Raw genomic sequence first — 55463 nt, 5'->3', positions numbered from 1 at the left:
TGCTTGCCCAGATGCCGCTCGACCAGCGCGACGAGCGCGGCCGCGGTCGTGTACGAACCGCTCGGATCGGCGAACACGGAGACCTCGAACGGCGGGACCATCGCGCGGCGCGCGGTGTCGAGCATGGCGACGGCCTGCATCACGTCGCGTCCGCCGATGAAGATGCCGGTGCGCGACACCCCCTTCGGGCCGCGCGAGAAGATCGCGTCCTGCGTGAGGTTCGCGACCATGCCGGCTTCGACGTTGCAATACGGCACGATGACCTGGTAGCCGGCGTCGGCGGCCATATTGACGTCGAACGGACTCATCTGCGGCGTGGCCGTGAACATGTGCAGGATGTAGGGCCTTTCAATGGTTTCTGACATGGCAGGGGCTCGTTGTAGTGGCAGTCTCGGGAAGGCGCGGGGCAACGCCGCGCCGCGCGTGGCAGCGCGTCAGGTGAGCGGCGGCCTGAGCGGCGACCTGAGCGGGGCCGCGCATCATGCGGCGTCGATGTGCGGCGCGCGCACCTCGGCGCCGCTGATCGCCGCGCCGCTATTGCGGCCCGCGACGACGCTGCATTCGATATGCGGCAGCGCGCTTGCGACGGCGCGCGCGGTTGCGAGCGCGCGTTCGGCCTCGCGCGCGTTCGCGAGCACCGCGAAGCCCGTCGGGCCCCACGAGGTCTGGCCGATGCCGGCGGTGCGCTCGGCGGCGACCGCGCGCAGCACGCGCTCGACGTCGGGACTCGCGAACACGCCGCCTTGCGCGCTCGCGAAGTATTCGCCGATGGTCTGCTGCAGTTCGGTGAGGCCGTGCGCGAACGGCGCGAAGTTATGTTCGGCGGCGCCGGGCAGGATCTGCATCAGCACCAGATGGCACAGATGCGCGGCGAGCCGCTGCGGAAACGGTGCGAGCGATGCGAGCGCGCTGCGTTCCTCGGCGCCGTGCAAGCCCTCGCGGCTGCTGTCGCTGACGAGCAGCACGCGCCACGGCTGCGGAAACGGCTGGCGCGACAGCAGCGGCGGCATGCTCTGGCGCAGATCGCCGGGCGGGCCGCCATCGAGCAGCAGGCCGCCGCACTCGAAGCCGAGTATGCCGATCCCCGAGCGCGCGCCGCGTCCGAGCAGACTGGCGAGCTCGGCGCTCGTCGCCGGCTGGCCGACGAGACGCGTGAACGCGGTGCCCACGGCGAGCGCCAGCTGCGTGCCGGAACCGAGGCCGGTATGGGCGCGTGGCGCCTCCAGCACGTCGATCGCGAGGGTCGCCGGCCCGTAGGCGGCCTGCAGCCGCGCGAGACTCAGCGCGATCCGTTCGCGCTCGGCCTCGCTCGCCACCCCGCCGATCTGCTCGCGTTCGGCGAGCCGCGCCCGGATCCGCGTGCCGTGCGTATCGATGACGAGCCCCAGGCTGCCGAACGCGCGCCCGAGCGACGCGTTCGGATCGAGAAAGCCCAGATGCAGCCGAGCGGGCGCATCGATCGTGATGGGCGCGCGTGGCGGCAGGCGGCGGAGCTGAAGCGGCATCTCGAGTGTCCTCAGGTGTCCTTGCGGGTGCGCGAAACCGGGTTCGGCGGCGGGGTGTGCGCAACGCGTCGTATCGCGTCGCGGGTTCCAGCGACAGTGCGCCCGGCGACGTCAAGCGAAAGCCGTACCAGGCGCGCGCAACGGCCACCGCAGCGGATCCGGCCCACGGGAACCTCTGAGCGGGCACGCCGCGCGCCCCCCGGTTTCGCCGCTGCATGGACGCTGTGTGACGCCGAAGGCGCACTGTGTCACGCGCTGTTTCATCCGGCGGCAGGCGCGCGCGTCAACTGCCTTGCGCTGTTTTCGGCGCGTCGTACTTGATATAGCGGAAGCGCTGATCGTCGGACGGCGTGCCTTCTAACGGGCCCTCCTCGTGGCCGGGCTGCCAGTGGACCACCGATTCGATCTTCGTCGCGAGCGCGAAGTCCTTGTCGGTGATGCCCTTGGCGGTGTGCGTTTTGAGCTTCACGATCACGAACGCATACGAGACCGTCAGATCGGGGTGATGCCACGCGGCTTCCGCGAGGTGCCCCACGGCGTTGACCACCATCAGCGTTCCCTTCCAGCCCTGGGTGCGGTATTTGCGCCGCAGCCAGCCATCTTCCAGATACCAGTGCTGCAGCGGACCGACGAGGCGTTGCTGGATCTCTTCGTCGGTATAGACATGCTCGGTGTTTGCCATGGCGGTTAGCTCCTCGAATGCGCGAATCGTTCGCCGAACGAAGCTTCGTTGCAGTGACAGGCCCGTGCTGCGGCGCATGATTCGCAAAGGACACGATTCGTATCACGCAAGTGACACAGTATGTGCCGCATCGCGTGACGCAACCCCTTCAGCTTACCGCCATGCAAGCATCGGCGTGCAACGCCCGAGTGCCGCGACAGGTCGCGCGTGCCGGGTCGGCGGGCCACCGCACGCAAGAGCGGCAGCGTTGCCGCTATTCCGGCATGGAATATGCGTTGGCCGTTCATGCGTCGCGAAGCCCGACATCGAATCGGGATAGCGCGTTAATCGTTACCTGCAATCGAGAAGGCGCGCACGATGCGATGAGGTAGCGTGGGTCATTCGTGAGTTGAACAGCAGGACAATTCTGGAGGAGACATGAACTTACGCACTGTAGTTCTTGGGCTCGCGATCCTCGCATCCGCAGCCTTTAGCTCTCTGGCTGCGCAGGCCGATTCGCAGCTCGACGGACTGATGAAAAACCCTTCCAACTGGGCGGCCCAGGCGGGCGATTATGCGAATCACCGCTACAGCCCGCTCAAACAGATCAACGAGAACAACGTCGGCAAACTGCAGGTCGCATGGACCATGTCGACCGGCGTGCTACGCGGCCATGAAGGCGCGCCGCTCGTGATCGGCGACACGATGTATATCCACTCCCCGTTTCCGAACAAAGTCATTGCAGTCAACCTGAAGGATCAGACGTTCCTCTGGCAGTATCAGCCGAAGCAGGATGAACAGGTCGTCTCCGTGATGTGCTGCGACACCGTCAATCGCGGTCTCGCATATGGCGACGGCAAGATCTTCCTGCAGCAGGCCGACACCAAGCTCGTTGCGCTGAATGCAAAGACGGGCGAGGTGGTCTGGACCGCGCAGAACGGCAATCCGAAAGCCGGTGAAACCAACACCAACGCGCCGCACGTATTCGGCGACAAGGTGCTGACCGGTATTTCGGGCGGCGAGTTCGGCGTGCGCGGGCGTCTGATCGCGTACGACATCAAGACCGGCAAACCGGTCTGGACTGCGTACAGCACGGGCCCCGACAACGAAATGCTGCTCGACCCGGAAAAGACGATGACGTACTCGAACGGGCAGATGGTGCCGGTGGGCGCGGATTCGTCGGTGAAGTCCTGGAAGGGCGATCAGTGGAAGCTCGGCGGCGGCACCACGTGGGGCTGGTATGCGTGGGACCCGAAACTCAACCTTGTTTACTACGGTACTGGCAATCCGGGCACATGGAACCCGACGCAACGTCCGGGCGACAACAAATGGTCGATGTCGATCTTCGCGCGCGACCTGAATACCGGCACGGCCAGGTGGGTCTACCAGATGACGCCCCACGACGAATGGGACTATGACGGCGTCAACGAAATGATCCTGTCCGACCTGACGATCAACGGCAAGAAGGTGCCCGCGATCGTGCACTTCGACCGTAACGGCTTCGGCTACACGCTGAACCGCGAAACCGGACAACTGCTGGTCGCGCAGAAGTACGACCCGGCGGTGAACTGGGCCGATCGTGTCGATTTGCAAAGCGGCCTGCCGATTCGCAACGCGGCGTACTCGACGCAGGCGGCCGGGTCCGACCACAACGTGAAGGGCATCTGCCCGGCGGCACTCGGTTCGAAGGACCAGCAACCGGCGGCGTTCGATCCGAAGACGAGTCTGTTCCTCGTGCCGACCAACCACGTCTGTATGGACTACGAGCCGTTCGATGTCGACTACGTGTCGGGGCAGCCGTATGTGGGCGCCACGCTGTCGATGTATCCGGGCCCGAACGAGGGCAACGCGATGGGCAACTTCATCGCGTGGGATGCGAGCAAGGGCAAGATCATCTACTCGAAGCCGGAGAGGTTCTCGGTATGGTCGGGAGTGCTGGCGACCGGCGGCGGCATCGCGTTCTACGGCACGCTGGAAGGCTACCTGAAGGCGGTTCGCATCTCGGACGGCAAGGAACTGTGGCGCTTCAAGACGCCGTCGGGAATCATCGGCAACGTCTTCACGTATGAGTATCAGGGCAAGCAGTACGTCGGCGTGTACTCGGGCATCGGCGGCTGGGCCGGCATCGGCATGGCGGCGGGTCTCGAGAAGCCGACCGAAGGCCTGGGCGCGGTCGGCGGCTACAAGGATCTCGCGAAGTACACCGCGCTCGGCGGCACGCTGTTCGTGTTCGCGATCCCCAACGAAAAGAGCTGAACGAACGGCTGAAATGAAAGGCTGAACGAGCGGGGGGGCTTGAACAGGCACGGCCGCCCCGTCAGCCTCGCGCAAGCATTGAATTACCCCCCAAATCGCGCCCGTTGGTGGATGCGTCGCTGAAACGCATCGGGGCGCGGCTTTTTCCCAGATGGAGACATGTGCATGAAAGGCCGATCTATCCTGTTGCTCACCGCGTTGCCCGTAGCACTCGTCATGCTGCCCGTCGGATACGCGCAGAACAATCCTTCGATTGCGCAGGTCGCGTACAAGGTAGTCGACGGTAACAAGGTCGACAGCAATACGCTGCAGGGCTGGAAGACGTGGCGCGCGCTCGCTTGCGAACGCTGTCACGGCGCGCAGCAGCAGGGCATGGTCGGGCCGTCGCTAATCGACGCGTTCAAGACGCTGGACAAGAACGAGTTTCATCGCACGGTGTTCGGCGGCCGGGTCGATAAGGGTATGCCCGATTTCAGCGCGAGCCAGATGATGCAGAAGAACTGGGAGAATCTCTATGCGTATCTGAAAGGACGCTCCGATGGACAGATCAAGCCGGGCGATCTGCATGCCATCGACTCGAATTAACGCGGCGCCGTCATTGTTCCGGAGGCTCACGATGCGTGATAAGAGAAGCATGTCCGTGCATGTCAGCGTGCTCGCGGCCGCGTTGTGTGGGGCCGCGCTCGCGAGCGCCGCGGTCCGGGCGGATGGCCCCGCGCTGCCGAACAACGACGGCGCGGACGGCGTGCTCAGGGTATGCGCGGACCCGAACAACATGCCGTTGTCGAACGACAAGGGCGAGGGCTATGAGAACCGCATCGCGGCCCAGATGGCGAGCGACTTCGGCTACAAACTCGAATACACGTATTTTCCGCAGCGCATGGGCTTCGTGCGCCACACGTTGCGCGAGAAGGCGGAGGGCAGCGAACGCTATCGTTGCGACCTGATCATCGGCGTGCCGAAGGGCTATGACATGACATCGACGACGCAGCCGTATCTGCGCTCGACCTACGCGATGGTGCTGCCGAATCGCCCCGAATTCGCGAGCATCAAGACGCCCGACGACCTGCTGAAACTGCCGCCCGATCAGCTGCACAAGCTGCGTTTCGGGATCTTTTCGCAAACTCCGGCGGTGGACTGGCTGCTCGGCCACAATCTGATCGACCAGGCGGTGTCGTACCAGGTGCAAAGCGGCGATCCGGGCGTATACCCTGGCCAGATGATCGAACACGACCTGGCCGCGGGCAACGTCGACGTGGTGTTCCTGTGGGGGCCGATCGCCGGCTACTTCGCCAAGCGCGCCGGTGATTCGGTCAGGCTCGTGCCGTTCCCGCCGCAGCCCGGCATCCGCTTCGACTACACGATTTCGATGGGTGTGCGCTACGGCGAGAAAGACTGGAAGGACAAGGTGGATCAATGGATCGCCGCGAATCACGACAAGATCGACAGCATCCTCGCGACCTACCAGGTGCCGATGCTCAAACCGGTCGACGCGCCGGCGGGCAAGCCCGGCGACGCATCGCAATGACGCGCGCGCGCGGCGCCTGGCTGCGCGCGGCACGCGCCGCGCTGATGGGGACGCTGTGCGTGCTGTGCCTCGCGCCGGCCGCAAGCCGTGCGGCAAGCCCGGCGAGCGCCGCGTCGGCGCCGGGCGGCGACGATATCACGCCGGCGGAGCGGCTGATTTTTCTGACCGATCATCTGCACGGCGTCGCCGCGCAGACCGAGCTCGACTACGCGCTGATCGATTCGGAGCAGCCGTCGCGCAGCACCGATGTCGTCAAGGTGCTGGTGGTCAGCGAGAACAACGCGAAGGGCGACGCACAGGTGACCGACCATACCGGCAGCGTGAACCTGCCGATCGGCGGCCTGCAGTGCAATCCGGCGATCATTTATTTCCTCGAACGCGACATCGCGGAGATGCAGGGTCTCACCGGCGGGCAGCGCCGCTATTTCCAGCAGCGTCTGCGTCTCGCGCTCGCCGCGGGGCCGCAGATCGAGAGCGTGCCGGGCGAGCTCGGCGGCAAGCCGGTCAGCGCGCGGCGCATCGTCGTGCAGCCTTATCTGAACGATCCGAACGGGGCGCGCTTCGCGCAGTACACGGGCAAGCGCTACACGTTCGTGCTCGCCGACGGCGTGCCGGGCCAGGTCCTGCAGATTCGCACCGACGTGCCGGGCCCCAACAACGACTTTGCGCATCCGGCGCATTCGGAGTCGTTGAGCTTTCAATCCGCACTGAACAAGTTGCCATCGGGCAAGGAGCCGGCGAAGCCGTCGAATGCGCCGCGGGCGAGCCGTTGAGTCTTCGATGCAGAACGCGAGTTTCGCGACGCACCGGGTCAAGCTGAACTTCGTTCGGACGCTGACCCTGCGGCAGTTGCAGATCTTCGTCGTCGCGAGCCGCTATACGAGTTTCGCGCGCGCGGCCGAGGAGCTGCATCTGACGCAGCCGGCCGTGTCGATGCAGATTCATCAGCTCGAGGAGGCGGTCGGCCTGCGGCTGTTCGAGCGCGTCGCGCGCAAGCTGACGCTGACCGAAGCGGGCGAGGTGCTGACCCATCACGCGAGCCGCATTCTCGGCGAAATCAAGGACACCGAAGACGCGATGATGTCGCTGAAGCAGGCCGACAGCGGCTCGATCAACGTCGGCATCGTCAGTTCGGCGACCTACTTCGCGCCGAAACTGCTGGCGATGTACTCGCATCTGTACCCGAAGGTCGACGTGCATTTCTCGGTCGGCAATCGCGACGCGCTGCTGCGCATGTTGCAGGACAACGCGATCGATCTCGCGATCATGGGCCGCCCGCCGCCCGAACTCGATACGACGGCCGAGCCGCTCGCGAGCCATCCTCAGGTGGTGATCGCGCCGGTGCAACATCCGTTGTGCGGCGCGCGCCGCTTCGATCTGCAGGAGTTGAGCAACGACACCTTTCTGCTGCGCGAGCCGGGCTCAGGGACGCGCATGGCCGCCGAGGCGATGTTCCGTCAGCATCTGTTCACTCCCGCGAAAACCGTCACGCTCGGCAGCAACGAAACGATCAAGCAGGCGGTGATGGCGGGCATGGGCGTGAGCCTGATCTCGCTGCATACGCTGCAGCTGGAGTTGCGCACCGGCGAGATCGCGCTGCTCGACGTGAACGGCACGCCGATCGTACGAACGTGGCAGATCGTGCATCTGCGCACCAAGCAGCTTTCGCCGACCAGCGTGATGTTCCGGCAGTTCCTGCTCGAACATGCGGCGGTGCATCTGGAGCAGGAATATGCGCAGTTTGCGGGGGTGTTTGCGAAACGGCCGGTCGGGGCGCAGCGGTAGCGCGATGCGTGCGTTGCATGCGGCGCGGCGCGAGCGCGCTCGTCGGCTTGCTGATGAAAGGTGCGTGATAGGCGGCATCGATGGCACAGTCTGTATCCGTCTGTCGTGACAGGCTGCCAACTTTTCGCATTCGATTTAACTCTTGCGTCCCGCGCGTGCGATCGGCATAAACCGTGCTTGAACGGAAGGCTGGCGAGTCTTGAAGCGCGTCGACGTTCGGGCGTCGCGCAAATAAATGCCAGCCACCACGGAAGGGGATCGCAGCGATGGTTTCTGGCGAGCAGCTTCAGGACTGGCGTTCTCACGCCCAGCAGATCGAAAACGAAGTGGCGAGAGTCGTCGTCGGTCAGCAGCAAACGCTGAGGCTCATCAACGTCGCGCTGTTCGCACGCGGCCACGTGCTGCTCGAAGGCGGCGTCGGGGTCGGCAAGACGACCGTGTTGCGGGCGTTCGCGCGCGTGGTCGGCGGCGATTTCGAGCGCGTCGAAGGCACGATCGATCTGATGCCGGGCGACCTCGTCTATCACACCTATGTCGACGCCGACGGCAAGCCGCGCATCGAGCCCGGCCCGCTGCTGCGCCACGGCGAGCAGCTGACCACCTTCTTCTTCAACGAGATCAATCGCGCCCGCCCGCAGGTGCAATCGCTGCTGCTGCGCGCGATGGCCGAGCGTTCCGTGTGGGCGTTCGGCCGCGAGCATCGCTTTCCGCACATGACCGTGTACGCCGACCGCAACAAGGTCGAGAAGGAAGAGACCTTCGAGCTCGCGTCGGCGGCGCGCGACCGCTTCCTGTTCGAGCTGAACATGCCGACCCCGACCGACGAGGAGGCGCGGCGCAGCCTCGTGTTCGACACGAGGTTCCATGACGTCGACGGCCTGCTCGCGCAACTGACGCCGTCGATCGTGGCGTGGGAACAGTTGAACCGGATCGGCGCGGCGATCCAGCAGGGCGTGCAGGCGAGCGAGACGATCGAGCGCTACGTGCACGACATCTGGCAGGCGACGGAAGCGCCGGCGCGCTTCGGCATCACGCTCGACGGCGTCGACATGGAGCAGCTGATTCTCGCGGGCGCGAGTCCGCGCGGCATGAGCGCACTGGTGCGGGCCGCGCGCGTGGTCGCGTGGCTCGCGGGACGCACGCATCTGCTGCCGGAGGACATCCACGAGGTGCTGCTGCCGGCGCTGGGTCATCGCGTGTTTTTCACGCCGATCTACGAACTGCGTCGCCAGGAGCTGGCCGAGGCGCTGATCGCGCGGATCGTCGCGAACGTCGCCGTGCCTCGCTGAACGCCGACGCGCTTACACGATGAACGGCATCGCTGAATTCCACTATCGTCTGCCGATGCGCGCGGCCGGTGCGCGGCCCGGCTCGCATCCGGGCTCGAGTTTCGGCTCGGGCCAGCAGTTCGCGATGCACGGCCGGCTGTTCGACTATCCGGACCCGCGCCGCCTCGATCTGCGCGCGAGCTTGCGCGCGGCGCGCGACGAGTGGCTCGTGCGCGTGCATTTGCAGCGCGTCGCGGTTTCCGTGTTCGTGATCGTCGACGTGTCGGCGTCGATGCAATTCGGCACCCATAAAACGAAGCTGCAGGTCGTCGCTGATTTTGTCGAAGCGCTCGGCCATAGCGCGTTCCGGGTCGGCGACCGGCTCGGCATGCTGGCCTTCGATAGCGGCGAACGCGACGATCTGTTCATGCCGGCGCGCACGGGGCGGGGCACCGGCTCGCTGCTCGCGAGCATGCTGCGCGAAGGCGTCACTGATAGCGCTGACCGTCAGGCGAATGGTCACGCCGAACGTCACGCTGAACGCGGGGCCGCCGAAGGATTGCGGCGTTGCGCGATCCGTATCGCCGGTCGTCAGGCGCTGGTGTTCGTGGTGTCCGATTTCCACTGGCCGCTCGCGCGACTGTCGCCGGTGCTCGACATGCTGGTGCATGCGTGCGTGGTGCCGATGGTCGTATGGGACGCGGCCGAGACCACGCCGCCGCAGCACGCGTCGCTGCTGGCCGTCAACGATGCGGAGTCCGGCGAGGAGCGTCGCGTGTGGCTCTCGCGCGGCGTGCGCGAGCGCTGGCGCGAAGGCGTCGCGCGACGTCGCGACGAACTCGCCGCGGTGTTCGGCGCACGCGGCATCCAGCCGTTCTTCGTCGAAGGCGCGTTCGATCCGGAAGCGATGTCGCGCTACTTTCTGGAGCTGACGGTATGAGCGCGCGCGGGGTGCGCGGCGGCTGCGCGCGTCGGGCGGCGCTGCGCGTGCTGATCGCGTCGCTATGCGGCGGCGCCGCCTGCGCGATGGCCAGTGCCGCCGAGGTGGCCGCGCTCGTTCAGGAGCCGCGCGCGTTCGGCTATGTGCTCGGCGATGTGCTGACGCAGCGCGTGCTGCTGGAGGCCAACGGTCGCGACCTCGGTGCGGTCACGCCGCCTTCGGTCGGACGCACGGGCGTCTGGCTCGAACGCCGGCCCGTGACGCTCGAAACCGATGCCAACGGCCGCAAGTGGATGGTGATCGGCTATCAGGTCGTCAATGCGCCGCAGACGCTCACGCAGATCACGTTGCCCGCGTTGACGCTGACGTCGGCGGCGGGCACGCAGTTGCAGGTCGCCGAATGGCCGGCGAGCATCGGACCGCTGACGCCGCAAACCGCGTTCGCCGCCGGGGACTTGCAGCCGCTGCGGCCCGACCGGCAGGCGCCGATGCTGGGCACGGCCGGCTGGCGCCGGCAGATCGCGTGGGCGCTCGGCCTGTTGCTCGCGACGCTGCTCGTGTGGGCGAGCTGGTGGTGGGCGCGCAATCGGCGCGAGGCGGCGCGGCTGCCGTTCGCGCGGGCGTGGCGGCAGATGCAACGGCTGCCGGAGGCGCCCGCCGCTTCATCGAACGATGCGTGGGTCTGCCTGCATCGCGCGCTGAACGAAACCGCCGGCCAGGTCGTGCATGCGGCTTCGCTATCCGCGTTGCTGGCGCGTGCGCCGTATCTGCAACCGCTGCGCGCGCAGCTCGAACGTTTCTATCTGGCCTCGGCCGAGCGCTTTTTCGGGCCGGCGCCGCATGCCGTCGAGAATGCCGGCGAGCTTTCGCTGCACGCGCTGTGCCGTGCGTTGTATCGAGCGGAGAGGCGCCATCAGCGATGACCATGAGCCTGGATTTCGCCCTTCCGTGGATGCTGGTGCTGCTGCCGCTCGCCGCGCTGCCGCTGCTGCGGCGGCGCAGCGACACGCTGGTGTTTTCGAGCGTCGCATGGCTGCCCGCTGACGACCTCGGGCGCGTGGCGGGCTGGCTCGTCCGCGGCGGCGCGGCGCTGGCGATCGCGGCGATCGTCGTCGGGCTGGCGGGGCCGGGGCGCTCGCAGTTGCAGGTGCTGCGCACCGGCAGCGGCGCACAGATCCTGATTCTGATGGACCGCAGCCAGAGCATGGACGAGCCGATAGGCAGCAAGGGCGTCGAGGCGCCGCGCGGCGACTCCAAGAACCACGTGGCGCGCGCGGCGCTGACGCGCTTCGTCGAGCAGCGGCCGAACGACCGCCTCGCGTTCATGACGTTCGGCACCAACCCGGTGCTGGCGATGCCGTTCACCTACAACCATCGCGTGATCGAGGCCGCGGTCGCGGCCACGGCGATTGGCCGCGGCATGCCGGACACCGAGCTCGATCGCGGCATGCTGGCGGCGATCGCGCAGTTCGACGAGCGCTTGTCGTCGGGCCGCCGCGCGATCGTGCTCGTCTCCGATGGCGGCGCGTTGCTCGACGAAACGATGCGACGGCGCATCGAGGAGGGACTGCGACGCAACCGGATCGCGCTGTACTTCATCTACCTGCGCAGCAGCGTCTTCAGTCCCGATCTGAACGCGACGCAGCCCGCCAGCGGAAGCTCGGCCGAAGCGCAGCTGCATCGCTTCTTTCTGACGCTGAAGACGCCTTACAGGCTGTTTCAGGCCGAAGACCCGAAGGCGATGATGGCGGCGATCGCGGAGATCAACCGGCAGCAGAACGCGACGACGACGTTCGTCGAGCATCTGCCTCGCCAGGATCTGAGTCCGTACTGTTTCGCGCTCGCGCTGTTCTGTGCGGCGCTGCTGGTGCTGTTGCACCAGTTGCAGGTCAGGAGTTGGGCATGAAGCGCGCGCTGATCCACACGCTGTTCGGCACCGTGACGATCTGTTGCGCCGCGTGGGCCGGGTATGGTTTCGTTCGTCTGCAGCACGCGGAGCGGGTCAATCAGGCAATCGTCGCGACGAACGCCGCCGCGCGTGACCAGCAAGCCGGCGGCGACGCTCGCGAGGTTCAGCTGGCCCGTGCGATAGCGCTATCCAAAGCGGGCTCCTACGACGCGGCGGCGCGGCTCTATAACGGTCTGCTCGCCGAGGGCAGCCCACCTGATGAAGTCGGCCGCGCGGCGCTGTTCGATCTCGGCAATCTGTACTTGCGCGAAGGCAGCGGCGACAACGCGCAGACGGTCAGGTCTCTGGCGATGATCGGCGAGGCCAAGGCGCGCTACCGGCTCGCGCTGCGCGCGGCGCCCGACGATTGGGACGCGCGCTACAACCTCGAGCGCGCGCTGTGGCTCGCGCCGGAAACGCCGTCCGCGCTCGCCGGACCCGATGTAAAAGAGCAGCACAACGTCACAGTGCGCGACGCGCGCAGCCAGGACCTGCCATGAGCGGCGTTCGGCGCGAGCGTGGCTTCGCAAAATGGCGTCATGCGTTGACGCCGCTCGCGCTCGTCGCGTTGATCGCGGCGGTCGCGATGCCGGACGTCACGTTGCCGCGCAACACGTTTGACTACATCGTCACGTTCGATATCACGCAAAGCATGGACGTCGAGGATGTGGTGCTCGGCGGCGCCCCGGTCAGCCGGCTCAAGTTCGCGCAGGCCGCGATGCGCGACGCGCTCGAGCGTTTGCCGTGCGGCTCGAAGGTCGGCTGGAGCGTGTTCACCGGGCAGCGGGTGTTGCTGCTGATGGCGCCGGTCGAAGTCTGCGGCAACTACGACGCGCTGCTGGTGTCGCTCGACGGCATCGACGGGCGCATGCGCTGGACCAACTGGAGCCGCATTGCCGAAGGCGGTGTGTATTCGGCCGTGCGCGTCGCGAAGGATGTCGGCGGCGGCGCGGCCATCGCGTTCGTCACCGATGGGCAGGAGGCGCCGCCGCTGTTGGCGTCACGCCCGCTGATGGAAGGCATCAATGCGGCGAGGATCAGGGGCTGGCTGATCGGCGTCGGCGGCGACCAGCCCGCGGCCATTCCGAAGACCGATGCCAATGGCAACCGGATCGGCGTCTGGCAGGCCGACGACGTGATCCAGGTGCCGCCTACGCCCGGCTCCGGTGTAGCGGCGCAAACGCACGAGGAATTGTCCGAATTGCGCGGTGAGTACCTCGCTTCGGTGGCTCGGCAGACGGGCCTCGACTACCGGCGTCTGCTGAACGTGACGTCGTTCGGCGATGCGCTGCTCGAAGCGCGCTTCGCCCGCCGCGAACCCGTGCCGACCGATCTGCGCTGGTGTCCCGCGCTGCTCGCGTTGCTGCTGCTCGTCGCGCGCTTCATGCCCGACGCCGTTCTCGCATGGCCGCGCGCCTGGCGAAAGCGCTTTCAAACGATCGCTTTGCGCATCGCGCCGGCATTCAATGGCCGGCCCACACGCGCCGACTGACTACCGCGAGCGCGACCGTTGACGTTGCAACGGTTGAAGATGCATGTACCCGATCTCACCGCGCAGTTGCCTGGGAAACCTCGCAAGAGTTGCCGGGGATCGTTCGATTCGCGACGCTTGGGCCAGAAGCTTTTGCCGGTCTTCGCCACACTTGCGAGATACCTCACACATTGACCTACCGGTACGCAAATCACTGACTACAATGTCTGAATGCAAGCGACGCTGCGAGGCGCGCGGTTCGAGTGACGCGCCGTGTCATGTGACGTTTCAATTCCTTCATGGAGGCATGCCGATGACGTGCCAAAACGAGAGGATTGTCGGAGTGGTACTCGTCTTGATGAGCGGCTACGCGTTTGCGGGAGGCCCCTTCGGCGATGTGCCGCAAGCGATGATGGTCGCCAACATCGTCGCGTCGCCCGTCGAAGTCGTGCCGCCCATTCCCGAGCCTCGGCGCTACTTCGAGCAGCAGCGCTATGCGATGGAGTATCAGGGGGATCGGGGCCAGCCGTTCTACGCGCAAATGGAGAATTACTATAGCGTGGACCTTGCGCGCGATACCCAGCTCGGCACCAAGAAGGCCTTGGTGTCGTCCGGACCGCAGTTCGCACCGGTGTCCGAACCGGGCGCAAATGCCGCCGCGCAGAGTGCTTCGAATGCTCTACGTATGGGTCCATCTACCGCACCGCAAATATCCATCGTTCAGATGAACAGTTCAGTGTTGTCGATTGGCCAGTCACCGCAGCGGCGCTTGTCCTTGACGGTCGACAACTGGGTGTTCTCCGGCACCGCGCGCGTCGCGATTCTGCATTCTCACGATACGGGCGCGACGCTGATCGTCAAACGCCGCTACTGAGTGATGTCGAGCGGCTGCGCCGCCCGTGCATGTCACGTCGACGAAAAGCGCTCGCGATACACCTGCGGCGCCACGCGCAGCTGACGCACGAAGCTGCAGCGCATCGTTTCCTCGCTACCGAATCCGCATCGCGCCGCGATCCGTTTGATCGACCAGGATGTTTCGCTCAGCAAGCGTTGTGCCGCTTCGATGCGTAGCTGCTCGACCGCGCGCGCGGGCGTGCGGCCGGTTTGCGCCTTGTAGTGGCGCATGAAGCTGCGCTCGCTCATATGCAGCCGTTGCGCGAGCGCGGGCACCGACAGGTCGGATGCGAGGTGCGACGTCATCCATGCATGCAATTCGCCGAAACGGTCGTCGGCATGTTGCAGCGACAGCGCAGCGCTGAATTGCGACTGACCACCCGGGCGCTTCAGAAACACGACGAGTTCGCGCGCGACGTCGAGCGCCAACGCGCGCCCGTGATCGTCTTCGAGCATCGCTAGCGCGAGGTCGATGCCGGCGGTGACGCCCGCCGATGTCCAGATATCGCCGTCGCGAATGAAGATCGGATCCGCTTCGACTTGCAGTTGCGGATAGGCCTGCGCGAGTTCGTCGCAACGCGCCCAATGCGTGGCGACGCGCCGGCCGTCGAGCAAGCCCGCCTCGGCGAGCAGGAACGCGCCCGAGCAGACCGACGCGACGCGTCTGCAATGCGGCGCGTGGCGTTGCGTCCAGCGGATCAGGCGTTGATCGGCCGATGCCTCGCGAATGCCCCAGCCGCCGGGAACGATCAGTGTATCGAGCGGCGTCTTCAGCGAGCGCAGTGAGGCGGCAAGCACCGCGAGTCCCGACGACGATGTGACGGGCCCGGCTTCGGCCGCCACGACGCGGGGTGCGTAGAGCTTGCCGAGCCCGCGCTGCGCGACGAGTTCATTGGCCGACGCAAATACCTGCAGCGGACCGCTGATGTCGAGCAGTTGCATGTTGGGGAAGGCGAGCAGCACGATGGAGCGGGGAGCGCTGGACATGTGAGCAAATCGGTGGCAGAAATCAAGGGGACAATGGAAGTCTTGCCAAACACTACGCGCATAGAATCGATCCGTCCAGCTGGAAGTCCTGCGTCTGATCGCAATTGACAACGACCCACGGGGCCGGAGTCGCAAGGTCTAGTAACCGCTGCGATCAGGAACTGTTCGCGGTGCTTGCGCTCGACGCAAGGGGCTACGCCAGCGCCAACTGTCACGGGAAGACGCGTCAGCGATTCTCGCTGACGTCACGGAAGGCGTGAACGCGAAACTGGCGGCTATGGATGCTTCATGGACCCAACACTAACCAGTTTCGATCCCTGACGATAAAGGCGGCTCAATGCCGCCTTTTTTTGTCCCGCGCCAGCAGGAATATGCAAAAGAAATTGAGATAACCGACGCCACCGTAAATAGTTGTTCAAAACGGGCTTATCCCAAATTAAAGCGATTGACCGTGATCCGTTTCGATGATTAATTCGCGAGGTATCGCCTGAAAACTCGTGAGGAGTGTAATGGAGCAACTGAGACAGCAAAGCAGCGGAAAGGATTAGACAGTCGAGGAAGAATGCGACCTTTGCCGTATCACCTATTCGATCTACTCAAACTTCCCGCCGATGCCGCACGCACAGGCCCTGAACGCCGAAACCGGCGAGTTCTTTCCGTTTGACAGGGTTCGCAAGATGAAATCCGGCTACGCCATGGCCGAAGCGCTGGGTTACGCATGGGCGCGCAATTGTCGCGGGCGTGCCCCCAAACGGTTCAATGAGCAGTTCGAGCTAAGAGACTCCACTGGCAAGCGACAGGCGGGGGTGCGTTACAGGATTCGCGTCGGTTCGAGGGTCATCGCGAAAGGTGCCACCGATTCCCAAGGGCAGACCCAGCGTGTTTCGACAGATAACGCAAACCAGATTTCCATCGAGTTGCCGGGCAATAGCAATGGATTCAGGCAAGTCTTCTATCTCTGGTGAACACATGACAAATGAATTTCTGACCAAGAATAGCCAATACTTCAAGACCGACGAGAATGAAGAATGGACGGAGGTCGGCACAGCCATTACCAATATCACTCCTGGGTCAATATCCAATGTCGTAATCAATACAACGCCTATCTGTCCAAATATGAGCAATAAAGAATTTAGAAGATTGATAATGCGTTTACGAGATGCAGCGTTAACTCTCATAAAGGAGCGCATTGCAGATGTTGCAAGTTGGGATATGTCAGCACAGGATCGTGCAAAATTCTGGTTTGGCCGCAGCGATCAATATATCCGCGATAAATTGAATATCGGTCTGCCAAGGCTTGCAGCTGTGATGAGAGAACTGCAACCTGAGAAAATAATTCGTTGGGACGAACAGAAGGTTGTACGGCTTTCCTGTGCGATAGTTCCCGATAGGGGCACGAACGATGCTGCTGTATGCAAGCCAGATTCGAAAAGGCGATATATTGCAATTTATCCCCATTTTTGCACGCTGCCACCCGTTGCAGTCTCAACAAATTGCCAATTGAAGGTAATCATCCACGAGTGCACGCACTATGTCGATACATTCAATTCAGACGATGTGATGTATGGTTTTGGTCCGGGCGTCGGTTACCGGGCTCAGAACGATCCCGAGGGGGCTTGCAGGAACGCAGATAGCATCGCATGTTACATCGCGCACTTCGATACGCAAATCGAGTTCAATCAAAAGAAGATTTGGTGATTCCATGAAGAAATTCGCTTTCGCCGTCCTTTCGGCTTTTTGGTTCGCCGCTTCTCAGCAGGCGGCTGCATGTACTATTTCGGAAGATTTGACAGAAAGTGTTCCACTTAACTATCAAGGAATTCCTAATTCCTATCGTCTTAAAATGGTGGACTTGGTATCAAATGCGCGCCGGTGGCCCGATGTTGAAATTCAAGCTCAAATCGTCACAAACGCTTACGTCGGCGAAAAGAACGCAGAAGAATTAGCAAAGTCGAGGGGTCAACAGCTAAAAGAATTCCTAATTCAAATTGGAGTGAAGTCGCAATATATATATGTCGACACCCATCTGGAAGGGGCGCCCTATCCGCAAGACAACAGCGGATTCAATGGATACCTACAGCTAAGCGTTGGTCTCATGCCGCTTTGCAAGGGCGGCTGCGAACGACTATGCGACGATCCCCGCATAACGCCGACGAGCAAGGCCGTCGAATAGAAATTCGCCCGCTTCGGCGGGGTTTTAACTTCGGCGCGTCGGCGCAGCAGATCGTGCGCAGTTGTTTTTTGTCAAGGCGGGCAGCACGATGAAGCGCTGGACATAGCCAAGCGTTGAGGCTTGAGGTGGTCCATTGAATAGGAGGTGAATATGTTTGATCGACTCGTGGCGGATGGGGACCGCACTTCCACGGCGGCGTTACGTCGCTCGCTCGCGGAGTTACGACTAGAGGATCGTCGTTGACGGCGAACGTATGGCATATTGCAAGCAGGGTTGCCAGGGCTTCTTCAAGTTATGCAGAATTTAAAGCCAGAAAATATCGTTCGCTGGGACAAGCAAAAATATCGTAACATCACTTGTACCATCTTTCCAGATAACGGCGCAACCGATGCTTCGGTCTGTAAGCCCGACTCAGCAAGACGCATCATTGCGATATACCCACATTTTTGCACTTCGCCACGTTCGCAACTGTGGCACGGTTGCCAAGTCTTGACGCTGATTCACGAATGCACCCATTTCCCTGATGTGTTCGATTCAACCGATGATATGTACGGTGTCACCATTGGACTAAGAACATTTCGTGCTACAAAAGAATTTTCACTTCCTGAGAGTCTGCTATCTGCTGGCGTTTTACATTGTTTCCACCGCAGGTAGCGCAAATGCCTGCACCATTTCAGAGGATATGACAAGTAGCTTGCCTCTCAATTCGACGGAAATTTCAAATATAGATCGTATTAAGATTGTGAACTTGGTGCTTGTTGCGAGGCAATGGCCGAACGTCGAAATTAGAGGAATTGTCTACGCGGGCGGGTATGTGAAGGAGAGCAGCCCGAAGGATATAGCAGAAAAGCGAGCAGCGGTCCTTAAAAGCTATCTGGTTCAACTTGGCATAAAGGAGGGGAAATATCTGGGTTGATACGAGACTCATCAAGGAACCCGATATTGATGACAAAGGCAACGCGACGCTCGATCAGATATCAGTAACGCTTGTCCCCGTATGTGAAGGCGGGTGCGAACGACTATGTGACGATCCGCGCGTGACACCGACTACAAAGATTATCAAGTAGAGAACTAACTACCCCCGCTTCGGCGGGGCGTCATTTGGGCAGTGCGTCGTGTCGCCTGAACAATCATGAGGAGTCCAATGGAGAAAATGAATCAGCAAAGCAGTGGGACGGATTGGACAATCGAGGAAGAATGCGACCTTTGCCGTATCACCTATTCGATCTACTCAAACTTCCCGCCGATGCCTCACGCACAGGCCCTGAACGCCGAAACCGGCGAGTTCTTTCCGTTTGACAGAGTTCGTAAGATGAAATCCGGCTACGCCATGGCCGAAGCCCTGGGTTACGCATGGGCGTGCGAATGCCGCGGACGCTCACAAACCCCGCCGCAAAACCTGGATAATGCGCAAGCGTTCGAGTACACACCGCATGCGAAAAATGGTGACGTGGTAGAACTGGCGGGCAGCCAGGGAACGCCACGCAACAATCAGGCGCAAAATAGACAGACCGATGATGTCGCCAGAATCTTGCGCTTAACTCCCGGTCAATCCCGGCAGCTCCACGATGAAATTTCAGGCCAAGGCCTCGGCTTCCATGAAATCATGGAGCGGGCAAAAGACATGTTCAACCTGTGGTAACGCACGCCGTATAGGAAGGGATGATTCGATGATTGATACTCGAAGCGAAATTGAGCGGCGTCTGTCAGTGCTACGAGGCTTGGAACTGAGCGGAATGAACCATGCCGCTGACATGCTGACGCTGAGCTTTGGTCCGTTGCGGCAAGTTACTAACTTTAAAGGGACGGTGAAATATGTGGGTGCGTGGGCGCTCCACATCCAATGTGTGTGGCGACTTGAGAAAGTGGGCTGCGTCGTGGCAACAGAGGATGATCTTCGCGGGCCGGATGAGAAGGCGCACGCGAGCACCCATCGTCTCCAGGGGGTCTTGCTTGCGAATGGCCTTGCAGCAGTTGAGGCAGTGACAGCGGACGAGGCCGGCGGGGTGAAGCTCTCCCTGTCGCGCGGTTTTTGCCTTACGGTCATACCGGACGGGAGAGTGGACGAGGAAGACTGGCGTTTCTTCGCGCCCGGCGTGGATGCAGCGCACTTGGTGATCAAAGGTGGCACAGTCGCTCCGGAATCATTTGACTGACACGAAATGCTTTCCATGCTCGACAACCTTGTCGCGACCTTTGTCCGCGACTGCCACCGGTCAACGGATCAGGACTGCCGTTAACTCCATGTGGCGACCGTCGTTCTGCGAAAAGGCGTAGGCGCTGCGGCAAGGGCATCCGTAGCCTTATCGCTTCGGTCGAAAATGGGAAAGGCTTCCGTTAAGCGGCGCTCTGGACGGATCGAGGCTTACTGGGGCCAGCTAGTCAAGCGTGGATATATATATGCGTTGCTTTTCGGCAGGCGAGCAGCACAATAGAACGCGGAGCGCTGAACATGTGACAAGGCGTGGCAGAAATCAAGGGAACAATGGCAGCCTTGCCAAAGGCTACGCACATAGAATCGATCCGTCCAGCTGGAAGAAATGACAGATGGCGCGTTTCGATTTCTCCTTCGATAAGGTATCCCCATGACCCTCCAAATCGGTTTTCTGGTGTTTCCGAAACTACAGCAACTCGATCTGACCGGCCCGCATGACGTGCTCGCATCGGTGCCGGGCGCCACGATGCATCTGGTCTGGAAGACGCGGGAGCCGGTGGTGTCGAGCAACGGTCTCGTGCTGACGCCGAGCGCCACGTACGAAAGCTGCCCGCCGCTCGACGTGATCTGTGTGCCAGGCGGAAGCGGCGTGACCGCGCTGTTGCAAGACGAGCAGACGATCGACTTCGTTCGCCAGCAGGCCGCGAGCGCGCGCTATGTGACGTCGGTCTGCACCGGCGCGTTGCTGCTGGGTGCGGCCGGTCTGCTGCGCGGGCGGCGCGCGACGACTCACTGGGCGTTTCACTCGCTGCTGGAACCGCTCGGCGCGATTCCGACGCATGCGCGTGTGGTCCGCGACGGCAATCTGATTACCGGCGGCGGCGTCACGGCGGGCATCGATTTCGGGCTGACCGTGGCTGCCGAACTGGCGGGCGTCGAAGAGGCGCAGGCGATCCAGCTCGAACTCGAATACGCGCCAGCGCCGCCGTTCGACGCGGGCGATCCGGCGCTGGCGCCGCAAGCGGTGGTGGAACTGGTCCGGCAGAGGTCGGCGGAAGGTTTGGCGGCGCGGCGTCGCGTCGTGATGGAGATCGCAGAGAGAAGCTAGGTCTTGCTTGCGGGTGCGGGCATTCCATTAAACTGTGAGGCTCCACCCGTTTTCCGCCAGTCGGATCGATGCGATGAAGTACCGCGAATTCTCCCGGGGGCACTCCCCATGCGTGTAGGCAAGCCCGTCAAGGCACTGCCGCAGCCGTCATGCGACTACTGCGGCAACCGCGCTTTGCTCGCGCGTTACGGCGACGAGTCCTACCCGTATCGCAGCGATCAAGGCCCGCTGTGGATCTGCACCGCCTGTCAGGCGTGGATCGGCGTGTATTCGCGCAGCAAGCACAACCTGCCGCTCGGCCGCCTAGCCGGCGCGACGTTGCGCGAGTCGAAGAGCAAGCTGCACGACGCGCTCGAACCGCTCGTCGCCGCGAAGGTGCGCCGCGACGGCGTCAACGCATTCGAAGCCCGCGCGAAAGCGATCCGGTGGGTCGCGACCGAGCTTGGCTTCGATCCGGTTCCTGCGAGCATTCACGCGTTCACGCCCGAGCAGTGCGAACAGGCGCTGCATTATGTCGAGGCGTTTGTCGAAGCCCGGCGTACCAGATAGCGCGATTTTCCGCAGCCGGCTACATCTCCAGCAAAACCTCGCGCAGCGCATTCAACGACGCATCGCGCGGATTCCTCGGCCGCTGTAACGCAATCGGCAGTTCGCGCGCGATGCGGCTCGGGCTGCCAACGCCCGCCGGGGACAACAGCAGCACGCGATCGGACAGACTCAGTGCTTCGTCGAGATCGTGCGTGACGAGCAGCACCGTTGTGCCGCGCGCGTGTTTCAACGCGAGCAGCAACTGCTGCAGTCGCGCGCGCGTGATCGCATCGACGGCGCTGAATGGTTCATCGAGCAGCAGCAGTTCCGGCTCGTCGAACAGACCTCGCGCGAGCGCGACGCGCTGCGCCATGCCACCGGATAGTTGCTTCGGCAGCGCGTCGCGCACGCCAGCGAGACCCACCTCGGCGAGCAGCGCATCGACGCGCGGATCGTCTCCCGCGTGCGGCCCCGCGGCAAACGCGATGTTGTCGGCCACGCTGAGCCACGGCAGCAGGCGCGGTTCCTGAAAGATCATGCCGACGCGCGGCGACGGCGCGAGCAAGGGCACGCCGTCGATCAGCACGGCACCCGTGGCTGCGCGATCGAGTCCCGCCACCGCGCGCAGCAGTGTGCTTTTACCGCAGCCGCTAGGACCGACCAGACTGACGATCTCGCCGCGCGACAGCGCGAACGATACCTTCTCGAACACACTGCGCTCACCAAAGCGCCGCGTCAGTCCACGTACTTCGAGTAACGAAGGAGGTGCCCGATTCATCGCGCGGCCTCCGACACCCGGTGCGCATCGCGCCACGACAGCGCGCGTACCTCGATCGCTTTCAGCATGCCGTCGCTCAGTTTGCCGAGCAGCGCGAGCAACAGGATCGCGCCGAACACCAGATCCGGGCGGCCGGTTTCGCGGCCATCGCTGAGCAGATAGCCGAGCCCGCGCGTCGCCGCGATCAGTTCGGCGGCCACCATGAACATCCACGCGAGACTCAGTCCGGTGCGCAGTCCGGTGAAAATCTGCGGCATCGACGCGGGCAGCAGTATGCGCGTGAACAGCGCGCGCCGGCTCAGCCGGTTCAACTCGCCGAATTCGATCAGCTTGCGGTCGACGCCGCGAATGCCCGCCACCACGCTCAACTGCACCGGGAAAAACGCGCCGATCGCGATCAGCGTGATCTTCGGCGCTTCGTCGATGCCCATCCATAGCAGCAGGATCGGCACCCACGCAAGTGACGGAATCGCGCGCAAGGCCTGAAACGCGGGGTCGAGCAACGCATCGACGCGCCGGCTGAGGCCCATCGCCGCGCCGATCAGCAGCGCGAGCACGGCGCCGATCGCAAAGCCGCCGTACACGCGGATCACGCTCGCGCCGATATGGCGCGCGAGCCGCGCCGCGCCGAGATCCCATAGCGTCTGCGCAATCGCGCTGGGCGCGGGGACTAGATGCATCGGCAGGATCGACGCGCGCACCAGCAGCTCGATGACAGCCAGGAACACGACCGGCAGCGCGAGACCGGCGTAGCGCCACAGTCGTAGCGGGTCGATCGCGCGCGGCGGTTGCGCGAGTTCGCTACACGACGGACAGGACGAATCCCTCCGTGCGAGCGTGAAAAAGTTCTTCGCGGTGCTCATCGGTGGGCTCGGGTCTGGTGCGTGTGCTTCATTTGGAGCCGTTGCTCGCCGTCGCGATCACCGGCTGCGCGACTTTAGCGTCGACCAGTGCATCGATGATCGCGTTCAGATCGGTGCCGCCCTTCACGAGTTGCTCGTCGACCAGGATCGGCGCAGCGGCTTTGAGCGCGGCAATCTGCCGGGCGCCAGGCTGAGGCTGGCTGAAGTCGTTGCGGCTCAATTGCAGTTTCGCGACCGGCAGCGAAACCTTGGATTCCTCCGCGACGATCCTGGCGGTGTCGTCAGGGTGAGCGGCGATCCAGACGCGGGCTTTTTCATAGACCTTCAGCACGCGCGCGAGCGCGTCCTGATGGTCGCGGATGAAGTCTTCGCGCGCATTCAGGAAGCCCCAGGTGTTGAAGTCGACGTTGCGATACAGCAGCCGCGCGCCATCGTCGATCTGCGCGGCCGCCATGTGCGGATCGAGCCCGGCCCACGCGTCCACCTGGCCATTGGCGAGCGCGGTGCGGCCATCGGGATGCTGCAGGTTGACGATCTCGACGTCGTCGCGCGACAGCCCCGCCGTATGCAGTGCGCGCAACGTGAACAGGAACGGATCGGTGCCCTTGGTGGCCGCGATCTTCTTGCCCTTCAGATCGGCGACGGTTTTGATCGGCGAGTCCTTGCGCACGACGAGGGCGGTCCACTCGGGCCGCGAATAGATGTACACCGCGCGAATCGGATTGCCGTTCGCCTTGCCGAGCACGGCGGCGAGGCCCGCCGTCGAGCCGATGTCGATCGCGCCGCTGTTCAGGTATTCGAGCGCGCGGTTGCTGCCGAGGCTCAGCACCCACTTCACTTGCGTGTGGTCGGCGGCGAACTCCTGTTCGAGCCAGCCGTTGCGCTTGATCACGAGGCTTTCCGGCGAATAGTACGCATAGTCGAGTTTCAGCTCGTCGAGAGGCGCGGCGTGGGCGGTGTGGGCTGCGCCGAAGACGCCGAGTGCGAGCGCGGCTGCGGCGGTCTTCAGCCAACCGCGTCGGCTGCGGTTGCGCTCGCCGACGGTGGCGATTGCGTTGCGCGCTGTCGCGAAGAATGAAAATCCCCGGGCCGGTGTCATCGATTGTCCTTATGGTCGCGTGTGGTGATCGCCCAATGTAACCAGGACGGTGGCGCGAGCGAACCAACAAATGCTCAGAATCAAAGCAGTTTTGGCGCTATGGCGGATAGTCGCGACGCAAAAGCAATGCTGCGTTCCAGTGATTAGCTATGCATGATTCGTTGGAACCGCGCCGGTCGAAAATGCCTATAGTCGGAACCTTCTTCGTATCCAGACCAACCCGAAGGCTTCCGATGAATCACACTCTCCGTCAGCTGCGGCGTGCGCTGCGCGCCGCTGCCTTCGTCGCGGCGTCGGCCGGCATTGCCGCGTTTTCGCCGTTCGCTTCATCCGCGCGCGCGCAAAGCCGGGAAGTCGTGATCGGCTATCAGGACATGGTCGTGCCGTGGCGTTACGCGCAAGCCACCGGCGCCGTCGAAAAAGCGACCGGCTACAAGGTCACGTATCGCAAGCTCGGCAGCGGCGCGGATGTGGTTCGCGCACTGGCGTCAGGTTCGATCCAGCTGGGTGAGGCGGGATCGAGCCCGATCGCGGCGGGCCTGTCGCAAGGCGTCGACCTGTCGCTGTTCTGGATTCTCGACAACATCAACGACGCGGAAGCGCTGGTCGCCCGCGACGGTTCGGGCGTGACGAAGATCGCTGACCTGAAGGGCAAGACGATCGGCGTGCCGTATGTGTCGACGTCGCATTTTCATGCGCTGGTCGCGTTGCAGCAGGCGGGTGTCGATCCGTCGTCGGTGAAGATCCTGAACCTGCGTCCGCCAGAGGTCGCCGCCGCCTGGCAGCGCGGCAATATCGATGCGACCTACATCTGGGACCCCGTGCTCGCGAAGGTCAAGCAGAACGGCAAGGTGCTGATCACGTCGGGCGAAGTCGCGAAGGGAAGCGGCAAGGCAACCTTCGACGGCTTTGTCGCGTCGCGGCAGTTCGAGCGCGACAACGCGGCCTTCATGGCGGGTCTCGTCAAGGTGCTCGCCGATACGGACGCGCTGTACCGCGATCACAAGGCCGACTGGACCGCGGCTTCGCAGCAGGTGCAGGCGGTTGCGCAGGAGTCGGGCGCGGCACCGGCCGACGTGCCCGCGAGCCTCGCGCTGTACGCGTTCCCGAGCGCCGCGGAGCAGGCGTCGCCGACCTGGCTCGGCGGCGGCAAGCAGTCCGGTGCGGCGCAATCGCTCGCGGCCACGGCGGCGTTCCTGAAGACGCAGGGCACGATCCAGAACGTGTTGCCCGACTACTCCGCGGCCGTGAATCCGCGCTTCGCGCAGCAGGCCGCGCGATGAGCATGCTCGACATCCGCGGACTGCGCGTGACCTACGCCGGTGCAAGCGAGCCCGCGCTCGCGGGTGTCGATCTGCGCATCGAGCGCGGCGAGTTCGTGGTCGCGCTCGGGGCGTCGGGTTGCGGTAAGACCACGTTGCTGAACTGCATCGCCGGCTTCGTCGATCCGAGCGAAGGCGAGGTGCGGCTCAACGGCACGCCCATCGACGGACCCGGTGCCGAGCGCGGCGTCGTGTTCCAGAAGCATGCGCTGATGCCGTGGCTCGACGTGCTCGACAACGTCGCGCTCGGCTTGCGGTTTCGCGGCATCGCGCGTGCGCAGCGACACGAGATCGCGCGGCATACCCTGGCGCTCGTCGGGCTCGAACGGCATGCGAACGCGAAGATCCATGCACTGTCGGGCGGCATGCAGCAGCGCGTGGGTATTGCGCGCGCGTTGACGAGCGATCCGCAGATATTGCTGATGGACGAGCCGATGGGTGCGCTCGATGCGTTGACGCGCGAGACGGTGCAGGAACTCGTGCTCGACGTGTGGACGCGCACGCACAAGACCGTGTTCTTCATCACGCACAGCGTCGAGGAAGCGCTGTTTCTCGCGACGCGTCTGGTACTGATGACACCGGGGCCCGGGCGCATCGCCGAAGTCCACGCACTGCCATTCGCGCGCGAATATCTGGCGACTCGCGATGCACGCGCGGTCAAGTCGTCGCCGGCTTTCATCGAGTGGCGCGAGCGCCTGACGCGGCGGCTGCACGATACATTGCGTGAGGCCGCCTGATGAGCGTGATCGATTCGTCGCAACAACACGCGCCGACACGTCCGGACACAGCGCGCAACTCGACCCGGCTACGCAGCGCGGCGCACGGCCGCAGACCTTATCGCGGCATGCCGGGTGAAGGCCCGACCGCGTGGCTCAGTGTGATCTGCGTCGCGTTGTTTGCGCTGCTGTGGTGGACCGCGACTCATCTGCACTGGATACCACCGCTGTTCCTACCCGCACCGGACGCGGTCTGGCATGCGTTCGTCGATGCATGGCACGGCCGCATTCAGGGCGGCTTGCCGTTGTCCGAGCATCTGCTGTGGAGCGCGATCCGCGTGTTCGGCGCGTTCGCGCTCGCGAGCATCACCGCGATACCGGTCGGCATTCTGATGGGCGTGAGCCGTGTCGCGCGTGGACTGCTCGATCCGCCGCTGGAGTTCTACCGGCCGCTGCCGCCGCTCGCGTATCTGCCGCTCGTGGTGATCTGGTTCGGCATCGACGAGACTGCGAAGATCGTCGTGATCTGGCTCGCGTGTTTCGCGCCGATCGCGATGGCCGCGCGTGCCGGCGTGCGCAGCGCGAGCGTCGAGCAGATCAACGCGGCGTGGTCGCTGGGCGCGAATTTCCGCCAGGTGGTTTTGCACGTGGTGTTGCCTGCGGCGTTGCCCGAAATCCTGACTGGCCTGCGCATCGCGATCGGCTTCGGCTGGACCACGCTGGTCGCGGCCGAAATGGTCGCCGCCACTGCCGGGCTCGGTCAGATGGTGCTCAACGCGTCGAGCTTCCTGCGCACCGACGTGGTCGTGATGGGGATCGTGCTGATCGGCCTGATCGCGTGGCTGTTCGATCTCGGCATGCGCGCGCTCGAACGCAGGCTGGTGCCGTGGAAAGGCAAGCAGTAGGCACCTGCCGCATATCTGAATCGCCGCTTAGCTCGTGACGTTTAGTTGGTTCGCCATTGCGATGCGCGTTGTTACAGTCTGTGCGTCGTTGTCGTGAGGCAGTCGTGAATCACGTCGTGCATAAAACATCCAATACAAAGGCCTAACCATGAAAATCAAATTCGTTGGCGCAGCAGTGATGGGGTTGCTGCTCGCGATTTCCGGCGCAGCGCACGCCGATCGTCTCGACGACATCAAGAAGGCGGGCGTGCTGCGCGTCGCCACCTTCGACAGCAACGCTCCTTTCGGTTTCGTCGATCCGAAGACCAATCAGATCGTCGGGCTCGACGTCGACTATGCGCGTGCGGTCGCGAACAAGCTCGGCGTGAAGCTCGAAATCCAGCCGACCAATCCGGCGAACCGCATCGCTTTCCTGAAGTCGGGCAAGGTCGACCTCGTGTTCGCGAACTTCACGATTACCGACGAGCGCAAGAAGGAAGTCGATTTCAGCACGCCGTACTTCGCCTCGGGTACGCAGTTCATCGCGAGGAAGGGCGTACTGACGTCGCCGCAGCAGGTGAACGGCCTGCGCGTGGGTGCCGACAAGGGCACGACCAACGAACAGCAGGTGCGCGCGCAATTCCCCAACGCGACGATCGTCGCCTACGACGACACGCCGTTCGCGTTCGCCGCGCTGCGCGCCGGCAACGTGCAGGCGATCACGCAGGACGGCCCGAAGCTCGTCGCGCTGCTCGCGAACGTGCCCGATAAGGCGAACTACGAGATCCCGCCGTTCACGATCTCGAACGACTATGAAGGTGTCGGCGTGCCGAAGGGCGAGGCGCGTCTGTTGAACGTCGTCGACGATACGCTGAAGGGCCTCGAAGCGGACGGCAGCGCCGCGAAGATCTACGACCACTGGTTCGGACCGCAGAGCCGCGCGCCGTTGCCGCGTCTGTTCAGGATCGGCGATCCGCAGAAGAGCTGATCCGACGGAAGTTTTGGAGCCGGCCTGCCGTGTGAAAACGGCGGGCCGCTTTTCATGGCGCAACGAAAGCGCTCGAGCAGAAGAGCAGAATGAACGGCTGGCTGGAACCGAAGTACCTCGGGTGGATCGCGCATGGCTTTCTGATGACGCTGGTGTTGTCGGCCTGCGCGGGCGCGGCGGCGACGTTCGCCGGTTTCGGGCTCGCGCTCGCGCGTAATGCGCGCAACGGCATGCTCGCGCGCGCGGCCGCGCTATACATACTGGCGTTTCGCAACTCGCCGTTGCTCGTGCAATTGCTGTTCTGGTATTTCGGGGCTGCGACGCTGTTGCCGCAGCCGTGGATGGAATGGCTCAATGCGTCGCACACGGTCTCGCTATTTGGCTGGACGATTGCGTGGCCGTCGTTCGAATTCGTCGCGGGCTGGGTCGGGCTTACGTGCTATACGACCGCGTTTGTCGGCGAGGAATTTCGCGCGGGTATGCGCGGCGTCAAGGACGCGCAGCATCAGGCCGCCGCGGCGCTGGGCCTTACGCCGCTCGCGGCGTTCCGTTACGTGATCCTGCCGCAGGCGATCCGGATCTCGACGCCGCCTCTTGCTGGGCAGTACATGAACCTCGTGAAGAACTCGTCGCTTGCGATGACGATCGGGCTCGCGGAACTGTCGTATGTATCGCGGCAGGTCGATACGGAAACCTTCAAGACGTTTCAGGCATTCGGCGCGGCGACGGTGCTCTATATCGCGATCATCGCGGTTATCGAAGCGGTGTTGCTGATGTGGAAACGTGGCGCCCTGCGGCTCTGGCAAGGAGGGCATTGATGAGCGCGCTCGAATGGCTGCCGTCGCTGCGTTATCTGCTGCTCGGCACGTTCCCCGATGGGCCGCTCGGCGGCGCGGCGCTGACGATCGTGATGTCGATCGTCTCGGCGTTGCTGTCGGCTTTGGTCGGTCTCGCCGGCGGCATTGCATTGTCGATGACGCGCGGCGCCGCGCATCTGGCGCTCACTGCGCTGGTCGGCTTCTTTCGCGCGATCCCGGTGCTGATGCTGATCTTCTGGACCTTCTTCCTGATGCCAATGCTGCTGCACATCGACGTGCCCGGCCTCGCCACCGTGGTTTGCGCGCTCGCGCTGATCGGCGGCGCATATCTGTCGCATTCGGTGCAGGCAGGCATCGCCGCGGTCGGCGCGGGGCAGGCGCAAGCGGCCGCGTCGCTCGGCATGACGCGCTGGCAGACGCTGCGATACGTGCAACTGCCGCAGGCGATACGGATCATGATGCCGTCGTTCGTCAATCAGTGGGTCACGCTGATCAAGGACACATCGCTCGCTTATATCGTCGGCGTGCCCGAGTTTACGTTTCTCGCCAATCAGGTCAATAATCGGCTGATGGTGTATCCGGTGCAGATCTTTCTGTTCGTCGGCATCGTTTATCTGCTGCTGTGTTCGACGCTGCAGTACGGTGCGACGTGGCTGCTGAAGCGCCGCTTTCGTTCGGGCCATGCGGCGGCGAACGGCGAAACGAAGTTCAAATGGCAGTTTCCATTCGGCGTCTAGCTGCAACGGCTAGAAGGCCGTTACTTGCGCGAGCGAAGCAATGAGTTCAACCCTTACGCCGAGCAATCCGATTCGCAGTGAACTCGATCTGGATGCTCAGGGCAAGCATGCGGGCTATCTGCGGCTGCCGCATTCCGTGCATCGGTCCGCGTATGGCTGGCTGCCGATTCCGATCGCTTCGATACGCAATGGCACGGGTCCGGTCGTGCTGATCATGGCCGGCAATCATGGCGACGAGTACGAAGGACAGATCCTCGTGTCGACGCTGATTCGCGAAACCGACGCGGCCCAGGTTGCCGGTCAACTGATCCTGTTGCCGCAAGCGAATGCGCCAGCGGCCGAGGCGGGCCTTCGCACGTCACCGCTCGACGACGGCAATCTCAACCGCACGTTTCCGGGCGATCCGCAAGGTTCTCCGACGCAGGTGATCGCGCATTACATCGAGCATGTTCTGCTCGCGCGCGCGGACTATCTGATCGATCTTCATTCCGGCGGCAGCTCGCTGCTTTATCGCGGCAACAACATGCTCGCGATCGATCCGCGCGACGACGCAGAGAATGAGCGGCTGCAACGCGCATTACGCGCTTTCGGGTTGCCGAACGCGTTTTTGCATGCGGAGAACCCGGTGCATGCGGCGACTGCCGCGCGCCGGCAAGGGGCGCTGTCGATCACGGCTGAGCTGGGCGGTGGCGGGACAGTCGATGCCGCGCTGCTTCGCGAAGCGCGCCACGGCCTGCTGCACTTTCTCGGCGCGATCGGCGCATTGAGCGGCCCGCTCGTGCCCGATGCGCCGCCGGCCGACACGCGCTTCCTGCGCGTCGCGGGCGCGCGTCACTATGTGTACGCATACGACAACGGTCTGTTCGAGCCGCTGGTTGAACTCGGCGAGCGGGTGGTCGCAGGGCAGCCCGCGGCGCGCATTCATTTCCCGGACACGCCGCTCAAAGAGCCGGTGACCTGTCATTTCGCGAGCGATGGCGAAGTCGTATGCAAGCGGGTGCCCGCGCTTGTCAGGCGAGGGGATTGCCTATTTCATCTCGCTGAAGAAGTGGTCCGCTGAAGCGGGTGGGGGCGCATTTGGATCGCTTGACGCTGTCTCGACCGACGTCCGCGAGACGCCGGCACCTGCCAGCGCGGCACGCGCTTGGCGTTCGTGCGATAGCCAGTTGCCCTCACCAAGGCCGCTTCGCGTCGCCGGAAGGGCATTCGCGCGAAGATGCCAGCATTCTGCTGCCAATTGGAACAATGCCTTCGAATACTAGGGGTTAACCCTTGGGCGGAAGGCTCCTAGACTTTCGCTGTCGGTGCAGACACGTTGTCGCACCGCTAACAAAAGTCGATGGAGCATCATGAAGTCCCTCATCCAAGCCGTTGCAGTTGCCGTTGCAGTCGTAGTGCCGGTTGCCTCGTTCGCCCAGTCGAACGGCCCGGTTACCCGCGCCCAGGTGCGCGCGGAACTTGTTCAGCTTCAGAAGGCGGGTTATCGCGGTGGTGATGGCGATCAAGCGCACTATCCAGACGCGATCCAAGCCGCAGAAGCGAAGGTCGCCGCGCAGCAAGTTGCAACAAACGGTGGTTACGGCGGTGCCGCAAGTGGTTCGTCGGACGAAGGTCGCCCGGCGGTGTCGAAGGCTGACTGGAACGCGATGTACAACCACCCGTAACTTGACGGTGTTGAGCGCCTGAGCGGATGTGCGCATGTGCGCATGTGCGCGATTCCGGATTTCGCACGGCCCTTCCGCGCTCTGCGTTGTCGGAGTCGGGTTTAACGTCTGTATTCCGCGATCATTGGCGCTCACACACGCTAAAGAAACGGCGGCAACGGGTCCTTGCATTTACTGTCTCGCGCGATACCACTGCGATAGCTTCATGATCGTCGCATAAGACAGCGCCGCCACGATCAGTTCAATCGTCTGCCTCCAGACCTTCGCAATTGCTCCCCAGAGCTTCACGATTTTCCTGCGACGAACCTTTATTCGCCCAGGAGAGTTGACGACCATCACCCACGCCCCGGGCTTTTCGGAGTCGTCTGAAACCTGCACTCGGCACATGCACCTAGTATTGAACTGTCGCCTCGCGGTATGTCGTTCCCGCTGCGGTGGCGGTTCTTTTGGCTCTTCTATCTGTGATGCAAATTTTTTGCGCGCCCCTGTGGCGCGTCTTTTTTGCCCCGGCGAAAGCAGCGGCCAATCCGGAATCGACCTGTAGCGCGCCAGTGGCACGCGCGCTTACGGTCAAGGCTCACCAACTCGAGGAACCTATGAAGGATGCAATGACCTACAGCCAGCGCAGTCAGGAGGCGTGACACATGGCCTATACGGGAAAATTTCTGGTGAATAACGAGCCTCTTTCACCACTCACCTTTTTGGGCGTCGGCACGTTCAACGCCTATTCAGGCAATGACCGATATCGCAATCGCGGCGGGTGCACGGCAGTTCTCGAGAACGGCCCGCTTCCCGCCGGTACATACTGGATCGTGGACCGCCCCACAGGTGGCATCCGTTCACAGGCTTACGCATTTGAAAAAGACGTGTTGAATGCCGTTTCCGGCCATCCGTCGAATCACGGTGACTGGTTCGCCCTGTATCGGGATGACGGCAGCATTGATGACTTTACGTGGGTCAATGGTGTCAAGCGTGGGCAGTTCCGGTTGCATCCGGCAGGCGGGCACGGCACCTCCCTCGGCTGCATCACCCTGCCGAGCCTTACGGATTTCATGATAATCCGCAACGCGCTGCTGCACACCGTGAAAATTCCCGCGCGCACTTCGGGCCTGCGCGCCTATGGAACAATTGAGGTCATCACATATGGCAGCACTTGCCCGTAGACTGTTTAAGTTCACGTTGTTTTTGGCACTGTTCGTTCTATCAGTTCTTTATGTCCGCCCGTATCCCTACGAGTGGACAGATAGCGAGGCGCGTGCATGGCTGTATTGCTCGCAATCACTTGGCATCCGTGACCCTGATGACCTCTATTACGTGGTGTGGGTGACGATCGAACTGATCGTGGCGGCGCTGGCCTATCTGGCAATTATCAAGATATGGCGGTGGTATCGCACGAATTAGATGAAGCTCCTTCACGGAAGCTTCTTTACCCCGAACCGAAAAGACGGCGCCCGATGAAATGCCCTTGTCGAGCGCGATATCGGACGAATGGTCGTTGCCCCGCACCATCGACGCCGTGATCTGCGACATGGCCGAATACAGAATCTTGTCTTTCGCGTTGACCGTCGTACCTTCGAGTTTCGTAAAGCCCATGCTCGCGCCGCGCAGTGCGGCGTAGCGGTGCGCCTCCAGGAAGGCGGCGGCTTTTTCCATGCCAGGCTTCAGGCGGATCCAGTTGAATTTGGCGCCGAAGTGAATCCGGGTGAACGTCGGATCGGTAGGCGGGTTCTTCTCGTCGGTGACGATGTCCATGATGTCCGTGATGGTCAGCGTATCGGCGAGCGCCTCGATTTCATCGCTGGTCGCGTGACCGATTTTGAGCCACGTCAGCGTCGCGGCGCCGGCACCCGCCGACGAGCTTTGCGCCCACTTGGCGACATACAGCGTGCCGGCCGACAGGTCGGCTTCTTTGTCCGCGATGAACATGAACAGGCCGCCGTTGGTCGCGTCATCGCCCATCAGCACGGTGCGCTTGTCGGGCATCACCTGAATCAGCTCATGCGAAATGCGGCCGAGGCAGTAATGCTTCTTTACCGTACCCGTGCCGTCAGGGTGCACGGTATTTGACAGCAGCTTGTAATGTTTTCGGCAAGCTGTTGTCACCGTGTTTCGACCGAAGCATCCCGGCGTGCCATGGGCGTTGCGCTACGCAATTGCAGCGCGTTTGCCGCCATCGCAGCCAATCGCGAGACCAGATAAAGATAGAGAAATTGCTTGGTTAGCGGCGACGCGGCTGCACGCTATCGTATGAGCTCCTGACTATCCGACGACCTCGTGTCGATCGTTCATGAGCACTCTCGTCGTTGACACCACGCCACTCGATCCCCGCGCGCAACCGCTGCTCGACGCGCTGCTGCACGAATACGCGACCCGCTACGAAGATTATCGAAAGGACGGCGGCGCGGCCGCCGCGCAGGAGATGGCGCGCTATCCGGCCGACCTGTTCGCACCGCCGCACGGCGCATTCATTCTGCTGATTCGCGACGGCGAGACGATCGGGGGCGGCGCGTTCAAGCGCTACGACGCGCGTACCGCGGAACTCAAACGCATCTGGACGCGCGACGATCTGCGCCGCCAGGGACTCGCGCGACAGGTCGTGCGGGAACTGGAAGCGCGTGCGCTCGCGCAGGGCTACTCGCGCATCTATCTGACTACCGGTTTCAAGCAGCCCGAAGCATGGGCGCTTTACGAACGCACCGGCTATACGAAGCTGTTCGATACCGCGTTGCCTCCCGAAGTGCACGTGCATCTTCGCTTCGGCAAGAACCTGCTCGCGCCGCTACGCATCGACACGCTCGACGACCTGCGCGCGAAAGACGCCGATCTGGCCGTCCGCTAATCGCGGCACTCCTATCTCCTCACACTTCGACGGATATCTCATGAAAACAGGTCTGCAGTTGTCGTCGCTCGTATTGGCGGCCATGTTCTATGTCAGCGGCAACGCGTTCGCCGCGACGGGCTTCGATCTGAGTCCCGACCAGCACGGCCGCGTGCGCGCCGAACAGGATGCAGCCGCGGCCAAGGCGGTGCCGGCGAACTTCCCGTTCGTCGCGAAAGACGAACTGACCGTCGGCATCGTCGTCGCGCATCCGCCGATCAGCACCTATGCCACCGATGCGAAGACCGTGGTCGGCTTCGATCCCGATCTCGCGCAACTCGTCGCGGACAGCCTCGGCCGCAAGCTCAATGTCGTGATCCTCGCGTGGCCGGACTGGCCGCTCGCGCTCGCTTCCGGCAAGGTCGACGCGGTGATTTCGAACGTGACCGTGACCGAGGAGCGCAAGGCAAAGTTCGACTTCTCGACCTACCGGCGCGACGAGGTCGGCTTCTTCGTGAAGACCGACAGCCCGATCAGATCGATCCGCGAACCCAAGGATGTCGCGGGCCTGCGCGTGATTACCGACGCCGGCACGAACCAGGAAAAGATCCTGCTCGAATGGGACAAGCAGAACGTCGCGCATGGATTGAAGCCGATCCAGGTGCAGTACTACGACGACGATGCGGTCAAATCGGTGGCGCTGCAATCGGGGCGTGCCGACGCGATCTTCAGCGTCAACGCGGCGCTGCTGTACGACTCGGCCACGCATGGCAAGACGCGCCAGGTGGGCACCGTCAGCGGCGGTTGGCCGCGTACCGCCGAAGTCGCGGTAACGACGCGCCGCGGCAGCGGTCTCGCCGCGCCGGTAACGATCGCGCTGAACGATCTGATCGGCAAAGGCCAGTATCGCGCGGTGCTCGAGCGCTGGAATCTCGGCTCCGAAGCGATCGACAAGGCCGCGACCAATCCGCCGGGATTGCCGAAATCCTGAGTGCGTCAGCGCTTTTTCTCTTTCTTCGTCGATCTGCCATCCCATGACCTTTTCGCTATCGCTGCTGGATAAAAGCCCGATTGCCGCGGGTGCGAGCGCGGCCGAGGCGTTGCGCTTCACGGTGTCGCTCGCGAAGCGCGCCGAAGCGCTCGGGTTCAAGCGCTTCTGGATCGCCGAGCATCACGGCGCGCCCAACCTCGCGAGTTCGGCGCCGGAGATCGTCGTCTCGCATGTGCTCGCGCATACGTCGCGGATTCGCGTCGGCTCGGGCGGTGTGATGTTGCAGCACTACAGCCCGTTCAAGGTCGCGGAGACCTTCAGGCTGCTCGCGGCGCTCGCCCCCGGGCGCGTCGATCTCGGCATCGGCAAGGCGCCCGGCGGACTGCCGCAGACCACCCGCGCGCTGCAATGGCTGCACGACAAGAAGAACAAGCCCGCCTTCAACACGCAGCTCGCGCAACTCGATGCGTTTCTCGGCGCGGGCGTCGAACCGGACCATGCGCTCGCCGGCGCGCTCGCGTTTCCTTCTCCGCCGACGCTGCCTGAGCGCATTCTGCTCGGTGGCAGTCCGGATAGCGCGGCGCTCGCGGCAAAGCAGGGCTGGCAGTTCTGCTACGCCGGACACTTCAACGGCGACGAGGCGAACATCGAGCGCACCGTGCAGACGTACCGCGATGCGAGCGGCCGTGCGCCGTTGCTCGCACTGTACGCGGTCGCCGCGGCGACGCGCGACGAAGCCGAACGGCTCACCGGGCCGCTGCGCATCTTCAGGCTGCAACTGGCCAGCGGCCAAAGCCTGAATCTGGCGACGCCCGAAGCCGCGGAAGAATACGCGCGCCAGGCGGGCGCGAGCGGCTACACGATCGAAGAGCGCCATCCGCACGTCGTCAAGGGCACGGCCGACGATGTACGCGACCAGCTCGACGCCTTGAGCCGCCGCTACGGCATCGACGAATTCGTCATCGATTCGCCGTTGCAACACTATCCGGCGCGCCTGCGCTCGGTCGAACTGCTCGGCAGCGCGATCGAGCCGGCCTACGCGTGATCTCTCCAACGAACACTCAACGATTGGCGGACTATCCGATGAGCCATCGCAAACTCAATTTCGGCATCATGCTGCAGGGCGCCGGCAGCCATATGAATTCGTGGAAGCATCCGGCCGGGCCCGCCGATGCGAGCGTGAATCTGAACTTCTTTGTCGATACGGTGCGCAAGGCCGAGGCACACGGCATCGCGTTCGCGTTCGTCGCCGATGGTTTGTACATCAACGAGAAATCGATTCCGCACTTTCTGAACCGCTTCGAACCGATCTCGATCCTGTCGGCGCTCGCGACGGTCACGTCGAAGATCGGGCTTGCGGGCACCGTATCGACGTCGTATAGCGATCCGTTCACCGTCGCGCGCCAGTTCGCGTCGCTCGATCTGATCAGCGGCGGGCGCGCGGGCTGGAACGTCGTCACGACGCCGCTCGAAGGCACCGCGAAGAACTACGGCGGCTCGCATCCCGAGCATGCGCTGCGCTACGAGATCGCCGACGAATACCTGAGCGTCGCACAAGGCCTGTGGGATAGCTGGGACGACGACGCGTTCGTGCGCGACCGCGAGCGCGGCGTGTTCTTCGAACGCGACCGGCTGCACACGCTCGATCACGAGGGCAAGTTCTTCCAGGTGGCGGGGCCGCTCAATATTCAGCGCTCGGCGCAGGGTCAGCCGGTGATTTTCCAGGCGGGCTCGTCGGATGCCGGCATCGCGCTTGCCGGCAAATACGCGGACGCGGTGTTCACGCATTCGGTGTCGATCGAAGAAACGCGCGCGTTCGCGCAGCGCGTGAAAGACAGCGCGGTCGGACATGGCAGAAGCCGCGACGACGTGAAGATCTTCCCCGGCATCAGCCCGATCGTCGGCGCGACACACGAGGAAGCGGAAGCGAAATATCGTGCGATTCGCGAGCTATTGACGATCGACGAAGCGCTCGCGTATCTCGGCCGTTATTTCGATCATCACGACTTCACGCAGTATCCGCTCGACCAACCGTTTCCCGAGCTAGGAGAGATCGGCCGCAACAGTTTCCGTTCGACCACCGACCGCATCAAGGCCGAAGCGCGCAGCAAGGGTTCGACATTGCGCGAGGTCGCGCTCGAAGTCGCCACGCCGCGCACGCATTTTCTCGGCACGCCCGCGCAGATCGCGGACGAGCTGATCCGCTGGCTCGACGCCGGCGCAGCCGACGGTTTCATCCTCGGCTTCGCGGTGCAGGCGCAGGGCCTCGCCGATTTCGTGCGCTACGTAGTCCCCGAGCTCGAACGACGCGGGCGCTATGAGCGCACGTTGACGGGATCGACGCTGCGCGATCATCTCGGCTTGCCGCGCAAGGCGAGCCGCTATGTGGTGGCGGCAGGGTTGGCAAACCCGGCAGACCCGGCCGACACGGCCAACGCGGCTGCCGTGGCCTGAAAGCGCGGAGCAGACGACGATGAACGACACCGCTGAACTCGCGAATCCGCAACTCGCCGCCGCGCACGCCGACACGTTGCGCGAGCGCGCCGACTATCGCATCGTGCCCGCGAAAAACCGCGCACGCCTCGCCGGCACCGTGGCGGCCGTGGCGCTGATCGGCATCGTGCTCGAATCGGTCTTGGGCAATCCGCGCTGGGGGTGGAATGTCTTCGCCCAATGGTTTCTGTCCGAGCCGGTATTGTCCGGGCTCGGCCGCACGCTGCTATTGACCGCGCTCGGCGCGGTGTTCGGCTTCGCGCTCGGCATTCCGATCGCGCTCGCGCGCGTATCGCGTTCGCCGCTGCTCGCGGGCTGCGCATGGGCGTTCGTGTGGCTGTTCCGCTCGATTCCGCTGATCGTGCTGCTGTTGATCCTGAACAATCTCGGCTATCTGTACGAGACGGTACATCTAGGCGTGCCGTTCACGAGCCTCGTCGTTCTCGATGTGCCGACCACCGAGCTGATCAGCCCGTTTCTCGCCGCGGTGCTCGGCCTGACGCTCAATCACGCGGCGTTTTCGGCGGAAGTGATTCGCGGCGGCATTCAGTCGGTGGACCACGGTCAGCTCGAAGCTGCCGCTGCGCTCGGCTTGCCGCGCGAGCGCCAGGCCGGGCGCATCGTGCTGCCGCAGGCGATGCGCGCGATCCTGCCCACCGCGTTCAACGATCTGATCGCGCTCGCGAAGGGCTCGTCGATGGTCTATGTGCTCGCGATGCCGGAGTTGTTCTACACCGTGCAGATCATCTATCGACGCAATCTCGAAGTGATTCCGCTGCTGATGGTCGCGACGGTCTGGTATCTGATCATTCTGACCGTGTTGTCGGCGATACAGGTTTATGTGGAGCGGTATTTCTCGCGCGGCGTCAGGCGTAGCGCGGTGCCGTCCGCTTTCGGCGCGCTGCTGAAAAGCCTGGGTATTGCGCGCGGTGGCGGCGTTGCGCCCGCCGAGCCGCATGGAGAAGCAAAAGACAATGCACGTGCAGGCGCCTGCCTGGATCAACGCTGGGCCGATCAACGCGACGGCGCACGCATCGCGATCCAGCAGGTATCGAAGAGTTTCGGCACGCTGAAGGTGCTCGACAACGTGTCGCTGACGATGCGCCCCGGCAGTGTCACCGTGATTCTCGGCCAATCGGGCTCGGGCAAATCGACACTGCTGCGCACGATCAATCATCTGGAGCGCGTGGACGGCGGACTGATCGACATCGACGGCGAGCTGATCGGCTATCGACGCGATGGCGATACGTTGTATGAGCTCAAGGAGTCAGAGATCCTGCGACGCCGCGTCGAGGTCGGCATGGTGTTTCAGAGCTTCAATCTGTTCCCGCATCTGACCGTGCTGGAAAACATCATCGAGGCGCCGGTCGCGTTGGGACGTTTGTCGCGCGCGGAAGCGGAGAGTCTTGCGCTGAGTCTGCTCGCGCGTGTCGGTCTCGAAGCGAAGGCGCATGCGTGGCCGCGTCAGTTGTCGGGCGGGCAGCAGCAGCGCGTGGCGATTGCGCGCGCGCTGGCGCTGAAACCGAAGGTGCTGCTGTTCGACGAGCCGACTTCGGCGCTCGATCCCGAACTCGTCAACGAGGTGCTCGACGTGATCAAGGCGCTCGCGCGTTCCGGCACGACGATGCTGATCGTCACGCACGAGATCGGCTTTGCGCGCGAAGTGGCCGACACGATTGTGTTCATGGATCGCGGACGCGTGATCGAGTCGGGCCCGCCCGCGCAAGTATTGAACGAACCGCGCCATGCGCGCACGCGCGAGTTTCTGTCGCGCGTCCTGTGATTGCAGACTGATCCCTATCAATGACCCATCGACGTCAATTCATTCTGGCCGGTACGGCGCTCGGCGCGCTGCTCGTGCGCAATGCGCTCGACGTAGCACACGCGGCGCAGGCGCCGCACGGCACGGTGGACCTGAGCCCCGAGCAGCCAGGCCGTGTTCGCGTGCCGAAGAATCCGGCAGCGATCGCGGCTATCGGCAACCACTACCGCTTCGCGAACGACGGCAACTTCACGGTCGCGATTTCGCCGCACCTGCCGCCGACCGCGACCTATGCGACCGATGCGCGTACCGTCGTCGGTTCCGATGCCGACTACGCGCAACTGATCGCCGATTCGCTCGGATTGAAGCTGAACCTCGTGCCGATCGCATGGGCCGACTGGCCGCTCGGCCTCACCTCGGGCAAATACGACGCGGTGATTTCGAACGTCGGCGTCACCGAGCAGCGCAAGGAGAAGTTCGATTTCACGACGTACCGGCAAGGACTGCACGGCTTCTACGTGAAAACCGCGAGTCCGATCAGGAAGATCGCTCAGCCGCAGGATATTGCGGGCCTCCGCCTTATTACGACCTCGGGCACGAACCAGGAAAAGATCATCCTCGAATGGAACCGGCAGAACGTCGCGAAGGGTTTGAAACCGGTCGAGTTCCAGTACTTCGACGATGACGCCGCGAGCCGCATTGCGTTGCTATCGGGCCGCGCCGACGTCGTATTCAATCCGAACGCGCCGCTTGCCTACGATGCGGCCACTACCGGCGCGATCCGCGAGGTGGGTACGCTGAACGCCGGCTGGCCGGCGCGCGCGGATGTGGCGATCGCCACCCGCAAGGGCAGCGGCTTGATGGATGCGCTGACGGTCGCGACGAACGGACTGATCGCGAATGGCGCCTATCGGCGCTCGCTTGCGCACTGGGGCATCGAGTCGGAAGCGTTGGCGCGCTCCGAAAGCAATCCACCGGGTCTGCCGAAATTCTGATGCGCCGAAAGACATTGCAGCATCGGGTTTATCACTCCAGCAGATAACCGTATCGGATTTGCTTCGTTGGCATCGCGCGCGCGGGCCGGTACATTCGTCGCACTGACCGCGCCGTTAGGCGCCCGCTGAATAGTTTCGACGAAGAGACGCCTGTGACGACTACCGCCGCTGCTTTTACCGCTCCCGCTACTGCGACGCAATCCTTCGAGATTCGCGCATTCGATGCGCCGCTCGGCGCCGAAGTGCTCGGCCTCGATCTCGGCCAGCCGCTCGGCGACGACGATTTCGCGCGCATCCACCGCGCGCATCTGGACCACCACGTTCTCGTGTTTCGCGACCAGCGCATCACGCCAGAGCAGCAGATCGCGTTCAGCCGCCGCTTTGGCCCGCTGCAGATTCACGTGCTGCATCAGTTTGGCCTCGCAGGTTATCCCGAGGTGCTGGTCGTATCAAACGTGATCGAGAACGGCAAGCCGGTCGGTCTCGGCGACGCCGGCCACTACTGGCACTCCGACCTGTCGTACAAGGAAAAGCCGAGCCTCGGCTCGTTGCTGCACGCGCAGGAGCTGCCGGCCGAAGGCGGCGATACGCTGTTCGCGAACATGCACCTGGCGTGGGATACGTTGCCCGCGCATCTGCGCAGCGCAGTGGAAGGACGCAGCGCGGAGCACACGTACGTGGCCAAATACGCGGAGTTGCAGAAGCGCAGCCCGTGGCGGCCGAATCTGTCCGCCGAGCAGATCGCGCAGGTGAAGCCGGTCGTGCATCCGATCGTGCGTACGCATCCGGAGACGGGACGCAAGGCGCTGTTCGTCAGCGAGCACTTCACGACGCGCGTGATCGGTTTGCCGGAAGACGAGAGCCGCGCGTTGCTCGACGAGCTGTTCGCGCACAGCGTGCGGCCCGAGCATCTGTACCGGCATCGATGGGCCGAGCACGACATGGTGTTCTGGGACAACCGCTCGTTGATGCACCTGGCCGCCGGCACGCCCGACCATCTGCGCCGCAAGCTGTATCGCACGACGATCGAGGGCGACGTGCCACGCTGAGCGACGCTTTCCATCACAACGACACCGTCACACCGCACGCCGACTGGAGTTTCAATGCTGAGCCGATTTCACCCGACCGCCGCACGGCCGTCGTTTGTCCGCCGTTTGACGGCACTACTGCTGAGTCTGTCGATGGGCGCCGTCGTCAGCGCTCCCGCGCATGCCGAGGGCGAGATTCGCGTGGCCGAGCAGTTCGGCATCGTGTATCTGCTGCTGAACGTGGCGCGCGATCAGCATTTCATCGAAAGCGAAGGGCGCAAGCAGGGCCTCGACATCAAGGTCGATTGGGTCAAGCTGTCGGGCGGCGCGGCGGTCAACGATGCGTTGCTGTCGGGCGCGGTCGATATCGCCGGCGCGGGCGTCGGCCCGCTGCTGACGATCTGGGATCGCACGCACGGCAAGCAGAACGTGAAGGGCGTCGCGTCGCTCGGCAATCTGCCGTACTACCTGGTCAGCAACAATCCCGACGTGAAGACGATCGCTGACTTCACGCAGAAGGACCGCATCGCGCTGCCGGCGGTCAACGTGTCGGTGCAATCGCGCGTGCTGCAATACGCGGCGGCGAAGCGCTGGGGCGACAAGGAATACAACCGGCTCGACAAATACACGCAGGCGTTGCCGCATCCGGACGCGGCCGCGGCGATCATCGCGGGTGGCACTGAAATCACCGGGCATTTCGGCAATCCGCCGTTCCAGGAGCAGGAACTGGCCGGCAATCCGAAGGCGCATATCGTGCTCAATTCGTACGATGTACTCGGCGGCCCGAGCTCGGCGACGGTCCTCTATGCGACCGAAAAATTCCGCCATGACAACCCGAAGACGTATCGCGCGTTCGTCGATGCGCTCGCCGATGCGGCGAAGTACATCAACGCGAATCCGCAGGGCGCGGCCGATATCTATATCCGCACCAATCAGTCGAAGATCGATCGCGACCTGCTCGTGAAAGTCATCACGAACCCGCAGGTGCAGTTCAAGATCGTGCCGCAGAACACCTTCGGGCTCGCGCAGTTCATGTATCGCATCGGCGCGATCAGGAACGAGCCGTCGTCGTGGAAGGACTATTTCTTCGACGATCCGGCGACGGCGGCGGGGAGCTGAGCATGGCGTTGCGCGTTTTCGTGGCGCTGCGCGGTACGCGGCGACACTCGCCGGTCGATCCGGTTCACTCACAGGGAGCGCTTTGATGGTGGCCAATCCCACGCTTCTGTTTCCCGACGACGCCGCACGGAAAGCCGCGGCAACCAGCGGCAAACTGCTCGCGGTCGAGAACGTCAACCTCGAGTACCGCACGCGCGAGCGGATCGTGCGCGCGACGCACGACGTCAGCTTCGACGTCTACGGCGGCGACCGCTTCGTGCTGCTCGGGCCGTCCGGTTGCGGCAAGTCGACGCTGCTGAAGGCGGTGGCCGGTTTCATCGAGCCGAGCGCGGGCAGCATTTCGCTCGACGGTCAGCGCGTGCGCGGACCGGGCGCCGATCGCATCGTCGTGTTTCAGGAGTTCGACCAGTTGCCGCCGTGGAAGACGGTCGTGCAGAACGTCGCGTTTCCGCTCCGAGTCGCGAAGAAACTGTCGAAGGCCGAAGCTCGTGAACGCGCGCTGCATTACCTCGACAAGGTAGGGCTCGCGGCGTTCGCGCACGCGTATCCGCACACGTTGTCGGGCGGCATGAAACAGCGCGTCGCGATCGCGCGTGCGCTCGCGATGCAGCCGCGCGTGCTGCTGATGGACGAACCGTTCGCCGCGCTCGACGCGCTGACGCGCCGCAAGATGCAGGAAGAACTGCTGCGGCTATGGGAAGAGGTGAACTTCACGCTGCTGTTCGTCACGCATTCGATCGAAGAGGCGCTGGTGGTCGGCAACCGGATTCTGCTGCTGTCGCCGCATCCGGGCCGCGTGCGCGCGGAACTGAACAGCCATCAATATTCGCAGGACAGCTTCGGCCGCGCCGATTTTCAGCGCAGCGTCGCGCGGATTCATCACCTGCTGTTCGAACAGACGGAGACAGTGCAATGAGTACCCCTGTCACGTTGCTGCCGCCCGTGCGCGACGAATACGAACGTCCGCTCGAAGCACCCGGCGACCTCGCGACCGAAGCGCCGTTGCCCGCGACGAGGCGGATCTTCGCGCACGGCTGGCTGCGCAAGACACTGATCGCACTCGTGCTGGTCGCCGCGTGGGAAATCGCCGCGCGCGCGATCAACAACGATCTGCTGCTGCCGACCTTCGGCGCGACCCTGAGCGCATTCGTGCATGGCGTGTGGTCCGGCGAACTGCTCGCGAAGACGGCGGTATCGATGTCCGTACTGCTGCGCGGCTATCTGCTCGGCGCCGCGTTTGCGTTCGTGCTGACATCGCTCGCGGTGTCGACGCGCGTGGGCCGCGATCTGCTGTCGATGCTGACCGCGATGTTCAACCCGCTGCCGTCCATCGCGTTGCTGCCGCTCGCGTTGCTGTGGTTCGGGCTCGGCACCGGCAGCCTGCTGTTCGTGCTCGTGCATGCAGTGCTGTGGCCGCTCGCGCTCAATACCTTTTCAGGCTTTCAGTCGGTGCCCGCGACGCTGAGGATGACCGGACGCAATTACGGTCTGACGGGCCTGCGTCATGTGTTGCTGATCCTCGTGCCGGCGGCGCTGCCGTCGATCCTGGCCGGCCTGCGCGTGGGCTGGGCGTTTGCATGGCGCACGCTGATCGCCGCGGAACTCGTGTTCGGCGCGAGTTCGGGCAGCGGCGGGCTGGGCTGGTACATCTTTCAGAATCGCAACGAGCTGTATACGGATCGCGTTTTCGCGGGGCTCGCGGCCGTGATCGTGATCGGTCTGCTGGTCGAGCATCTCGTGTTCGATACGCTCGAACGCGTGACCGTGAGGCGCTGGGGCGTGCAGCAGTAACGCGTTGCGTCGGCTCGAATTCGCGCTTCGCGGCGTCGGCGCGGGCGCTTGCGGCGCGGTTCGCCTAGCCGTCGGATCGCACCCTGCGTTCGGGTGCAAATATCCGGTTGCGTCCGTCGCTATCGTGAACTACAAATGTAAGGTTACGCGCTGGCTCGATTTTTGGCGGGTCAGGCTTCCGTTCAGAACCGTTCAGAACGACAGGGAGAGTGCCGTCATGGGAATGCGCCCCGATCCTACCTTTCATGCATCGCCGAAGCTTGCGATGGATGCGCCGGCGGAAGAATACGCATACACGGTGCTGCTAAGTCCGGATTCCTCGCAGCCCGACGCGCTCGCCGTGATCGACGTGAAGGCCGGTTCTCCGACCTATGGCCAGGTGGTCCACACGGTGCCGGTGCCGAACAAGGGCGACGAATTCCATCACTTCGGCTGGAACGCGTGTTCGTCCGCGTTGTCGCCATTGACGGGCCACGCATTTCTCGAGCGACGCTATCTGATCATTCCGGGCATGCGCTCGTCGCGCATCTATATCGTCGATACGAAGCCGCATCCGACCCAGGCGAAGATTCACAAGATCATCGAGCCAGAGGAAATCTTCCGCAAGACCGGCTATTCGCGTCCGCACACCGTGCATTGCGGACCGGAGGGCATCTACGTGAGCACGCTCGGCGGTGACGGCAAGGACGGCACCGACGGGCCGCCCGGAATCTTCATCATGGATTGCCAAACGTTCGAGGTGTTGGGACGCTGGGAAATCGAGCGCGGCGCGCAGGAAAAGCATTACGACTTCTGGTGGAATCTGCCGCGCGATTACATGGTGTCGACCGAATGGGCGCTGCCGCCGCAATTCGAAAACGGCATCGTGCCGGAAGACCTGCTTTCGAACAAATATGGCCACCGCGTGCACTTCTGGGATCTGCGCGCAAGACGCAACGTGCAGACGCTCGATCTCGGCGCGAACCATCAGATGGCGCTCGAAGTGCGGCCCGCGCACGATCCGAGCCGCGAGTACGGATTTATCGGCGTCGTGGTCGATACCACGAATCTGGAAGGGTCGATCTGGACCTGGTGGCGCGAAGGCGGCCACTTCCACATCGAAAAGACCGCGACCATTCCGCCGGAGCCCGCGCACGCCGACGAGTTGCCGCCGTTGCTGCAAGGTTTCGGCGCGGTGCCGCCGCTCGTCACCGATATCGATCTTTCGATCGACGATAAATTCCTCTACGTCTCGTGCTGGGGCACCGGCGAGATGCGCCAATACGACGTGACCGAACCGCGCAAGCCGAAATTGACGGGCTCGGTGCGCATTGGCGGCATCGAACGTTGCACGCCGCATCCGAACGGCAAGGCTTTCGCCGGCGGTCCGCAGATGGTCGAGATCAGTCGCGATGGCAAGCGCGTCTACTGGACCAACTCGCTCTATTCGACGTGGGACGACCAGTTCTATCCGGACGGTGTGCCCGGCGTGCAAGTGATGGCGCTTGCCGATCCGAATGGCGGTCTCAAACTCGCCGAAGATTACTTCGTCGAATTTCCCGCCGGCTATCGCGCGCACCAGATCCGACTCGAAGGCGGCGACTGTTCTACCGATTCTTTCTGCTATCCGTCGGTGGGCGTTTGAGCGGCTCGGTGTCGCCGCAAGCGGCACTGTGGCTCGCCGTCGTCGCGAGCGGCGTGTACCACGGGCTCAATCCGGCAATGGGGTGGCCGCTCGCGGTGTCGAACGCGCTGATGCAGAGGCGCTCGCAAGCGCTGGTCGTCGCGCTTCTTTACCTCGCGGCCGGGCACGCGCTCGCGATACTGCTGATGATGCTGCCGTTCGCGATGCTTGCGAGCTTGCTTGCGTGGCAGCGTCAGATGCAGATCGGCGCGAGTTTGCTGGTGATCGGCTTCGGTCTGGTGTTGCTGATGCGCCGCCGTCATCCGCGCGTGCTGGCGAGAATTCCGCCATCTCGGCTCGCGCTATGGTCGTTCGCGGTGGCGATCGCGCACGGGGCCGGCTTGATGCTGGTGCCAATCTATCTCGGTCTGTGCCGCGCCGACGCGATGGACAGCGCGCACCAAGCCGCCCAGGCGCTGATCGAAACGAGTTTGCGCATGGCGCTGTCGGTCTCCGCCGTGCATGCGGCGACGATGACGATCGCCGGCGGCGTGCTCGCGTGGCTCGTTTATCGCTATCTCGGACTCAGGTTCGTGTCGCGCAGCTGGTTCAATCTCGATGCGGTGTGGGCGTCGAGTCTGATTCTGGTGGGGGGCGTGTCGCTGGCGTTGAATGCGTCGGCAACGGGCGTTTCCGGGTGACTTCGACGAACTCGCGGGCACAGCGTATGCTGCGCAGTTTCGGTGCAGGAACGCCATTCCGTGCGGGTCCTGATTTTTCCTTTCGTCATCTACACCCGGAGAAGATCATGCCGCTGAAGAAAGGTACATCGAAAGAGACCGTGTCGCACAACATCAAGACCGAGACGAAGCATGGCAAGCCGCACAAGCAGGCTGTCGCGATCGCATTGAACCAGGCGCGCAAGTCGGGCGCGAAGATTCCGAAGAAGAGCGAGAAATAACCTGCTTCGGCACGCACGCTCGTACCCATGACCGACAAGCCGCAGAAAAAGCGCGCGCATGGCGACGCGCAATCGGAGCCAGCGGATGTCGAACCCGATCAGCATCCGGCAAAGCTCGGCGATTGCCGCCGTTGCGCGCTCTGGCGCAACGCGACTCAGGCCGTGCCCGGCGAAGGGCAGCGGCATGCGTCGATCGTGCTGGTCGGCGAGCAGCCCGGCGATATGGAAGACCTGCAGGGCAAGCCCTTCGTCGGGCCGGCCGGGGCGTTGCTCGACCGAGCGCTCGAAGAAGCCGGCGTCAAGCGCAACGACGTATACGTGACGAACGCGGTCAAGCATTTCAAGTGGATTGCTCGCGGCAAGCGTCGTTTGCATAAAACGCCCGCTCAGCGCGAAGTCGAAGCATGCAGCTACTGGCTCGAACAGGAACTCGACATGCCGGATGTGCGCGTGGTCGTCGCACTCGGGGCGACCGCGTTGAAAGCGGTTGTCGACGATCCGCACGCGCGTTTGCAGGACGCGTTCGACAAAACGCTCGAACGCGGCGAGAAGCGTGTGGTCGCGACGTACCATCCGTCGTATGCGCTGCGCGCGCCGGACCCCGAAACCCGTCGCGAAGTGTACGAGCGCATCGTCGCGGCGCTGCGCACCGCGCAGAAGCTGGCCCACGGCGGCAAGCGATCAGGGTAATGCTGGCGCTTGCGTCGCTTGCATTCCGAGGTCTTTCATCAATCGTTGCGCGTCGAACGGCGCCCGCGCTTTTACGTCATTGTCGAAGTAGCAGTAGACGTCTCGCGTGGCCCGCCGGCGCGGCGCGAGTTGCGGCGCGATCAATCGCGCGTCGGCCGGTTGTGAGCCGCCGCGCCATGCATCGATTCGCTCGGCCCATCGTTGCAGAGCTTCGTCCCCATATGAACCGGAGTATTTGGCTTCGCTGCCGTGCAGGCGGATATAGACGAAGTCCGCCGTCAGATCTTCGGCGACGGGCCACGGTTCGGTGGAATCGGAAACGACGAGCCCGACGCCGTATTGCCGCAGCAAGGCCACGAACGCCGGATCGACGAAGCTCGCGTGGCGCACTTCGACCGCGTGACGCAACACCCGCTTGCGATCGATGTCGACGTAGGGCGTCTTGACCCGCTTATCGTGTTGACTGGCGAGTGCCGCTGCGCTCGCGGTGTCGGGCGGCAACTCGTGCAGAAAGCGCTCCATTGCGTCGGGCTCGAATCGGAAGGACGGCGGAAATTGCCACAGGATCGGACCGAGCTTTTCGTTCAACGCGAGCAGGCCCTGCGCGAAGAAGTTCGCGATGCCGACGCGCGCGCTCGCATCGCGAAACCGCAGCATATGAGTCAGATAGCGCGCGCCTTTGATGCCAAACACGAAGCCGTCAGGCGTTTGCGCATACCAGCGCTGCCAGCTATCGAGCGATTGAAGGCTGTAATGCGTGCCGTTGATTTCTATCGTGCCGAATAGCGCCGACGCGTACTGCAATTGCGCTGCATGTTTCAGATCCTCGGGGTAAAAGCTGCCGCGCCAACCCTGATAGCGCCAGCCGGAAATGCCGATGCGCACATCGCCGGTCTTCTTCATTCGCTCGTCGAGTGTGGCGTGCGTCATTGAATACGCGCGATTTCCTTCGCGACCGAGGCCGGACTGTCGAAATTGTGATCGGGCAGACGGTCGACCAGATCGACGATGTCGGTATTCGCGTGATTCTTGCGCGCCTGCGCGACCAGCTTTTCGCGCGTGGTCGGGTAATTCACGCCACTGAGTGCCTTTTCGATGTCAGCGGGATTCGGCTGGCCGGGATGACGATGATCCTGGGAATGAGCGGGGTGCTGTGACATGGTTCCTCCTTGAATGAGTACATCACGACTGCGCGCCTATCGTTACGTGCCGCATATGTCGTGCCGCGGCTCGGTGGCTCGTTGAGGAACGCGGCTTGCGGTCAGCCGGAAAACGCAGCGCCGCTGACACACGACCTTTTAAGGAGAAGGCTCATCATGAGCACGATGCTCGCTTATCGCATTCACAGCTTCGGCGGTCCCGAGGTGTTCAAGGCCGAGGAGATCGAGATCCCCGAGCCAGGCGCCGGCCAGGTGCTGGTGCGCGTGCGCGCGGCCGGCGCCAATCCGGTCGACCTGAAGACACGCGCGGGCCAGTACCCGTTGATCCGCGAAGAACAGCTGCCCTATACGCTGGGGCGCGATTTTTCCGGTGTGGTCGAACGGGTCGGCGAGGGCGCCGCGCAATGGCGCGCGGGTGAGAAGGTGTATGGCTTCGTTGGCCAGGGACAGGGTGCGTACGCGGAATTCGTCGTCGTGCCCGCGAGTGCGCTAGCGCATGCGCCCGAAAAACTGGACGCGGGGACCGCGGGCGCCGTGCCGCTCGCCGCGTTGACCGCGTGGCAGGGCCTGTTCGAGCACGGCTGCCTCGAAGCGGGCTGCCGGGTGCTGATTCACGCGGGCGCGGGCGGCGTTGGACATTTCGCCGTGCAGTTCGCGAGGCAGAAGGGCGCGCAAGTGTACGCGACGGCGTCCGGCGACGGCATCGAGTTCGTGCGCTCGCTCGGCGCGGATCGCGTGATCGACTATCACGCGCAGCGTTTCGAAGACGTCGCGCGAGATATGGACCTCGTGTTCGATCTGGTCGGCGGCGATACGCAGCGCCGCTCGTGGTCGGCGGTCGCGACCGGCGGCGCGCTGATCTCGACGCTCAACGAGCCGTCGCAGACCGAGGCGTCGAGTCATGGCGCGCGGGCCGCGCGTTACACCGCGCGGCCCGACGGGCGGCAATTGACCGAGATCGCGTCGTTGATCAATAACGGCAGCGTGCGTGTCGTGGTCGCCGAACGGTTTTCGTTCGATGCCACGGCCAGGGCGCTGGAACGGCTCGCGAAAGGCCACGTGCGCGGCAAGATCGTGGTGGACATCGCGCCGTAGCACGGACAGCGCGCAGGATGCCAGCGGGCTAGTCCGGAGTCGCGTCGTCGCTCGCACTGCGCAGCGGCGCGCGGCTCTGGTCGTTATTCAGATGCACGAACTTTCTCAATAGCCTCAATAGCTCTCGCGCATCCTCGTCGCCCATGCCGTCGAGCAGGCCGTGATTGAGCGCGTTGACGCCGGGGATCAATTCATCGAGCAACTGCTCTCCTGCCGGCGTCAGTAACAGACGACGCTGGCGGCGCGGCAGAACTTCGCGCACGATCCAGCCTTTCGCTTCGAGCCGCACTGCGATATCGGCGGTGGTCGACGTGTCGAGACCGACTCGCTGCGCGAGCGTAACCTGATCGAGTCCGGGCAATTCCTGCAGCATTCTGAGCACCGCATATTGCACGGGCGTCACCTCGCGCCCGATCAGATCATGAAACATGGACACGGAAATCTGATGCGCGCGTCGGATCAGATGGCCGGGCTGGTCGTACAGATCGATGCTGATCGCGGAAGTGCTGGTATCGGTTGAAGTGACCATATTAGTTCTGAAGACCTGGTGCCCTTTCGTAGCGAATGGAAATGGCAAATTGATCTTCGTGTTACCTGATTGAAAGTTGGTCTAGGGGAAAACCTTCATTTAATCATTAAAGGCTCATTGAGTACACTGAATCTCATTGAGTGAGCTGAATGAAGTGCGCGAACTAACAACAAGGAGTGAGACTGACATGTTTCCCAAGAACGCGTGGTACGTCGCATGTATGCCCGATGAAGTCGCGGACAAGCCGCTCGGCCGGCAGATCTGCGGCGAGCCGATGGTTCTCTATCGCAACGCGGAAGGCGCCGTAGTGGCGCTCGAAGACTTCTGTCCGCATCGTGGTGCGCCGCTGTCGCTCGGTTTCGTGCGCGACGGCACGCTCGTGTGCGGCTATCACGGACTCGAAATGGGCTGTCAGGGCAAGGCGACCGGCATGCCGGGCCAACGCGTCAACGGCTTTCCGTCGATTCGCCATTATCCGGTGATCGAGCGCTACGGCTTCGTCTGGGTGTGGCCCGGCGATGCGACGCAGGCCGATGCCGCCAAACTGCATCATCTGGAATGGGCCGAGAGTGCCGAATGGGCATATGGCGGTGGTCTTTATCACATCCGCTGCGATTACCGGCTGATGATCGACAACCTGATGGATCTGACGCACGAGACCTATGTGCACGCGAACAGCATCGGGCAAAAGGAAATCGACGAAGCCGCGCCGAAAACCGTGGCCGAAGGCGATACCGTGCGCACGAGCCGTTTCATGGAAAACGTCGCGGCGCCGCCGTTCTGGAAGATGGCGTTGCGCGGCAATGGTCTCGCCGACGACGTGCCCGTCGACCGCTGGCAGATCTGCCACTTCACGCCGCCGAGTCACGTGCTGATCGAGGTAGGGGTCGCGCATGCCGGGCATGGCGGCTATCACGCGCCGGCTGACAAGAAGGCGTCGTCGATCGTGGTGGATTTCATCACGCCTGAAACCGAAACATCGATCTGGTATTTCTGGGGCATGGCGCGCAATTTCCGTCCCGACGATGCCGCGCTGACCGCCAGCATCCGCGAAGGACAGGGCAAGATCTTCAGCGAAGATCTGGAGATGCTCGAACGTCAGCAGCAGAACCTGCTGCGCTGGCCCGAGCGCAATCTGCTGAAACTCAATATCGATGCGGGCGGTGTGATGTCGCGTCGTGTGATCGATCGGCTCGTCGCGCAGGAGCGCGCGGAGACCGGCGCACCGCAGGCTGACGCGCCCCGGGCTGACGCGCCCCGGGCTGACGCGCCCCGGGCTGAAGTGACGCGCGTCATTCCGGTGCGGACGGCGACATGAATCATCCCATGCTGAATGTGGTGGTCGCGCGTCGGCGCGACGAAGCGCCCGGTATCGCCAGCTTCGAACTCGCGAGCGAAAGCGGTCAGGCGTTGCCCGCTTTCGACGCCGGCTCGCACGTCGACGTGCATTTGCCCAACGGGCTCGTGCGTCAGTACTCGTTGTGCAACGATCCGCGCGAAACGCATCGCTATCTGATCGCTGTGCTGCGCGACGAAGCGGGACGCGGCGGATCGAAAGCGGTGCACGATTTGCTTCGCGAGGGCGATCGCCTGCAGATCAGCGCGCCGCGCAATCATTTCGCGCTCGCTGACGATGCGGCACATCATCTGCTGCTCGCGGGCGGCATCGGTGTCACGCCGATTCTTTGCATGGCCGAGCGGCTTGCCGCCACGGGCGCTTCGTTCGACATGCACTATTGCACGCGCTCGAAGGAACGCACGGCGTTCGTCGAGCGTCTTGCACAAGCTGGCTTCGCGAAGTCGGTCCAGCTTCATCACGATGACCATCCTGGCGGCTCGACGTTCGATATCGAACAGACGCTAAGCGATGCACCGCCCGGCACGCATCTGTATGTGTGCGGTCCGCGCGGCTTCATGGATTTCGTGCTCGAGACCGCGCGCGCAAAGGGCTGGCCGGAAAACAGGCTGCACTACGAGTTTTTCGGCGCGGCCGCGAATCAGCCGGCGACGGGCGGCAGCTTCCAGGTGCGCATCGCGAGCAGCGGCGCGACGATCGACGTGCCGCCCGAATGCACGGTGGTTCAGGCGCTGGCCGCGTATGGCGTCGAAGTGATCACGTCGTGCGAGATGGGTGTGTGCGGCACCTGTTTGACGCGAGTGCTGTCTGGCGAGCCAGATCACCAGGATTCTTATCTGACCGACGAGGAGCGCGCGGCGAACGATCAGTTCCTGCCGTGCTGCTCGCGCGCCAGATCGCCGCTGCTGGTGCTCGATCTGTGATCTTCTGCGGACGACGGGCGGGTCGCCCGTCATACCGCTTATTGCCCTTTCCCCTCGGAGTCCGACGAACTAACCGTGCGCACATTCAACGCCGGGTCGCGCGCAATCGCTTCTTCGGAGAACGGAAAAATCGTCCAGCGCTGGGCCGCGTAATGGCGCGTGCCGTCGGCATAGTGCGGCGACGCCGGATCGTCGGATTCAGACGGCGCGAGCAGCGTGCGGGCGATCACCTGATCGTCCGAGAACCACACGATCTGCAGATACGTGTCGCCCATCGGCTTGACGTTCATCGAATAGCCGCTCGCGTCGAATGGATGCGCGGCACACGCGGAGGTGAAATAGCCACCGGCGTCGCAACCGCCGAATAGCGGAATGCGCTCGTCATTGCGTTGCACGTAGAGGGCGGCGCTACGCGGCGCATCGATCGCGATGCCAGCGCGTTGCAGTGCCGCGAGCGCATCATGCAGCGCGGCGGCGAGCTTCGCCGGATCGGCGGCGATGCCCGCGGGCGTGGTCAACGGCTTCGCGGGATCGAACGGCACCGCGTATAACTGCGCGGGCGGAATCGTCAGCAGACGTCGCCACAGTTCGTCCCACAAGGTTGCACCCGCTGCGCCAGCCGCGGCCGTATCGTCCCATGCGGCCAGTACTTTGCACGCCGCGCGCTGTTGCTCCGGGTTCGGGTCGGCCGGCAGGGCCGCGAGCGCGCTGCTGTTGCACAGACGGTCGAGCGCGGGCTGCTTGAACAGCAACGCCGACATCGAGCGACTGTCGAGCGCCGCGCGGCCGAGTGCATCGGCGGAAACGCCATGCGGATCGTTCTGCAATTGCGCGGCGATCGTATGGCCGAGTCGTGTGCGCAGCGTCTGCGGCGTGTCGGTCGCGCCGATGATCTTCGCGTAGCCCGTCATTGGTGCGGCCGGGTTGGTGAGCCAGTAGCTGTCGTTGAAGTTGCCGACATAGTCGCGCCGAAGCAGCGACGGCATCCGCGCGACCGGCAACGCACGGTGCTGTACCGCGCCAGGCTCGTCGCGCCAGTCGCAGTCGCTGCGCGAGCCGTCGAGGACCGGCACGCCGGGCATGATCTGCGCCAGTGCCCGGCCGACCGGCGGCGTGCAACGTTGCGCCAGCTCGTCGGGCACGTCCGGGGTCGCGCCGATGTCCGCGTACCACACGCGCGGATCGTCGCGGCCGATCGCGAGCGTGTTGACCCACGGCACCGCCGCGTTCTTCTTCTGGATGCGGATGAAATCGTCGAGCGAGGTCGCCTGATTCCATTCGAGGAAGTTTTCGAACGTGCGGAAATTGTCGGTATTGATATCGCGCAGCGCGAAGGCCTGCTGCGCATTCCACGCTAGCGCGGGCGACATCGCGCGGAGGTTGACGAGCGGTCCGAAGCGCGAGCGATACAGCGTGCGCGACACGGTATGCAGCGAACCGTCGGCGGCGCGCACTGCGACGTTCACGCGCGTCGGCGTCATCGCTACGCTGTTGCCGTCGACCTGATACCGGGTCGGCGCGCCAGCTTCGAGCGTCAGCTTGAACAGGCCAAAGCGCTTCGCGGTGGATACGGTATGCGTCCACGCGACGTTGTCGTTGAAGCCGATCACGATCAGCGGCACGCCGAGAAACGACACGCCGCTGACGTTCAGCTTACCGGGAATAGTGAGTTGAGCCTGGTAGAAGCGATCGGGGCCGGTCCAGAACCAGTGCGGATTGCCGAGCAACAGCGCGCTGCCGGTGTGCGTCGCGTCTGCGCCGAACGCGAGGGCGTTGCTGCCGATGCCAGCATGGCCGCCGAAGTCGGCGAGCGGTGCAGCGACGTCGGCGTCACCCTGCAACCCGCTTTGCGGCGCGCTCGGCATTGCCTGTGGCGGTTGCGCGGTCGCGATCGCATTGATGAAGCGGGCCTCGCCACCGGCCAGATTCGCCGCGATCTGACGCCGGTAGACGTCCGCGTTGCTGATCTTGCCGAGCCACGGCGCCGCGCGGCAGGCCGCATGCGCGCCCGGAAAGTCGCCGTGCGCCAGATCGGCCACGTAGCGGTTATAGCCGGCGACGAAGCCGTCGATCAGCGCGCGCATGTCCTCGGTCTGGCTTTTGCGGTAGCGCGCGACGGTCGCATCGTCGACGATGAAACGGAAGAAGAAATCCGAGTCGAGGTTGTCGGGCTGGCCGAACGTCGCGCCTAACGCGGGGCGCGCGTCGGCGCCGAAGAAGCGCGAACGTTCGCCGCGATAGGTGACGAAGCTTTCGGTCATCGTGCACAGATTGTCCTGGGCCTGCGCGTAGCCGTACCCGTAGCCGAGGCTGCCCCAGTCGTCGGCTTTGATGTGCGGAATGCCGAGCGCGGTGCGGCGGATATCGGCGCGATAGGGGCCGGTATGCGCGACGTTGTCGGTGTCCGGACTCGCGCAGCCTTGCAGAGCGGCGGCGAGGGGCAGAGCGACCAGCAGGCCGGCGAGGCGGCGGAGCAGCGAGACGTTCGAACGCATGGCTTTTTCGGTCGGGCGGACGTTGATTGGTGATGCGCGTGGCGCTCTCGCGAGCTTAGCGGGTAGTTGAAGGCGGGTCACCGTGGTGAAGCCCAAAAACGACAAAGCCCGCTGGTCGGCGGGCTTCGGGCGCAACTTTTAATGCGAGTGCAGCGATTGTTTCCACCGCGAGATGGCTAGTCGTCATGCTTTCGCTGACCACGCTTCTTGCTTCGCCACACAAACAGAACTGCTGCGGCGAAACCTAGCACGATTGCGGCCGACGACATGAGGAAGGCGAGGTCGGATTCCTGATATGCCGTCTTGACCCCGTACATACGGACCGCCAATTTCCATATCGGATTCGAAAAGTTCAAGGGCGCTTCTGGATTCATCATCCACCACAGCGCATTGGCAAAGATTGCGAGCAGTAAGGCGAAACCGACCGCGAGAAAAGTTAGGACTTTTTTCATCTCACAATCACTTCACCGTACGCTTTAAGTTCCGATCCAGGCACAGATACTTTCGGCGTGTTGGTAAATATCGAACGAATATGATGCCAGTCTGCGAGTCGGTCGATAGTTATGCAGCCCTCGCT

At 63.5% G+C, this 55463-nt stretch carries 59 protein-coding genes and 2 pseudogenes (2 of these 61 running past the window's edge); 47 read left to right on the top strand and 14 right to left on the bottom strand.

Annotated features, from left to right (window positions below):
• The 3 genes from AB3X94_RS19350 to AB3X94_RS19340 form a co-directional block, all read right to left on the bottom strand.
• Positions 1-365: the 5' end (the start) of an NAD(P)-dependent methylenetetrahydromethanopterin dehydrogenase gene (locus AB3X94_RS19350; protein ID WP_176120579.1), read on the bottom strand. Its footprint begins 562 nt before the window's first position; the window shows 365 of its 927 coding nt (coding positions 1-365); it begins with the start codon at positions 363-365; its stop codon lies beyond the left edge, outside the window.
• Positions 366-479: 114 nt separating this feature from the next.
• Positions 480-1505, bottom strand: coding sequence for a beta-ribofuranosylaminobenzene 5'-phosphate synthase family protein (locus AB3X94_RS19345; RefSeq protein ID WP_176107516.1), 1026 nt, complete (start codon positions 1503-1505; stop codon positions 480-482).
• A gap of 283 nt (positions 1506-1788) precedes the next feature.
• Positions 1789-2187 carry a 4a-hydroxytetrahydrobiopterin dehydratase gene (locus AB3X94_RS19340; protein ID WP_368612385.1) on the bottom strand — a complete coding sequence of 133 codons (399 nt, stop codon included), beginning with the start codon at positions 2185-2187 and terminating at the stop codon, positions 1789-1791.
• Between the two features lie 417 nt (positions 2188-2604).
• Here AB3X94_RS19340 and AB3X94_RS19335 point away from each other — a divergent pair, with 417 nt between their 5' ends.
• From AB3X94_RS19335 to AB3X94_RS19280, 12 genes are all read left to right on the top strand, one after another.
• Complete coding sequence (locus tag AB3X94_RS19335) at positions 2605-4422, top strand: methanol/ethanol family PQQ-dependent dehydrogenase (protein WP_368589167.1); 1818 nt, start codon at positions 2605-2607, stop codon at positions 4420-4422.
• A gap of 165 nt (positions 4423-4587) precedes the next feature.
• Entirely contained in the window at positions 4588-5007 is a 420-nt protein-coding gene (locus tag AB3X94_RS19330) for a c-type cytochrome (protein ID WP_013091077.1), read from the top strand.
• Positions 5008-5038: 31 nt separating this feature from the next.
• Positions 5039-5950 carry a substrate-binding domain-containing protein gene (locus AB3X94_RS19325; RefSeq protein ID WP_176107520.1) on the top strand — a complete coding sequence of 304 codons (912 nt, stop codon included), beginning with the start codon at positions 5039-5041 and terminating at the stop codon, positions 5948-5950.
• On the top strand, positions 5947-6723 hold the full coding sequence (locus tag AB3X94_RS19320) for a hypothetical protein (RefSeq protein WP_368612384.1): 777 nt from the start codon (positions 5947-5949) through the stop codon (positions 6721-6723). Before AB3X94_RS19325 ends, AB3X94_RS19320 begins: the two co-directional genes overlap by 4 nt.
• A 7-nt stretch (positions 6724-6730) precedes the next feature.
• Positions 6731-7735 carry a LysR family transcriptional regulator gene (locus AB3X94_RS19315; RefSeq protein WP_368612383.1) on the top strand — a complete coding sequence of 335 codons (1005 nt, stop codon included), beginning with the start codon at positions 6731-6733 and terminating at the stop codon, positions 7733-7735.
• 266 nt (positions 7736-8001) lie between these two features.
• A complete protein-coding gene (locus AB3X94_RS19310) occupies positions 8002-9024 on the top strand; it encodes an AAA family ATPase (RefSeq protein ID WP_368612382.1) in 1023 nt (340 codons plus the stop codon).
• A gap of 19 nt (positions 9025-9043) precedes the next feature.
• A complete protein-coding gene (locus AB3X94_RS19305; protein ID WP_368612381.1) occupies positions 9044-9943 on the top strand; it encodes a DUF58 domain-containing protein in 900 nt (299 codons plus the stop codon).
• A complete protein-coding gene (locus AB3X94_RS19300) occupies positions 9940-10866 on the top strand; it encodes a calcium incorporation protein MxaA (protein ID WP_368612380.1) in 927 nt (308 codons plus the stop codon). Before AB3X94_RS19305 ends, AB3X94_RS19300 begins: the two co-directional genes overlap by 4 nt.
• On the top strand, positions 10863-11849 hold the full coding sequence (locus tag AB3X94_RS19295) for a vWA domain-containing protein (protein WP_368612379.1): 987 nt from the start codon (positions 10863-10865) through the stop codon (positions 11847-11849). Before AB3X94_RS19300 ends, AB3X94_RS19295 begins: the two co-directional genes overlap by 4 nt.
• The gene (locus AB3X94_RS19290) at positions 11846-12391 is read left to right on the top strand and encodes a tetratricopeptide repeat protein (RefSeq protein ID WP_368612378.1); all 546 of its coding nucleotides are present in this window, start codon (positions 11846-11848) and stop codon (positions 12389-12391) included. Before AB3X94_RS19295 ends, AB3X94_RS19290 begins: the two co-directional genes overlap by 4 nt.
• Complete coding sequence (locus tag AB3X94_RS19285) at positions 12388-13383, top strand: MxaL protein (protein ID WP_368612377.1); 996 nt, start codon at positions 12388-12390, stop codon at positions 13381-13383. Before AB3X94_RS19290 ends, AB3X94_RS19285 begins: the two co-directional genes overlap by 4 nt.
• Before the next feature lie 322 nt (positions 13384-13705).
• Positions 13706-14236 carry a hypothetical protein gene (locus AB3X94_RS19280; protein ID WP_312883571.1) on the top strand — a complete coding sequence of 177 codons (531 nt, stop codon included), beginning with the start codon at positions 13706-13708 and terminating at the stop codon, positions 14234-14236.
• Positions 14237-14268: 32 nt separating this feature from the next.
• Here the strand turns inward: AB3X94_RS19280 and AB3X94_RS19275 are convergent, their stop codons facing one another.
• Positions 14269-15243: a GlxA family transcriptional regulator gene (locus AB3X94_RS19275; RefSeq protein WP_176107530.1), complete on the bottom strand. Its 975-nt coding sequence runs from the start codon at positions 15241-15243 to the stop codon at positions 14269-14271.
• Between the two features lie 509 nt (positions 15244-15752).
• On the opposite strand from AB3X94_RS19275, the pseudogene AB3X94_RS19270 reads away from it, so the two are divergent.
• The 8 genes and pseudogenes from AB3X94_RS19270 (at position 15753) to AB3X94_RS19235 (ending at position 21228) form a co-directional block, all read left to right on the top strand.
• Positions 15753-16208 (top strand): annotated as a pseudogene (locus tag AB3X94_RS19270) (hypothetical protein).
• A complete protein-coding gene (locus AB3X94_RS19265; protein ID WP_368612376.1) occupies positions 16177-16941 on the top strand; it encodes a M35 family metallo-endopeptidase in 765 nt (254 codons plus the stop codon). The pseudogene AB3X94_RS19270 and the gene AB3X94_RS19265 overlap by 32 nt, the downstream one beginning before the upstream one ends.
• Positions 16942-16945: 4 nt before the next feature.
• Complete coding sequence (locus AB3X94_RS19260; RefSeq protein WP_368612375.1) at positions 16946-17416, top strand: hypothetical protein; 471 nt, start codon at positions 16946-16948, stop codon at positions 17414-17416.
• A 580-nt stretch (positions 17417-17996) separates the two neighbouring features.
• Positions 17997-18332, top strand: a complete 336-nt coding sequence (locus tag AB3X94_RS19255; protein WP_368612374.1) for a hypothetical protein — start codon at positions 17997-17999, stop codon at positions 18330-18332.
• Between the two features lie 228 nt (positions 18333-18560).
• Positions 18561-19058, top strand: a complete 498-nt coding sequence (locus tag AB3X94_RS19250; RefSeq protein WP_246392003.1) for a hypothetical protein — start codon at positions 18561-18563, stop codon at positions 19056-19058.
• A gap of 28 nt (positions 19059-19086) precedes the next feature.
• The gene (locus tag AB3X94_RS19245; RefSeq protein WP_176107532.1) at positions 19087-19572 is read left to right on the top strand and encodes a hypothetical protein; all 486 of its coding nucleotides are present in this window, start codon (positions 19087-19089) and stop codon (positions 19570-19572) included.
• A 429-nt stretch (positions 19573-20001) separates the two neighbouring features.
• Positions 20002-20679, top strand: coding sequence for a DJ-1/PfpI family protein (locus AB3X94_RS19240; protein WP_368612373.1), 678 nt, complete (start codon positions 20002-20004; stop codon positions 20677-20679).
• Between the two features lie 108 nt (positions 20680-20787).
• The gene (locus AB3X94_RS19235) at positions 20788-21228 is read left to right on the top strand and encodes a zinc-finger-containing protein (RefSeq protein WP_368612372.1); all 441 of its coding nucleotides are present in this window, start codon (positions 20788-20790) and stop codon (positions 21226-21228) included.
• Positions 21229-21247: 19 nt separating this feature from the next.
• Here AB3X94_RS19235 and AB3X94_RS19230 read toward each other — a convergent pair whose 3' ends face one another.
• The 3 genes from AB3X94_RS19230 to AB3X94_RS19220 are packed head-to-tail and all read right to left on the bottom strand — an operon-like array spanning position 21248 to position 23947.
• A complete protein-coding gene (locus AB3X94_RS19230; RefSeq protein WP_176107535.1) occupies positions 21248-21985 on the bottom strand; it encodes an ABC transporter ATP-binding protein in 738 nt (245 codons plus the stop codon).
• Positions 21982-22848: an ABC transporter permease gene (locus AB3X94_RS19225; RefSeq protein ID WP_368612371.1), complete on the bottom strand. Its 867-nt coding sequence runs from the start codon at positions 22846-22848 to the stop codon at positions 21982-21984. Before AB3X94_RS19225 ends, AB3X94_RS19230 begins: the two co-directional genes overlap by 4 nt.
• Positions 22849-22876: 28 nt before the next feature.
• Complete coding sequence (locus tag AB3X94_RS19220; RefSeq protein WP_368612370.1) at positions 22877-23947, bottom strand: aliphatic sulfonate ABC transporter substrate-binding protein; 1071 nt, start codon at positions 23945-23947, stop codon at positions 22877-22879.
• Between the two features lie 233 nt (positions 23948-24180).
• Between AB3X94_RS19220 and tauA the strand changes: the two genes are divergently transcribed.
• The 10 genes from tauA to AB3X94_RS19170 all read left to right on the top strand — a co-directional run bounded on the left by tauA (position 24181) and on the right by AB3X94_RS19170 (position 32477).
• A complete protein-coding gene (gene tauA / locus AB3X94_RS19215; protein ID WP_368612369.1) occupies positions 24181-25230 on the top strand; it encodes a taurine ABC transporter substrate-binding protein in 1050 nt (349 codons plus the stop codon).
• Positions 25227-26006 carry a taurine ABC transporter ATP-binding protein gene (locus tag AB3X94_RS19210; protein ID WP_368612368.1) on the top strand — a complete coding sequence of 260 codons (780 nt, stop codon included), beginning with the start codon at positions 25227-25229 and terminating at the stop codon, positions 26004-26006. The genes tauA and AB3X94_RS19210 overlap by 4 nt, the downstream gene beginning before the upstream one ends.
• Entirely contained in the window at positions 26006-26890 is an 885-nt protein-coding gene (locus AB3X94_RS19205) for an ABC transporter permease subunit (RefSeq protein ID WP_184226864.1), read from the top strand. The genes AB3X94_RS19210 and AB3X94_RS19205 overlap by 1 nt, the downstream gene beginning before the upstream one ends.
• Positions 26891-27038: 148 nt before the next feature.
• The gene (locus AB3X94_RS19200; protein ID WP_368612367.1) at positions 27039-27857 is read left to right on the top strand and encodes an ABC transporter substrate-binding protein; all 819 of its coding nucleotides are present in this window, start codon (positions 27039-27041) and stop codon (positions 27855-27857) included.
• Between the two features lie 89 nt (positions 27858-27946).
• Positions 27947-28675, top strand: coding sequence for an amino acid ABC transporter permease (locus tag AB3X94_RS19195; RefSeq protein WP_176107542.1), 729 nt, complete (start codon positions 27947-27949; stop codon positions 28673-28675).
• The gene (locus AB3X94_RS19190) at positions 28675-29412 is read left to right on the top strand and encodes an amino acid ABC transporter permease (RefSeq protein WP_176107543.1); all 738 of its coding nucleotides are present in this window, start codon (positions 28675-28677) and stop codon (positions 29410-29412) included. The genes AB3X94_RS19195 and AB3X94_RS19190 overlap by 1 nt, the downstream gene beginning before the upstream one ends.
• Before the next feature lie 40 nt (positions 29413-29452).
• A complete protein-coding gene (locus AB3X94_RS19185; RefSeq protein WP_176107544.1) occupies positions 29453-30472 on the top strand; it encodes a succinylglutamate desuccinylase/aspartoacylase family protein in 1020 nt (339 codons plus the stop codon).
• Between the two features lie 289 nt (positions 30473-30761).
• On the top strand, positions 30762-31076 hold the full coding sequence (locus AB3X94_RS19180; RefSeq protein ID WP_176107545.1) for a DUF4148 domain-containing protein: 315 nt from the start codon (positions 30762-30764) through the stop codon (positions 31074-31076).
• A 644-nt stretch (positions 31077-31720) separates the two neighbouring features.
• Complete coding sequence (locus AB3X94_RS19175) at positions 31721-32239, top strand: DUF2778 domain-containing protein (protein ID WP_368612366.1); 519 nt, start codon at positions 31721-31723, stop codon at positions 32237-32239.
• Positions 32220-32477 (top strand): hypothetical protein, encoded by a 258-nt coding sequence (locus AB3X94_RS19170; RefSeq protein WP_176107547.1) that lies wholly within the window; start codon positions 32220-32222, stop codon positions 32475-32477. The genes AB3X94_RS19175 and AB3X94_RS19170 overlap by 20 nt, the downstream gene beginning before the upstream one ends.
• 33 nt (positions 32478-32510) lie before the next feature.
• Here the strand turns inward: AB3X94_RS19170 and AB3X94_RS19165 are convergent.
• A pseudogene (locus AB3X94_RS19165) lies at positions 32511-33137 on the bottom strand (alkaline phosphatase PhoX); the annotation flags it as partial.
• A gap of 226 nt (positions 33138-33363) precedes the next feature.
• Here AB3X94_RS19165 and AB3X94_RS19160 point away from each other — a divergent pair.
• The 14 genes from AB3X94_RS19160 (at position 33364) to AB3X94_RS19095 (ending at position 47327) form a co-directional block, all read left to right on the top strand.
• Entirely contained in the window at positions 33364-33915 is a 552-nt protein-coding gene (locus AB3X94_RS19160; RefSeq protein WP_176107548.1) for a GNAT family N-acetyltransferase, read from the top strand.
• Positions 33916-33997: 82 nt separating this feature from the next.
• Positions 33998-34885: an ABC transporter substrate-binding protein gene (locus AB3X94_RS19155; RefSeq protein WP_246392170.1), complete on the top strand. Its 888-nt coding sequence runs from the start codon at positions 33998-34000 to the stop codon at positions 34883-34885.
• Between the two features lie 43 nt (positions 34886-34928).
• Entirely contained in the window at positions 34929-35930 is a 1002-nt protein-coding gene (locus AB3X94_RS19150; protein WP_368612365.1) for an LLM class flavin-dependent oxidoreductase, read from the top strand.
• A 38-nt stretch (positions 35931-35968) separates the two neighbouring features.
• Positions 35969-37339 carry an LLM class flavin-dependent oxidoreductase gene (locus tag AB3X94_RS19145; RefSeq protein WP_176107551.1) on the top strand — a complete coding sequence of 457 codons (1371 nt, stop codon included), beginning with the start codon at positions 35969-35971 and terminating at the stop codon, positions 37337-37339.
• A 19-nt stretch (positions 37340-37358) separates the two neighbouring features.
• A complete protein-coding gene (locus AB3X94_RS19140; protein WP_176107552.1) occupies positions 37359-39161 on the top strand; it encodes an amino acid ABC transporter permease/ATP-binding protein in 1803 nt (600 codons plus the stop codon).
• A gap of 20 nt (positions 39162-39181) precedes the next feature.
• Positions 39182-40135: an ABC transporter substrate-binding protein gene (locus AB3X94_RS19135; protein ID WP_176107553.1), complete on the top strand. Its 954-nt coding sequence runs from the start codon at positions 39182-39184 to the stop codon at positions 40133-40135.
• A gap of 152 nt (positions 40136-40287) precedes the next feature.
• Positions 40288-41184, top strand: a complete 897-nt coding sequence (locus tag AB3X94_RS19130; RefSeq protein WP_368612364.1) for a TauD/TfdA dioxygenase family protein — start codon at positions 40288-40290, stop codon at positions 41182-41184.
• A 54-nt stretch (positions 41185-41238) separates the two neighbouring features.
• Positions 41239-42282 carry an ABC transporter substrate-binding protein gene (locus AB3X94_RS19125; RefSeq protein ID WP_176107555.1) on the top strand — a complete coding sequence of 348 codons (1044 nt, stop codon included), beginning with the start codon at positions 41239-41241 and terminating at the stop codon, positions 42280-42282.
• Positions 42283-42367: 85 nt separating this feature from the next.
• On the top strand, positions 42368-43198 hold the full coding sequence (locus tag AB3X94_RS19120) for an ABC transporter ATP-binding protein (protein WP_368612363.1): 831 nt from the start codon (positions 42368-42370) through the stop codon (positions 43196-43198).
• Positions 43195-44073 carry an ABC transporter permease gene (locus AB3X94_RS19115; RefSeq protein WP_368612362.1) on the top strand — a complete coding sequence of 293 codons (879 nt, stop codon included), beginning with the start codon at positions 43195-43197 and terminating at the stop codon, positions 44071-44073. The genes AB3X94_RS19120 and AB3X94_RS19115 overlap by 4 nt, the downstream gene beginning before the upstream one ends.
• 217 nt (positions 44074-44290) lie before the next feature.
• A complete protein-coding gene (locus AB3X94_RS19110; RefSeq protein WP_368612361.1) occupies positions 44291-45697 on the top strand; it encodes a selenium-binding protein SBP56-related protein in 1407 nt (468 codons plus the stop codon).
• Positions 45694-46377 (top strand): hypothetical protein, encoded by a 684-nt coding sequence (locus AB3X94_RS19105; protein WP_176367532.1) that lies wholly within the window; start codon positions 45694-45696, stop codon positions 46375-46377. Before AB3X94_RS19110 ends, AB3X94_RS19105 begins: the two co-directional genes overlap by 4 nt.
• Before the next feature lie 107 nt (positions 46378-46484).
• Complete coding sequence (locus AB3X94_RS19100) at positions 46485-46637, top strand: DUF6496 domain-containing protein (RefSeq protein ID WP_176107560.1); 153 nt, start codon at positions 46485-46487, stop codon at positions 46635-46637.
• 27 nt (positions 46638-46664) lie between these two features.
• Positions 46665-47327: a UdgX family uracil-DNA binding protein gene (locus AB3X94_RS19095; RefSeq protein WP_176107561.1), complete on the top strand. Its 663-nt coding sequence runs from the start codon at positions 46665-46667 to the stop codon at positions 47325-47327.
• Here AB3X94_RS19095 and AB3X94_RS19090 read toward each other — a convergent pair.
• Positions 47319-48230, bottom strand: a complete 912-nt coding sequence (locus tag AB3X94_RS19090) for a DUF72 domain-containing protein (RefSeq protein ID WP_368612475.1) — start codon at positions 48228-48230, stop codon at positions 47319-47321. The genes AB3X94_RS19095 and AB3X94_RS19090 overlap by 9 nt on opposite strands.
• Before the next feature lie 23 nt (positions 48231-48253).
• Positions 48254-48487, bottom strand: coding sequence for a DUF2795 domain-containing protein (locus tag AB3X94_RS19085; protein WP_176107563.1), 234 nt, complete (start codon positions 48485-48487; stop codon positions 48254-48256).
• 156 nt (positions 48488-48643) lie between these two features.
• Here AB3X94_RS19085 and AB3X94_RS19080 point away from each other — a divergent pair, with 156 nt between their 5' ends.
• Positions 48644-49582, top strand: coding sequence for an NADP-dependent oxidoreductase (locus tag AB3X94_RS19080; RefSeq protein ID WP_368612360.1), 939 nt, complete (start codon positions 48644-48646; stop codon positions 49580-49582).
• A gap of 28 nt (positions 49583-49610) precedes the next feature.
• Here the strand turns inward: AB3X94_RS19080 and AB3X94_RS19075 are convergent, their stop codons facing one another.
• A complete protein-coding gene (locus AB3X94_RS19075) occupies positions 49611-50111 on the bottom strand; it encodes a MarR family winged helix-turn-helix transcriptional regulator (RefSeq protein WP_176107565.1) in 501 nt (166 codons plus the stop codon).
• Between the two features lie 187 nt (positions 50112-50298).
• On the opposite strand from AB3X94_RS19075, the gene AB3X94_RS19070 reads away from it, so the two are divergent.
• Together AB3X94_RS19070 and AB3X94_RS19065 are read left to right on the top strand one after the other, a co-directional pair.
• Positions 50299-51429 (top strand): Rieske 2Fe-2S domain-containing protein, encoded by a 1131-nt coding sequence (locus tag AB3X94_RS19070; protein ID WP_368612359.1) that lies wholly within the window; start codon positions 50299-50301, stop codon positions 51427-51429.
• Positions 51426-52391, top strand: coding sequence for a 2Fe-2S iron-sulfur cluster-binding protein (locus AB3X94_RS19065; protein ID WP_368612358.1), 966 nt, complete (start codon positions 51426-51428; stop codon positions 52389-52391). Before AB3X94_RS19070 ends, AB3X94_RS19065 begins: the two co-directional genes overlap by 4 nt.
• Before the next feature lie 38 nt (positions 52392-52429).
• Here the strand turns inward: AB3X94_RS19065 and AB3X94_RS19060 are convergent, their stop codons facing one another.
• The 3 genes from AB3X94_RS19060 to AB3X94_RS19050 form a co-directional block, all read right to left on the bottom strand.
• Complete coding sequence (locus AB3X94_RS19060) at positions 52430-54886, bottom strand: penicillin acylase family protein (protein WP_368612357.1); 2457 nt, start codon at positions 54884-54886, stop codon at positions 52430-52432.
• A 176-nt stretch (positions 54887-55062) separates the two neighbouring features.
• Positions 55063-55338 (bottom strand): hypothetical protein, encoded by a 276-nt coding sequence (locus AB3X94_RS19055; RefSeq protein ID WP_368612356.1) that lies wholly within the window; start codon positions 55336-55338, stop codon positions 55063-55065.
• Positions 55335-55463, bottom strand: partial view of a DUF2778 domain-containing protein gene (locus tag AB3X94_RS19050; protein WP_368612355.1) — the end only. Its footprint extends 345 nt past the window's final position; only the last 129 of its 474 coding nucleotides appear in the window; its start codon lies beyond the right edge, outside the window; its stop codon occupies positions 55335-55337. The genes AB3X94_RS19055 and AB3X94_RS19050 overlap by 4 nt, the downstream gene beginning before the upstream one ends.

This window comes from Paraburkholderia sp. BR10923 (assembly GCF_040948765.1).
GTDB lineage: Bacteria > Pseudomonadota > Gammaproteobacteria > Burkholderiales > Burkholderiaceae > Paraburkholderia > Paraburkholderia youngii.
The sequence above is the reverse complement of the archived record's forward strand: the minus strand, read 5'-3'. Positions and strand labels throughout refer to the sequence as shown.

Coding starts and splice junctions, on each gene's coding strand:
- AB3X94_RS19055 (WP_368612356.1), bottom strand. CDS start 55,338: ATGAAAAAAGTCCTAACTTTTCTCGCGGTCGGTTTCGCCTTACTGCTC.
- AB3X94_RS19120 (WP_368612363.1), top strand. CDS start 42,368: ATGGTGGCCAATCCCACGCTTCTGTTTCCCGACGACGCCGCACGGAAA.
- AB3X94_RS19325 (WP_176107520.1), top strand. CDS start 5,039: ATGCGTGATAAGAGAAGCATGTCCGTGCATGTCAGCGTGCTCGCGGCC.
- AB3X94_RS19235 (WP_368612372.1), top strand. CDS start 20,788: ATGCGTGTAGGCAAGCCCGTCAAGGCACTGCCGCAGCCGTCATGCGAC.
- AB3X94_RS19155 (WP_246392170.1), top strand. CDS start 33,998: ATGTTCTATGTCAGCGGCAACGCGTTCGCCGCGACGGGCTTCGATCTG.
- AB3X94_RS19210 (WP_368612368.1), top strand. CDS start 25,227: ATGAGCATGCTCGACATCCGCGGACTGCGCGTGACCTACGCCGGTGCA.
- AB3X94_RS19150 (WP_368612365.1), top strand. CDS start 34,929: ATGACCTTTTCGCTATCGCTGCTGGATAAAAGCCCGATTGCCGCGGGT.
- AB3X94_RS19090 (WP_368612475.1), bottom strand. CDS start 48,230: ATGAAGAAGACCGGCGATGTGCGCATCGGCATTTCCGGCTGGCGCTAT.
- AB3X94_RS19290 (WP_368612378.1), top strand. CDS start 11,846: ATGAAGCGCGCGCTGATCCACACGCTGTTCGGCACCGTGACGATCTGT.
- AB3X94_RS19085 (WP_176107563.1), bottom strand. CDS start 48,487: ATGTCACAGCACCCCGCTCATTCCCAGGATCATCGTCATCCCGGCCAG.
- AB3X94_RS19335 (WP_368589167.1), top strand. CDS start 2,605: ATGAACTTACGCACTGTAGTTCTTGGGCTCGCGATCCTCGCATCCGCA.
- AB3X94_RS19250 (WP_246392003.1), top strand. CDS start 18,561: ATGGAGAAAATGAATCAGCAAAGCAGTGGGACGGATTGGACAATCGAG.
- AB3X94_RS19125 (WP_176107555.1), top strand. CDS start 41,239: ATGCTGAGCCGATTTCACCCGACCGCCGCACGGCCGTCGTTTGTCCGC.
- AB3X94_RS19200 (WP_368612367.1), top strand. CDS start 27,039: ATGAAAATCAAATTCGTTGGCGCAGCAGTGATGGGGTTGCTGCTCGCG.
- AB3X94_RS19065 (WP_368612358.1), top strand. CDS start 51,426: ATGAATCATCCCATGCTGAATGTGGTGGTCGCGCGTCGGCGCGACGAA.
- AB3X94_RS19115 (WP_368612362.1), top strand. CDS start 43,195: ATGAGTACCCCTGTCACGTTGCTGCCGCCCGTGCGCGACGAATACGAA.
- AB3X94_RS19225 (WP_368612371.1), bottom strand. CDS start 22,848: ATGAGCACCGCGAAGAACTTTTTCACGCTCGCACGGAGGGATTCGTCC.
- AB3X94_RS19145 (WP_176107551.1), top strand. CDS start 35,969: ATGAGCCATCGCAAACTCAATTTCGGCATCATGCTGCAGGGCGCCGGC.
- AB3X94_RS19285 (WP_368612377.1), top strand. CDS start 12,388: ATGAGCGGCGTTCGGCGCGAGCGTGGCTTCGCAAAATGGCGTCATGCG.
- AB3X94_RS19070 (WP_368612359.1), top strand. CDS start 50,299: ATGTTTCCCAAGAACGCGTGGTACGTCGCATGTATGCCCGATGAAGTC.
- AB3X94_RS19295 (WP_368612379.1), top strand. CDS start 10,863: ATGACCATGAGCCTGGATTTCGCCCTTCCGTGGATGCTGGTGCTGCTG.
- AB3X94_RS19330 (WP_013091077.1), top strand. CDS start 4,588: ATGAAAGGCCGATCTATCCTGTTGCTCACCGCGTTGCCCGTAGCACTC.
- AB3X94_RS19100 (WP_176107560.1), top strand. CDS start 46,485: ATGCCGCTGAAGAAAGGTACATCGAAAGAGACCGTGTCGCACAACATC.
- AB3X94_RS19075 (WP_176107565.1), bottom strand. CDS start 50,111: ATGGTCACTTCAACCGATACCAGCACTTCCGCGATCAGCATCGATCTG.
- AB3X94_RS19340 (WP_368612385.1), bottom strand. CDS start 2,187: ATGGCAAACACCGAGCATGTCTATACCGACGAAGAGATCCAGCAACGC.
- AB3X94_RS19135 (WP_176107553.1), top strand. CDS start 39,182: ATGACCCATCGACGTCAATTCATTCTGGCCGGTACGGCGCTCGGCGCG.
- AB3X94_RS19320 (WP_368612384.1), top strand. CDS start 5,947: ATGACGCGCGCGCGCGGCGCCTGGCTGCGCGCGGCACGCGCCGCGCTG.
- AB3X94_RS19245 (WP_176107532.1), top strand. CDS start 19,087: ATGATTGATACTCGAAGCGAAATTGAGCGGCGTCTGTCAGTGCTACGA.
- AB3X94_RS19195 (WP_176107542.1), top strand. CDS start 27,947: ATGAACGGCTGGCTGGAACCGAAGTACCTCGGGTGGATCGCGCATGGC.
- AB3X94_RS19265 (WP_368612376.1), top strand. CDS start 16,177: ATGGATTCAGGCAAGTCTTCTATCTCTGGTGAACACATGACAAATGAA.
- AB3X94_RS19305 (WP_368612381.1), top strand. CDS start 9,044: ATGAACGGCATCGCTGAATTCCACTATCGTCTGCCGATGCGCGCGGCC.
- AB3X94_RS19095 (WP_176107561.1), top strand. CDS start 46,665: ATGACCGACAAGCCGCAGAAAAAGCGCGCGCATGGCGACGCGCAATCG.
- AB3X94_RS19230 (WP_176107535.1), bottom strand. CDS start 21,985: ATGAATCGGGCACCTCCTTCGTTACTCGAAGTACGTGGACTGACGCGG.
- AB3X94_RS19175 (WP_368612366.1), top strand. CDS start 31,721: ATGGCCTATACGGGAAAATTTCTGGTGAATAACGAGCCTCTTTCACCA.
- AB3X94_RS19160 (WP_176107548.1), top strand. CDS start 33,364: ATGAGCACTCTCGTCGTTGACACCACGCCACTCGATCCCCGCGCGCAA.
- AB3X94_RS19275 (WP_176107530.1), bottom strand. CDS start 15,243: ATGTCCAGCGCTCCCCGCTCCATCGTGCTGCTCGCCTTCCCCAACATG.
- AB3X94_RS19345 (WP_176107516.1), bottom strand. CDS start 1,505: ATGCCGCTTCAGCTCCGCCGCCTGCCGCCACGCGCGCCCATCACGATC.
- AB3X94_RS19185 (WP_176107544.1), top strand. CDS start 29,453: ATGAGTTCAACCCTTACGCCGAGCAATCCGATTCGCAGTGAACTCGAT.
- tauA (WP_368612369.1), top strand. CDS start 24,181: ATGAATCACACTCTCCGTCAGCTGCGGCGTGCGCTGCGCGCCGCTGCC.
- AB3X94_RS19205 (WP_184226864.1), top strand. CDS start 26,006: ATGAGCGTGATCGATTCGTCGCAACAACACGCGCCGACACGTCCGGAC.
- AB3X94_RS19300 (WP_368612380.1), top strand. CDS start 9,940: ATGAGCGCGCGCGGGGTGCGCGGCGGCTGCGCGCGTCGGGCGGCGCTG.
- AB3X94_RS19240 (WP_368612373.1), top strand. CDS start 20,002: ATGACCCTCCAAATCGGTTTTCTGGTGTTTCCGAAACTACAGCAACTC.
- AB3X94_RS19170 (WP_176107547.1), top strand. CDS start 32,220: ATGGCAGCACTTGCCCGTAGACTGTTTAAGTTCACGTTGTTTTTGGCA.
- AB3X94_RS19060 (WP_368612357.1), bottom strand. CDS start 54,886: ATGCGTTCGAACGTCTCGCTGCTCCGCCGCCTCGCCGGCCTGCTGGTC.
- AB3X94_RS19315 (WP_368612383.1), top strand. CDS start 6,731: ATGCAGAACGCGAGTTTCGCGACGCACCGGGTCAAGCTGAACTTCGTT.
- AB3X94_RS19080 (WP_368612360.1), top strand. CDS start 48,644: ATGAGCACGATGCTCGCTTATCGCATTCACAGCTTCGGCGGTCCCGAG.
- AB3X94_RS19220 (WP_368612370.1), bottom strand. CDS start 23,947: ATGACACCGGCCCGGGGATTTTCATTCTTCGCGACAGCGCGCAACGCA.
- AB3X94_RS19310 (WP_368612382.1), top strand. CDS start 8,002: ATGGTTTCTGGCGAGCAGCTTCAGGACTGGCGTTCTCACGCCCAGCAG.
- AB3X94_RS19260 (WP_368612375.1), top strand. CDS start 16,946: ATGAAGAAATTCGCTTTCGCCGTCCTTTCGGCTTTTTGGTTCGCCGCT.
- AB3X94_RS19190 (WP_176107543.1), top strand. CDS start 28,675: ATGAGCGCGCTCGAATGGCTGCCGTCGCTGCGTTATCTGCTGCTCGGC.
- AB3X94_RS19140 (WP_176107552.1), top strand. CDS start 37,359: ATGAACGACACCGCTGAACTCGCGAATCCGCAACTCGCCGCCGCGCAC.
- AB3X94_RS19110 (WP_368612361.1), top strand. CDS start 44,291: ATGGGAATGCGCCCCGATCCTACCTTTCATGCATCGCCGAAGCTTGCG.
- AB3X94_RS19180 (WP_176107545.1), top strand. CDS start 30,762: ATGAAGTCCCTCATCCAAGCCGTTGCAGTTGCCGTTGCAGTCGTAGTG.